Here is a 57,398-nt window from a genome sequence, read left to right as displayed (position 1 = left end):
TGATGGCCTTGTCGATCGAGGCCAACAGCTTCGGGTTGCCGCTCTTCTTCACGGCGAAGCCGTAGTGCTCACCGGTGGCGACGGTGCCGACCAGCTTGAACTTGGCCGCGTTCGCGGGGTCCTTGAGCCAGTTCGCGACGACCGGGTAGTCCTGGATGATTACGTCCACCTGGCCCGTGCGCAGGCCGTTGAGCTCGGCGTCCGAGCTCTCGAAGGACTGCGGGTCGAGGCCCTTGCCGTGTGCGGTCTCCTCGCCGGTGGTCGAGGACTGCGAACCCAGCTTCAGCTTCTTGGACTTGACGTCACCGAGGCTCTTCGCGGCGACGCCCTTGCGGGCAAGGAGTGCCTGGTCGGCATCGAAGTAGGGGACGGAGAAGTCGAGATGCTTCTTGCGCTCGTCGGTGATGGTCATGCCGGCGGCGGCCACATCGCAGACACCGGCGTTGAGGTCCGCGCCGGTCTTGATGGTCTCGAAGGACTTGTCCACGATCTGCTGTTTCACGCCGATGTCTTTGGCGACGAGGTCGATCATGTCGACGTCGAACCCGACGACTTTGCCGTTCTTCTCCGACTGGAACGGCGCGTACGGCAGATGCGTGCAGGTGGTGAGCTGGTCGGCGGTGACGAGGCGGACGCCGTCCGCCGTGGTGGCGGCATCACCGTCCTTGCTACATGCGGTGACGGTGAGGGCCGTGCTCACGGCCAGGGCGAACGGGACGGTACGGCGCAGGAGACTTCCGTGGAACGGCACAGCGTTACCCCTTCGGGAGAGGGAGGAACATACGGCGGGACCACCCGAATAGGGGCAACTATGCAGGTCAGAGCCATAGTTGCGACCTCCGATCGGATGGAATTGCAGGTCGGCACACCCTGCACCGACCCACTACGGAAAGTCCAGTGCTGATCTTGTGAATCCCTTGGTGCAGGCAGGCAGCACCGGGTGGTGGCCGACCCGTGGTGGGTCAGGTGACCAGGCCCCGGCGGTAGGCGTAGACGACGGCCTGGACGCGATCGCGGAGGCCGAGTTTGGTGAGGATGCGGGACACGAAGGTCTTGACGGTCTCCCGGCTGATCAGGAGCGTCGCGGCGATCTCCCTGTTGGACAGGCCGTCCGCGATCAGACGCAGCACCTCCAGCTCCCGGGGGGTGAGCGGGAGATCCGGCGACGAGCCGCCCTCGGCGGGCCTGATCCGGGTGGCGTACCTGCCCACCAGCTGGCGCGTCACCTCGGGATCAAGGAGGGCCGCGCCGGTGGCGACGGTCCGGATGCCGAGCAGCAGCCGGTCCGGCGGCGCGTCCTTGAGCAGGAAACCGCTCGCCCCCGCGCGCAGCGCCTCATAGACGTACTCGTCCAGGTTGAACGTCGTCACCACGAGCACCTTGACGGGATGCGGCACTCCGGCGCCGGCCAGCAGGCGGGTGGCTTCGATGCCGTCCAGCCCCGGCATCCGGATGTCCATCACCACGACATCCGGGCGCGATCGTCCGACGAGGGCGATGGCGGCCTGCCCGTCCTCGCACTCGCCCGTCACCTCCATGTCGGGCTGGGCGTCGATGATCGTCACAAGGCCGGTGCGGATCAATGCCTGGTCGTCACAGACCAGGACCCGGATCGGTGCTGCTCCACCGTTACCTGGGGCGCGTGTGGCCACGACCGGCTGCCCGGCGCGCACGACCGGCTCACCGGCGTTCACGACGGCCTCCCCGAAGGGATGCGTGCTCGTACGACGAAGCCACCGTCCGTGCGAGTGCCCGCGCTGAACTCGCCGCCCAGGACGTCGACCCGCTCCCGCAGACCGGCCAGGCCCCGCCCGCTGCCGCCAGGGGACGCCGCCCGGGGCCTGAGCGCCTCGGTGCTGACCTCCACGGTCATCTCCTTCTCGCCATGGTGGACCCGGACCGAGGTGCGGATGCCGTGGGCGTGCTTGAGGGCGTTGGTCAGAGCCTCCTGCACCACCCGGTAGGCCACCAGGGCGGCACTGCCGGTCGACTCCGCCGGGGTGCCCTCCTCGGTGAACTCCACCGGCTGCCCCGCCCGGCGCGTCTGCTCCACCAGCGTGCCGACCCGCCCGATGTGCGGCGCCCTGACCTCCACCGCTGCTGTTCCGCGCACGGTACCGCGCCCGGTGCCGTAGGCGGTCCCGTGGTCGGGATTGAGCAGGTCGAGCAGGTGCCGCAGGTCGCTGATGGCCTGCCGACCGGTGTCCGAGACGGCACTCAGGGTCTGTTCGAGGCGCTCTGGCGCGGCAGTCAGATAGCGGGCCGCCTCGGCCTGCACGACCATCGCCGTCACATGATGGGTGACCACGTCGTGCAATTCGCGGGCGATACGGGTGCGTTCGGCGGTGCGGGTCTCCTCGGCGACGTGGCGCCGGCGCTCGGCCTCCGCGGCCCGTGCGAAGCGCAGCCAGGTTCCCATGCCCCACACCAGGGCCGTCACCACGTAGAAGAGCACGAACTCGCCCACCGGCTCGCCCGACCCGAGCCGGGAGAGGGCGACGGCCAGCGGCACGTACGCCACCGAGAGGGCCAGTGCGATGCCGCGCCGGTGCCGTTCAAGACGGGACCCGGCGCCCAGCAGCGCGAGCGCCAGGCCCGTACCCGCCAGTGAGTGGTAGCCGCGCAGTTGGTCGGCGGCGAAACCGAGCGACACCAGGGTCAGACAGACCGCGGGACACCGGCGGCACACCATCAGGGGCAGGCACTGCAGGGCGATCGCCACTACCGCCAGCGTGTCGAAGGCGCGGCCGGGTACCCCGCCGACCTGCGTGCCGTGGTTCTGCATCGACGGTACGAACGACGCGGCCAACAGAAGCGGCCCGAGCGGGAGGTACCAGGACGTCAAGTCGAACCGGCGCCACTGGCACCCGAGTTGACGCAGTCGGGCCTGGGCGGCTTTACGGAGACCAATCACCGGACGAGCGTAATGGTGGCGGCGAACCGCTCATCGCAGGTCGTCGGTGGCCTGTGCGGTGACCTGCCGTACGGCCTTGACGGCGAGGTCGGGCCGATCGACGTAGATGTAGTGGCCGCTCTTGGCGGCGGTGCTGAGCTTGCTGTCGGAGGAGAGCCCGAGCCACTGCGTCTGACCCTTGGACCACATCTCTTCCAGGGCGGGACCGTATTCGGGCACCTCTGCGTACTGGCTCTCGTGCTTGATGATCTCAACGGGGATGTCTCCGGCGGACCGAACCTTCGCGTCCTCGATGACGAACCGCTCCGGGTTCTTGCCGCCGTTGACCGTGAGGGTCTGCGCCCGCAGTTCGGCGCCCTGGCCGGTGGCCGACTCGGGGATCACTTTCGAGAAGCCGGCGTTCAGCGCCGGGATCGTGGCGTCCATCAGGACCAGGCCCTTGACCCGGTCCTGATGGTCAGGGGCGTAGCGGGCGGCGATCAGTCCGCCCAGCGAGTGGCCGGCCAGGACGGCCGGACCGTCACCGACTGCCCGGTCGAGCACGGCGGTCAGGATCTTCGCGCTGTCGGCCTGGTGCTGGACGCCGTCCGGCTTGTCGCTCGCGCCTTCGCCGAGACGGTCGTAGGAGCAGACCCTGGCCTGCTCGCTCAGGGTCTTCCGCAGGTCGGCCATCTTGTCGAGACCATCACCCGCACCGGCAAGGAGCAGGATGACCGGCTGGCTCTTCTCCGCCGCCTCGCCGGAGCAGGAGACGTTCACGGACAGGTCCCCGACCTTGATCTTCTTGGTTCCGGAAAACGTGTCGCCAACGGCTCCTCCGCCGACGGCGTCATCGACGGCATCTTCGATGGATTTGTCGGCGGCCTTCTCGGCGGAGCTCTCCTCGCAGGCAACGAGCCCCGCGCCGGCCACGGCACAGCACAGTGTGGCCATAGCGGTTGCCTTGATGGTGCGCATCATGAGGAGCTCCAAGAAGAATTGGGGGGAAAGTCCGGTGATTCCGAGGCGCGGTGGCCATGACTGAACGCTAAGGAAACGGCGATCCGGAATCGTCACCCCCGGGAGGGCACTTGCACGTGGCTCACATGGGGGACAGAAAGAAGGGCACTAAGCGTTGCGCCAGAGCTGAGCCCGCCGCGAGGCGCTGCAGGTGGCCATCTTCACGCTGGGGCCGTCAGCTTCGAGGCACTGGCCGTTGTCGGCGTTCCGCAGCAGGGAACCGCCGGAGCCGGACGTCGTTCTTGTTGTTGATGATGTTGTACGTCGCGCCGCTCGCCGATGCGAACTTCCACGGCTCCACGCTGTCGGAGCCGCAGGCGGGTATGGGAACTCGGCTTGAGTGAACCGCCAGGGGCGGGCGCACCGCAGGTGACGTTCGCGTCCGATGATGCGTCAGTTGCCCTACGCTCGATGCGCGAAGCCTGTTCAAGTACGCGCGAAGGGGTGCCGATGGAGCCGATAGCGCCGGAGCTGCTGATGGCTCTCGCGGGTGGCACGGCCGGTGCCGCCGGGCAGCAGATATGGACGACCCTGCGCGGCCTGGTCCTGCGCCGGACGGACGCGGAACCCAGCGGCGAGGGCGAGTTGAGGGCGCTCGCCGCCGCCGTCGGGAGCGAGGAACGCGCCGCGCGTGCGGAGCGGTTGGTGCAGGTGCTTGCCGAACGGGCCCGGCAGGACCCGGTGTTCGCCGATGCGCTCCGGGAGTGGCGGCAGAATGCCATCGACGTCGTGCGGACCGGGTCCGGCGATGTGCACAACGAAATCTCCGGCGGTCGGCAGGGGACCGTCATCCAGGCCCGTGACATCCATGGCGACATCAACCTCGGCAACCACGGCGGATAGGCGCCGGTGACGGGGCACGGGCAGCAGCCTTCGGGGGACACGCACAACACCACCAGTGGTGGACAGCAGGGCTTCCTCATCCAGGCGCGCGACATCATGAACCTGTACGTCCAGCCGCATGTGGCGGTGGGCGTACGAGGTCTTGTCGCGGGCTTCGGGCTCTATCTCCTCGCCGTACGGCCCGAGTTGCCGCTGCCTCGCGACTACGACCCGGGGCCGTCGCGGCTCGGCTGGCTGCTGCTGGTCCTGGCCCTGGTGTCGGCCGTCGCCGCGCGTGCGCTGGCGACGTGGCACAGCAGGCGGGAGAGGACCTGGCAGTCGCCGGAGCACCTCCAGCGGGTCGAGGACGGTCTCGCCGAGGTGCTGCGGCGGCAGTACGCCCGCGACGAGCGGTTGTTGCACATCGCGGAGCCCCATCCCATCGAGGTGGAGTGGACACCCGCGGGGGACAGGCCGCACGCCTCCGTGTCCGAGTACTTCGAAGGCACTCCCGACCGGCGGCTCGTCGTCCTCGGCGACGCGGGCGCGGGCAAGACGGTGCTGGCCCTGCGGCTCGCCTCCGAACTGCTGACCGACCGCACCCGGCACCCGCCGCGTCCCGTGCCCCTCGTGGTGTCCCTCGCGTCCTGGAACCCGCGCCGGGGCCTGGCCCAGTGGCTGGCCAGGCAGCTCGCCGCCGACTGCCCCCAAGTGTGCACACCCGTGCCCGGAGCCCGTCCCTACGATGTGGCCCTGTACCTCCTGCGCTCCACCGACCGCGTCCTGCTGATCCTCGACGGATTCGACGAACTCCCGGCAGCACGCCGCAAGGGCGCCCTGCGCCAGCTCGGCGAGAGCCTGCGGGGCCGCCCGTTCGTCCTCACCAGCCGTGCGGACGAGTACCGCGAGCACGCACCCGACCCGAGCGTGTTCACCCGCACGGAGATCGTCCTGCAGAGCCTCACGGACGACGCCGTGAGCACCTACCTCAATCCCTCGAGCTCGGACCGCTCCCCCTGGGCACCGGTCCTGGAGCGTCTGCGCGATGGGGGTGACGTGTCCGCCGAGGTGGTGTCCCTGCGCGAGGTGCTGCGTGTCCCGCTCATGGCCGGCCTCGCCCGGGTCGCCTACGGCTGGGGCGGAAAGGACCCCGGAGAACTGCTGTCCCAGGGCCGGTTCACCGAAGAGGGCACGCTGGAAAGGCACTTGTACGACGCCTTCCTCGACATCGCCTACAGCGCCTCCCACGATGTACGGGCCGAACACGGCGGCTGGGAGCCCCGCGAGGCGCGCCGGTGGGTGGGTTTCCTCGCCGCTCGCATGAAGGCCGCCAACGAGCAGGACTTCGCGTGGTGGCGACTGCAGGAGGAGATGCCGTGGCCGGTGCGGGGGCTGTGCCTGGTTCCCGCGTATCTGCTCCTTGTCGTACTGGTGGTGCGGACCGAGGTGGGGGCCGCGTGGTGGGGTGAGTGGCTGCCGATGTGGGCCGCGTTCGCGCTGACCTGCCTGCTCACGCTCTACGGGTTCGCCGCCGACCCCGACGACGAGCGCCCCTCTCCGTGGCGGTTCGCCCGGCCCACGGGAACGCGGGTGCGTACGGCGCTGCGGGCACGGGATACGCGTCTTGTGGTCGTGACCTCGGTGCTCACGGCCGGGGCCGCCGTCGCCGCGGCCGTGGCCCACTGGTGGGTGGTGGCGGTCATCTGCGTGGGCCTCCTCGGGGCCCAGCTGCAGCCGGTGGTAACCGCCGTGTGGAAGTTCGCGGATCCGGCGGCGGGCCTGTCACTGAGGGAAGCGCTCCGGGCCGACCGGCGCGTGGTGCTCACTCTGGGCTGGCTGGCGCCGATTCGGCTCGGTCCTGGCGATCCGGGGGCGTCGCTGTTTCCGCTGGCCCTGCCGCCGGTGGTGTTCGGCCTCTGGCAGCTGACCGACCGCAGCCCGCAGGTCGCGACCCCGCGCGACTGGGCGTTCGCCGTGGCCGTCACCCTGCTCGCCTGGTGGCTGTACGCCGCTGGGATATCGGCCTGGGGCCGGTACAGCGTGGCCCGCGGCTGGCTCGCGGTCACCGGCAGGCTCCCCTGGCGCCTCACGGCGTTCCTCGAGGACGCGCACGCCCGAGGGGTGCTGCGGCAGGCCGGGGGCGTGTACCGCTTCCGGCACGTCGAGCTGCGCGACCGTCTGGCGGAGACCTACGACACCGGTGAGCCTCAAGTCCGCACTCCGTTGCGGGCGCCGCTCGCGCTTTCGGCCGCTGTCGGTGGTCTCCTCGCGCTGGTCGTCCTCTTCTTCAGCGCCATGGCCGCCGAACCGCCGCCGGACCCGGTCGTCTTCGCTCCCGAGGCGTGCTCGCTCCTTGACAGCCACGAGATGCGGCAGGTCATGACCGACGGCACGAAGACGGGCCCTACGAAGACGCGTCCCGTCACACTGTCGGGCCAGTGGCCGGCCATCCCTGGCAACAATATGTGCGTCGCTGCGGAACAGTCCCCGTTCGCACCCGACGTGGAGATCGGGATCGCCGCCGTGGGCTGGCTGTCGAACAAGGACCGTAACGCGGTCCGGTACGCCACCGAGCAGTTCCGCACCATAGGAAAGTCGTCCCTCGCCAAGGGGGAGCGGCGGCTGGCAGGGCTCGGTGACGAGGCCGTCGAACTCGTCAAGAAGGACGGGTTCGGGATGACGGCCATGGAGACCGAGCCCTGGCAGACGATGGTGCGGGTACGGGTCGGCAACGTGCTGCTGGCCGTCACCTACGCCGAGGAGTTCGCCGGCCGGGAGCGCACCAGGGAGATCGCGCAGATCCTGATGCGCGACTTCCTGCGGCGCGCGGACCTGGACGACTCCGATGGCGGGGCCGTGTCGGGGACGCAGGAGGCGAGCCGGCGTCGGCTGTCCGACGTTCCGCGCACCAAGGTCCCGAAGCAGGACAACCGACTGGCCAGGTACAGCCACATCCAGGGTCGCCCCGTGCACGGGGCGACCTGGAAGAAGAAGGAGCGGTCGTACGTGTGGGCAAGCGATCGCCTGCCGTTCGTCTTCCGCGCGCCCAAGCCGCTTCGCTGCCACACCGGCGGCGAGGGCGATCTCCTCACGTACGAGTGTGAACGGAGAGCCACGACGACAGCTGCCGCACCGGTGCCCGACATCAAGATCCGGATCGCATCCAACCTCGGCTGCGGGACCTCTTGCCACGAACGGGACGCCGACGCCGACGAACGCGCCCTGGTGACGTACGGCGACCCGCGCTGGACGAGCGTCCCGTCGTCGTCCGACCGCGTCGCGGTCGCCCATGCGCAGGAGACCAGGGCCGTGGGCGGGGAGCAGCGCTACGCCATGTATCTGCGTCGGAGTTTCGTCTGGCACAGCAAGGGCAAGCAGCTGACCTGGCGGTTGTGGGTGAAGGTGGATGTGCCGGAGAAGGACCGGGCCTTGGCCCAGAAGGTGGTGAACGACATCTTCACCCAGTCCGGCGGCAGGACCGGGCTCCGGCGCGACTGAGCGGCCGCGAAAGTGTCACGTTCCCCGGCCGCCGCACGTCATCGGTGGGTGGCGACAACTTGCCACCCCTGCTCGGGTCAGCCCGTGACCTGCCACGTGAGCGAGCCGGTCAGGAGCTTCCGCAGATTCGGGTCGCGTACCGCCTTGTTCGGGTCGGTGGCGCGTGCCGTGACGGTGTGGGGGCGGCCGTCGGCGGGCACCCCGAGCTTGCCGGGAGTCACGCTGCCGGCGTCCCGTGCCTGCCGTGCCTCGTGGCCGTCCACGTACCAGCGCAGTCGCGCGCGGGAGGACGCCTCGACGCGAATCCGCTCGGTGGCGCGCACCTTCCGGTCGGTGGGGGTGGCAGAGGTGAGGGCCGGTGCGTGCTTGTGGAAGCCCGCGATCATCGCCTCACGTCCGGGCGAGTTGAACTCGCGGCCCAGGGTGCGCATGATCGAGTCCTCGGTGGGGCGGTTGAGGCCGTGCCCGTGGTAGCCGCCGCCCTCGTACGCGCCGACGGTGCCGCCGTCGGGTGACTCCTGGCCGAGCCAGCGATACCACTTCGTCTGCTGCGCGGCCATGTCGTCGGCGCCGAGTTTGCTGAGGTTGGACTCGCCGGGCTCGGGGCCGGTGTAGGTGCTGTCGTCGTACCAGTACTCGTCGGCGAGCTTGCCGAACGAGTGGCCGGTCTCGTGGACGGCGACCTGGTCGGAGTCGGGGTGGTCGGACGAGGCGGTGCCGATGCCGTCGTAGCCGGACGGCGATGTGATGTCGTTGTAGCCCGCGCCGCCGTACTTGGTGGAGTTGCCGAGCACGATGACGAGATCCGGGTCGGCGGCCTTGCTCGCGTAGGCCTCGACCTTGTTGGTGTCGACGCAGAGCAGCCGCTCGATGCCGTCACAGAAGAACGCCGAGTTCAGCGCGGTGTTCTTGGTGACGTCGCTGGTCGGGTCGCCCGAGACGCCGGACTCCTGCGAGTGCGCGTCGACGGCCCAGACGTTGAAGAGGTCCTCGTACTGGGCGTACGGCTCGACGGCGGCCATCTCCTTCCACTTGGTGCGCACGTCGGCGTGGAAGTCCTCCTGCTGGGCGGCGGTGTAGCCGTCGCCGATGAAGACGACATCGACCTTGGCATCGCTCGCCCCGGCCTCCACGATCGGCACGACGTCGCCGTCGTCCTTGATCTTGGCGTGCTCTTTCCTCGTGAGTGGGGCGGCGTCGGCGACGCGCGTGTGGCGGGGGTGGCTGCCGGGGCCCGTGAAGTACTCGACCTCGACCTGGTCGGCCGAACGGGTGCCGCCGCTGCCATCGGTGTCGCCCCGGCTCTGGTTCGCGGCTACCGGAGCGGTGGCGGCGAGCGCCGCGGCCAGGGCGACGCCGACGGCCACGGTGAGACGCTTGCGGGATATGTGAGATGTGCGGGAAGCGTGGGATGGGTGTCTACGCATGGAAGATCTCCCGAGAGTCTGCGCGGACCCGGGATGCCGCAAGTCCGCGCTATAAGTGGGGGGTTAAGGGAGCTTAAGGCGCGGTTCAATGTAGGGGTTGTGGGGAAGCTAGGCAATGCCCGGCGCGCAAGGTGGCGGTGGGGGCGACGAGATGGAGGTGGGGAAATGGCGGCGACGGAGAGCGGATCCGGGGTCGGACGGCTCGACGAACCCGCGGTGATCGGGCGTCGCGTCCTGCGTCTCCGTACGGAACTCGGGCTCACCCAGCGGCAGTTGGCCGAACCTGCTTACACGCCCGCCTACGTCTCCACGCTCGAGTCGGGCAAGGTGAAACCGTCCGAGGCTGCCCTCCGGCACTTGGCCGGGCGCCTCGGCGTCACTCACGAGGAGCTCGCGACGGGACGCCCCGCCCGCCTCGCCACTGAGCTGCGCCTGCGCCTGACCGACGCGCGGCGCGCGCTGGCCATCGGAGCCCCCGAGGACGCCGCCGCCCTCTTCAGGGCCCTGCATGACGAAGCCGTCGAGCACGCGCTTCCGGGGGAGCAGGCCACCGCACTCCTCGGCCTCGGTGACTGTCTCCTCGAGTCCGGCGAACTCGACGACGCGCACGAGTGTTTCGCCTCCGTGGAGCGACTACTCGCCGACGAGCCGCTGCCCCGCCGTGTCCCCGCCATCCGTGGCCGCGCCAACGCGCACCGCCTCACGGGTGAACTCCGTTATGCCTGCTATCTGTTGGAGACAGCACTCGACCAACTCGGCGCCTCCGGACTGCACGACCCCGACGCGCTGCTCCTCCTCTATACGGCGTCCATCGCTCCGTACATGGACATGGGCGCACATGAGCGCGCCGCGCACGCCGCCGAACTGGCCATCGCGCTCTCGCCGCGCGTGGACGATCCGGCGCTCCTCGCCGGGATGCACCGAGGGGTGGCCCGTACGTTCATCGCCCAGGGCAGGATCGCCGAAGCCGACGCGTCCCTGGCCAAGGCCCAGGATCTCTACCGGCAGTTGCACATCCGCACCGAACTCGCCCACTGCCACTGGATGCGCGGCTACGTGCACGCCCAGGACGGTGACCTGGATCGCGCCGAGAGTGAACTGCGTACCGCCTACGACATGCTCACCTCCAAGCGGGCCGCGCTCTTCGCCGAACAGGTCGAGGTGGAACTGGCGGACGTACTGCGCCGACGCGGCAAGGTCCGGGAGGCCGAGGCGCTGCTGAGGCCCTTGCTTGCCGTCGGCACGGAAGGCACGGGCCGTGCCGGACGCGGCGCGGTGCACGTGGGCGCCGCACACCGGCTGCTCGGCCTCATCGCGGAGGAGTGCGGCGACCCGGAGGCTGCCGAGGAGCACTACCGCACCGCGTTGCCACTGCTCGAACGGGCAGGCGTGGCAGGAGACTTGGCGGGCCTGTGCTGTCTCCTCGGCGATCTGCTCCGGCGGACAGGACGGACGGAAGCCGCCCTGGACGCCTACCGCACCGGCCTCGCCCACCGGGCCACGCCGGGCACGACGACGCTGGGGTCCGCGCCCGCACCGCCGCTGATGTGAGCCGCGTACCGCAAAGGAGTATCGCGAGCGAATATCGCAGAGATTTGCAGAAGCAGCGGAGTCAGGTTTCCCGCCCCACCTGCGCGGTACACGGGTATGCGCGTTCCTGCGTACGGAGGGACGTAGGCGCCGGATCAGTTGGGACCGTCAGCTACCGGCGCTGTCCGCCTACTTCAGATCGGCGAGGAGGCCGTCGAGGGCCTTCTTGAGCGCATCGGAGTTGGCCGGGTCGAACCAGGTGGTCCGGATGCGTTCGTTGTTTCCGTTCGGGGTCTCGTGGTCGGCGGCGAGTTGGTGCAGTGAGCGGGTCTCGTCGCTCAGGGCGCGGCCGACCCCCTGGAAGAGACCGCGGATGTAGCGGTCGGCGTCCTCGGAAGCGATGCCCTGGTCGGCGGCCCACGATGTGAGCGTGGCGAGGTACCAGTAGTGGGCGGTCAGCGTGCCCGTCAGCGCGGAGAAGGCGTTGAAGGCCGCCTCGTCCGCGACGGGGAGCACTCCGCCCGTCTGCTCGAAGAGGTCGTCCACCGCCGGCTGAGACGGCCAGGTCACCGTGACGGAGCGGCGTTCGCGAATGGCCGGCAGGGGAATGGCCCGGACCAGCGGGGCGTCGGTGGCGAGTGTCCGGCGCAGGTCGTCGTTGCTGACGCCCGCCATCACGTTGACCACCACCTTGTCGCCGTCCACCCGCAGGCCGGCGAGCGCTTCGTGCCGGTCCTGGCGGCGTACGGCGATGAGCACCAACTCGGAGCGGTCCACCACCTCTTGATTGTCGGCGCACACCCGCACACTCTCGTAGCGCGCGGAGAGCTCCGCAGCGGTGCGGGCTCCCCGGGGGGAGAGGAACACCTCCGGCGCCTTGTCGAGACCGTCGCACAGGCTGGTCACGACGGCCCGGCCGATCTCGCCCACTCCGATGATGCCGATGCGCTTCACAGCGTTTTCCTCCATAGCGTGCGGTGGCCTGCCTACTGCGTCTCTCGCCGCATTCTCTCAGCGGCTCAGGTAGCAGCGGATCGTGGTACCGGTATCGCTCGTATGCACGCGTACGAGATCGGCGAGGTGGTGGACCAACAGCAGTCCACGGCCGCCCCGTTGGCCACGCTCCGGAGGACGTCGGCCGGCCAAGGGATCTGCCAGGCGCCCGCTGTCATAGACCTGGCACACCAGATGCTGCCCATCGGCCCACACCCACACGGTCCCTGAACCTCCGCCGTGTACCAGGCTGTTGGTGGTCAGCTCGGCCACGACGAGCGCCAGATCCTCGAGGCGGGTCCCGGCCACGCCGAGGCCCCGTGCCCGCAGGACGGCGAAGTGCCGGGCGGCGACCAGGCCTTCGGCGTCGAAGGTGAGCACGGCGCCGGTGGGCGGCGGGGGCAAGGGCTCGTTGTAGCGGGCGACGGTCCGGTCCGGGTCGTAGGTGGGGCTGGCTTGTGCGTGGCCTTCCTCGATGACAAGCGGGTGGGTCGCGTACGCGTCGGTGAGTACCGTCGGGTCGAGACGGTCCGCGTCATAGGGGCAGAGGATGGTCGCGTCCAGGCCGTGGAACGCCGTGTTGATCAATGCTTCGTGCTGGACGCATGCCGGGTACTCGAGGGCGGTCCGGCCCACCCAGATCGGCTCGCCGATGATCCGCACCCGCCTGTCCGGATGGCGGTCCGCGAAGGCGCGCAGCACGCCGGGGATGATCCGGCCGGGGTTGCGCCCGGTCAGGGGCATGTCGACGAACTGGACCGCGTCGGCGGCCGTGCCCAACTCGTCTTTGATCAGCTTGAGTTGGGATGTGGGAGCGGCCACGGCAACCGGCTCGCCGGCGGCCAGGCCGTCCCGTACGAACGGCACCGTCCCCGCCACGTACTGCCCATGACCGCGGTAGAAGAGGGCGGCATGTTCAAAGGGCTCCGCGGGGGCGGCCGTACTCATTGCGCCACCATCTCAAGCGTGGGCAGGCCGGGCCAGAACAGATCAAGCAGTCGCTCCAGCTCGAAGGGCGGCCGGTCGACCATGATGCGCTGGTCGGCCTCCAGGCCCTGCGCCGTGATCGCCAGGGCGGACGCACCGGCCACATCGATGAAGGAGACCGCCGCCAGGTCGACATAGACAGCACGGGAACGCTGGTGGGCTATCTGCTCCAGCGCCCGCTCCCACGTCGCGAGCGTGGGCCTGCTGATCTCGCCCACCGCCCGCACCCCCGGCCGGTCGCTCAAGGGGTAGACCTTCAAGAGGGCCTGCGTACGACGCGGCTCGCCTGCCGGGCGGTCCACGCCGAAGGGAACACTCACGCCTCCCCCCAGTCTCCGGACGGCATGAATTCTCATACCCCTCTTCGCAGCCACTTATGGCCATGCGGTGCCGGCGGCGGCATGGAGCGTGGCGGCCTGGGAAGGGGCAGACAGGGACCGCCGTTGCCCACATCAGTGGAGCCCCTTGCACCATACGGATTACCGGACCCGGCAAGGTGGAACCGACTGTGACCTCCAACACCGAACGATCCCACGATCCACCCCTCGATCCATCCCTCGATGTGAGCACTTGTGCCGTGGTCATACAGCTGCGGAGCAGCGGCGGCGAGACCGTGCTGAGCGTGCGAGGAGAGATCGTCTACGGCGCCGCGGAGGCGCTGGAGAAGGCCCTGGCCCAGTTGTCGGCTGGTACCGAAAGCCTCGTGGTGGACATGGCGCAGGTGACGTTCATGGACTCGACGGGCCTGCAACTGCTGTCCCGCCTGGGCGACTTCGGCCGGCTGTACGGGATTCCGGTGCGGACCATCAACTGGGTGGGCCAGGCGCGCAGAGTGCTGGAGCTCACCGGATTCGACCCGGACACTCCTGGAGCACCGGCCCCGGTGTCCGTCGAGCAGCCGCCGGAGCCATCGGCGGTGGCCCTGGAACGGGCGGAGGCACTGGGGCGCCTTGGCGAAGAGGTGGACCAGCTTCAACATGCCATGGTCTCGCGGCCGTTGATCGACCAGGCGTGCGGCGTTCTCATGGCGGCCGAGTCATGCACCGCCGAAGAGGCGTGGGGCATCCTGCGCGAGACCTCCCAGCACACCAATGTCAAGCTGCGCGACATCGCCGCGGCGGTGGTCGCCGGCGTCGATGGCTCCGGGGCGGAGGTCTCGGTGCGCACAGCGCTGCGGAAAGCCGTCGCACGCTCTCGTGTCAGCCGCCGACGGGAGGGCTGACAGGGGTACACGTGTCCCATGACGACGAACGTTGAGCGCCGGGACCGACGCGCAGAACGGCGAGCGGCAGAAGAACGGCCGGGCCTGCGCACTGAGACCGGCCCTGCTATGCCAGGGGCGTGGACCGGATCGCGGATATGTCGAACTGCAGCCGGACCTTCTCGCTCACCATGGAGCCACCCGTCTCCAGGCGCTGGTTGTAGACCAGGCCCCAGTCGGTGCGGTCGATGGTGGTGGTGCCGTCGAAGCCGGCCCTCTCGAAGCCGAACGGGTCCACGACCGAACCGAGGTAGTCGAGCTGGAGTTCGACGGGCCGGGTGACGCCGCGGATGGTCAGTTCGCCGGCCATGCGGAAGGTCTCCCCGCCGTCATGGACCGTGGAGGTGCTGCGGAACGTCATCTCCGGGTGGCGGCGCGCGTCGAAGAAGTCGGCGCCGACGAGGTGTCCGTCCCGCTGTTCCACGCCCGTGTCGACGCTCGCGACCCGGATGGTGATCTCGGCCCGCGATTCGGAGGGCCGGGCACCATCGAAGTACAGCGTGCTGTCGTAGTCACCGAAGGCGCCTCGCACGGTCGTGACCATCGCGTGCCGCACGGAGAATCCGATGCGGCTGTGCGGACGGTCGATGGACCACTGCCCGGTCAGCGCACGAAGTGCCGGGTCGAGCGCGGCACCGGCGGCGGCCGGTGAAGGCGTACGGGGGCCGACAGCCGACGTCGGCTCGAGGGTCGTGGTCTGGCGACGCGTGAAGATACCCATGGTGTCGTCCTCTCCTTCGGAATTGATTACTCCGTGTTATCACGCTACCGATAGGCGCCAGGCAGCGAGATGAGAGGTCTCGTCCGGGTTCCGCGCTCCTGCCTGCAAAGCTGCACAAGATCGGCACGGATGTGGATGCACTGTTGGGTGGATTGATGTCACGTAAGGTCACCAATGGTGTTCTGTCACAACCTGTCGTACGACCCCCAGTTCCACCAGATCCTGTGGGCGCAGGCGCAGTTGCTCCGCCGTCGACCGGATCTCCTCCTGCCCCCGCTTGAGGATCGCGGCGGCCGCCTCAGGGGCGATGACCGAGAAGTAGCTGTCCGGCGTCGCCCAGAGGTTGTCCGGAGCCGCCAGGGCCAGTGCGCCGCCCGAGCCGCCCTCGCCGATGACCAGCGAGGTGACCGGCACCGGCGCGGAGCCGACGGCGGCGAACAGGTCGGCGATCGCCGCGCCCGCGCCCGCCCGTTCGGCCTCCGCCCCGTTCGCGGCGCCCGGGGTGTCGATGAGCGTGAGCACGGGAATGCCGAGCCGGCCCGCGAGCCGTACGAGGCGGGCCGCGGTGCGGTACCCGGCGGGTGTCGTCGCGGTCCCGCACTGCGCCGCGTAGGCGATCGGCCGCCCCGCGTGCCGCCCGAACCCGCAGCGCATCCCCGGGTCCGTACCCCCGCACCGGTCGCCGCGCAGCGGTGCGCGGTCGGTGAAGTAGGCGTCCAGATAGGCGGGTGCGCGCGGGCGTTCGGGGGCGCGGGCGCGGCTGACGGCTTCCCAGCCGGTGGCGGGCAGGTCGGTGCGGCCGAGAGCGCCGGGGGGTTCGGCCGGTGCGGGTGCGCCGGGGGTGGTGGATGGGGACATCAGCTTGAGGCGCAGTGCCAGTGCGTCGCGCAGTTCTTCGGGGCGTACGACCTCGTCGACCGCGCCCGCCGCGAGCTGGGCCTCGGCGGTGTACGCCGCCGGATCCGTGTCGGCCGGGCGTACGCGGGACCCCGCGAAGCCGATCTGGCTGCCGGGCAGTGCAAGGATCAGGTCGGCGCCCGCGCCGAGGGTGGCCCAGCCGCCGCCTGTGGTCGGATCGCGGATGACGGCGATCCGGGCCAGGCCCGCCGCGCCGGTGAGCTCGGACTGCTGTGCCACGCGCTGGAGTTGGAGGAGGGCGCGCATACCCTCCTGCATCCGGCTGCCGCCCGTGGCGATCAGTGAGACGACGGGCAGCCGGTGGTCACGGGCGTACCGGTGGGCGGCCTCCAGGAGATCGCCGGTGCGCTCGCCGAGGGAGCCGCCGAGGAAACCGAACTCGAAGGACACGAGCACCGTCCGGACGCCGCCGATGGTGGCGGTGCCGCAGACCACCGACTCACATTCGCCGGTGCGCTCCTCGGCGCGGGCACGCGAGTCGGCGTATCCCTGCCAGGCGAGTGGGCCGTCGTCGAGTGACCCGTCGTCGAGCGGCCCGTTCCCCCTGGACTCCTTTTTGGTGGAAGGGATTTCACGGAAGCTGCCGCGGTCGGTCACGGCGGTGATGGCCGCACGAGCGGACGAGCGGACCGGCAGGGGCGCCACCGTCGCCGGCAGAGGCCCCGCCGGCTCCGCCCTCGCCGGAGTGGGCTCAGGCATGGAGGGACCGCTTCATGATCTTCCCCATGTCGTTGCGGGGGAGCTCCGACAGATAGCGCACGGTCCGTGGGCGCTTGTGCGGGGCGAGCTGGGCGGCCACATGGTCCGCCAAGTCAGCCTGCACAGGCGGGTGTTCGGGGTCCGTCGGCACGATCCAGGCGACGATGCGCTCGCCCAGGTCGTCGTCCGGCTCCCCGGTCACGGCCGCTTCCCGAACGCCCGGATGCTCCAGGAGTGCGTTCTCGATCTCGCCCGCGCCGATCTTGTAGCCGCCGCTCTTGATGAGGTCGGTGGCTTTACGGCCGACGATGCGCACATAGCCGTCCGGATCGAGCACCGCCATGTCGCCGGTGCGGAACCAGCCATCGATGGTGAAAGCGGCGGCGGTGGCGTCGGGGCGGTTCAGATACTCGGTGAACAGATTCGGGCCGCGCACCTGGATCTCGCCGATCTCACCGGCCTGACCGGTCTCACCGGCCTGACCGATCTCACCGGTCTCGGCACCCGCCTCGTCCACGAGCCGCAGTTCCACGCCCCGCAACGGCACCCCGACGGTCCCGGCGCGCGACTCGCCGTCCGCCCGCACGCTCGTGTTCATCAGGGTCTCCGTCATGCCGTACCGCTCGACCACCCGGCGCCCCGTCGCCGCCGCGATCCGCTCGTGGTCGTGCACGGGCAGTGCGGCCGACCCGGACACCAGGAGCCGCGCTCCGGAGAGGGACTTGGCGAGCCCCGGGTCGGCGGGCAGTGCCTCCGCGATGCGGTGATACATGGTGGGCACGCCGAACAGCATCGTCGCCCCCTCGTCCAGTTCGCGCTTCACCCCGTCGTGGGAGAACCGGCCCAGATGCCGCACCGAACCGCCCCGGCGCAGCGGTCCGAGGATGCCGAGGATCAGTCCGTGCACGTGGAAGAGCGGAAGTCCGTGCACGAGCACATCGTCGGACGTCCACTGCCAGGCGTCCTCAAGGGCGTCCAGGGTGGCCGTGAGGGCCCGGCGGGGCAGCACCGCACCTTTGGGCGGTCCAGTGGTGCCCGAGGTGTAGACGATCACGGCGGGGGACTCGGGGTCGGGCTCGGCGGGTGGTGAGGCGGGTGGTGCCGCAGGTGATGCGGTGGGCGACCCTGTCGCGCCACCCGCCGCCCCGTCGGCGGTGAGCGTGATGTCCGTACGTTCCAACGCCCGTAGCGGGACAGGGAGTTCATCGCCCGGAGCCGCGAGCACCACCGTGGGAGCGCTGTCCGCCACGATGTGCCCGAGCTCGCGCTCCCCGGTCTTCGGGTTCAGCGGCACGACGGGCACACCGGCGATGAGCGCGGCCACCACGCCGACGGCGGTCTCGAGCGTTGGCGTCGCCCACACGGCGACCCGGCGCGCCGAGCCGATGGATACGGCCAGGGGCCCGGCCGTGGCGGCGAGTTCGGCATACGTCAGCGAGCGCGCGCCGAAGCGCAGGGCGGGGAGGTCGAGGCCCTCGACGAGAGCCGGGAAGAGGGGCGGGAAGGGGAGAGGGCGGGGGGCCTTGTGGGGCGAACTCACGCTGCGTATCTCCTTGGTTGATATCGAGCTGCCGTCATCGAGCCGCTGTCATCGAGCCGCTGTCATCGAGCTGCCGTCATCGAGCTGCCGTCATCGGTCCGGCTGTCGGCGGTACGGACCACCGTGCCGCCGACAGCCGGACCGATGGTGATGTTGATGTGTCCTACCCGAATCCTGGCACCACCAGGACGAGCCACACTGCAGCCGGCACCGCGGCCACCACGATTCCGCCGTACACCATCAGCTGCCGGAAGAAGCGCTCCCGGTCGACGTCGGGGGCGGCGGCAAGCACCAGTGCGCCGTTGGTCGAGAAGGGGCTGACGTCCACGACGGTCGCGGAGACGGCGAGCGCCGCGATCATGCCGACCGCGCCGATCTCGCCCTGGGCGAGGAACGGCACGGCGAGCGGGATGAGCGCGCCCATGATCCCGACGGAGGAGGCGAACGCGGAGATGATCGCCCCGATATAGCAGAGCAGCACAGCGGCGAGGAGCGGGACACCGATGTCGGAGACGCCCTCACCGGCCCACTTGATGGTGCCCATCTCCTCGAGTACGCCGACGTAGGTCAGCACACCGCAGATGAGCAGCACGGTCGGCCAGGCGATCTCCCCGACGGCCTTGCGGCTGGTGTCCGGCCAGAACGCGCTCAGGATCACAGCCAGCGTGATGGCGCTGAGACCGGCGTCGAGGTCGAACCCGAGGACGGCGACGACGAGGGCGACCAGGGCGGCGAGAGTGGCGATACGCGCTGGATCGAGCCGCGCATCCGCCTCGTCCCGCGCCGATGTGCCCCCGCCCGAGCCGCCCTCCGCAGCTCCCTCTCCCTCTCCCTTGCCGGTCCCGCGACGGCCCAGCTTCAGCCCGCCGAAGAGGACGAACACGATCCCTGCGATGAGGAGATTGACGATGAGCGAGGCGAGGAAGAGGGCGACTTCGTTCCCCGGAAGTTTCTCGCGCTCCACGATGCCGTTGACGATCGAGCCGTAGATGCTGATCGGCGAGAATCCGCCGCCCTGGGCGCCGTGCACCACCATGGCGCCCATCAGGAGCGGGCTGATTCCGTACCGGGTGGCGAAGCTCAGCGCGATCGGCGCGACGATCGCCACGGCGGCCGGGCTGACCGCGCCGATCGCGGTGAGCGCCCCGGTGATCACGAACATCACCCAGGGGATGAGCACGATCCGGCCGCGTACCAGGCGGATGGACGCGTGCACCAGCCAGTCCGTGGTGCCGTTGGCGCGGGCGATCCCGAACAGATAGGTGACGCCGACCAGGACGACGAACAGGTCGCCGGGGAAACCGGCGAAGATGCCGTCCGCGTCGAGGTCGGCGACCAGCTCGCCGACGGCGAAGGCGGCGGCGAAGGCGAGCGCGCCCATGTTGATGGAGCGGGTGGTGGCGATCACGAAGACCACCACGAGTACGAGGATGGAGATCAGTTCGGCGGACATCATGGGCTCCCGTCCCTGGGGCCGTCCTTGCGGAGTGGCAAAGTGGCTGAGCCAATCCGGCTGTTGGCGGAACTCAGCGTCGGGGGTTCGGTTTCGGCCGTCAAGGGATCGGACGTAAATTGGCTGAACCACTTGTCCACTTGGTCACTTGGCCATTGGTCCACTGGAGCGGCCGCGCTGCTAGTCTGCGATTCCATCGGGACGGGGACCGCGACGGGGGGACCGTGATGGGGGGTTGGGATGTCTGACGCACTGCGTCCCATGGGCAGGACGAGGCTGTACGAGCAGGTGCTCGACCGGCTGCGCGCGTACGTGGCCGAAGGCGGCCTGCGCTCCGGCGACCGGCTGCCGCCCGAGCGCGAACTCGCCCAGCGGCTCGGCGTGTCCCGTGCCTCCGTCAAGCAGGCCATCGTCGTACTCGAAGTGCAGGGCCTGGTCGAGGTGCGCCACGGCGGTGGTACATATCTGGTCAAGGACAGCCTGGACGCCGAGCCCGTGGAGCGCCTTGTGGAGCGCAAGCGGCGGCTGCCCGACGTGCTCGAGGCCCGCGAGGCCCTGGAGACCAAACTCGCCGAACTGGCCGCGGAGCGGCGCACGGACGAGGATCTGGTGGCGATGCGGTCCGCCCTCGACGCGATGGCGAAGGAGATCGAGGCGGGCGAGGACGGCGTGGAGGGCGACCGGCTCTTCCACGCGGCCGTGACCGCGGCCGCGCACAGTGCGCTGCTGGCCGAGTTCATGCGCTCCATCGCCGAGCAGATCGCCGAGAGCCGCAACGAGTCGCTGCGTCAGGTGGGGCGGCCTGCCCGGTCCCTCGCCCAGCATCACGCGATTCTCGACGCGATCGAGGGCGGTCGTGGCCGGGTGGCCGCCGCGGCGATGCGCAGGCATGTGCGGACGGTCGCGAAGGTACGGCTCCTCGACTGGAACCCGGACGACGAGGGAAGCGGGCCGGACGCCAGTGCCGGCTCCGGAGCTGCGTACCCCGGGTAACTTCCCTACGTCCCAGGGCTGTTCATTCGTCGGCGCAGAGCTCACCATTCTCAGCACTACTCGCGCGTAACACGCTTGCCGAGGGGGAATCTGTGCCGCGCCGCACATCCGTACCGCTGACCATCATGGCCGTCGCCGCTCTGCTGATGCCGCTGACCACGGCCGCCGCCGCCCATGCGGACACCGCGCGATCCGCGGACACCGCCCGCACTCCGGTGATCTTCGTCCATGGCTACAACGCCGACCCCGGCGTGTGGGGATCCCTGCGCGACGACTTCAAGGCGTCCGGGTACGCGGACACCGAGCTGTTCTCCTGGGGGTACGACACCAGCCAGTCGGTGAACGAGGTGCTCTCCGGCCGTTTCGCCGCGTACGTCGATGAAGTACGCGCACAGACCGGCGCCGCCAAGGTCGACGTCGTCGCCCACTCCTTCGGCGGCCTCGTCACCCGCTGGTACGTCAAGCACGGCGGCGGCACCGCGAAGGTCGCCCACTGGGCCTCCCTCGCAGGACCCAACCACGGCACCGGTACGGCCTGGGCCTGCGCCGCCTGGTCCCAGGCCTGCCGAGACATGACACCGGGCTCCTACGTCCAGGACGGGCTCGCGGAGGGCGACGAGACACCGGGCGACGTCGCCTACGCGACCTGGTGGTCCAGCTGCGACGAGGTCATCAACCCGGACGACAGCGTGCTGCTCGATGGCGCCACGAACAACGCGGCGGGTTGCCTCAAGCACAACGAACTGCTGGGGGACGACGGGGTGTCGCAGGGGGTGCGGGACTTCGTCGGCAGCTGACCACCGGACGCGGCGGGCTCAGCGGCGGAGACCGATGCGGGTCAGCCGGTCTTCGCCCGCGGGGCCTGAGGCCGACTTGTCGACCACGTACGCGGTGCCGTTGGACACCTGGACGTGGTTGGGGTTCGCGCCGGTGGCCACCGACTTCACGACGGCACCCTTGCGCGGGTCGACAACCGTGACGGTGGCGGACGTGCGGTTGACGGCGAGGACATGGCCCGAGCGCCGGTCGACGGCCACGGACTTGGTGCCGCCGCCGACCGGCACGGACCGGGCGACGGCACCCTTGCGCAGGTCGACGACCGAGACGGTGCCCGCGGTCTGGTCGGCGGTGTAGGCGGTGCGGCCGTTCTTGGAGAGGGTGATCGAGAGCGGTCCTTCGCCGGTCGGGACGAGCCGCGCGCTCTCCGCGCCGGGGGAGGCCTCGATGATCCGGCCGCCGTTGTGGTCGGCTGCGTACACGGTCCCTGTCCGCTCGTTCAGGGCGAGGCCCGTCGGGCCGGAGCCCGGGACGGTGACGCGCTTCTTCTCCTTGAAGGTGCGGCTGTCGAAGGAGACGAGGGTGCCGTCGCCGAAGGCGCTCGCCCACACCGTGTCGCGCCGCTCGTCGACGACGACCTCGCGGGCGTGGTTCACGCCCGGCAGCGTGGCGAGACGCCTGCCGCTGTGCTGGCTGTAGACGGCGACGGTGTTGTCGCGGGTGTTCGTCGTCCAGACGGTGTTGTGCTCGTCGTCGACGGCGACGCCGTAGACCGCCTCGACAGCGCCGGTGGCCGCGTCGGTAACCGGGGGCGTGTACGCCTTCTCCACCCGCAGCGTGTCCGGGTCGACCTTCAGAAGTGCGGAGTCGGTGACGGGCGGCAGGCCCACGGACGAGGTGACCCAGAGCGCGTCGTTCCGCTCGGAGTACGCCGACTGGTACAGGCCCTGCTTGATCGGCGCCGATGCGGCGGGCGCGGGCGAGCCGGTCCTCGCGGTGTCGGCGCCCGCGATGCCGGTCGAGGCCAGGGTGCTTCCCGCGGCCAGCGACACGGCTATCGCGGTGGTACGGCGAGTACGGCAGGCACGGCGGATGGTTGAGGTCATGCTGCGTCGATCTCCTTGGCAGAGGCGCCTTCGGAGGAAGGCACTCGCCGATCAACTTAGCTGAGCCTTACCTAATACGTCACCGGTTCCATGATCTGCCGGGCCGCGTGCCCCAATCAGGACAGGCAACCCGCATGTGCGAGGGCCTGCTTGAGGAGTACTCCGTGGCCGCCCGGCATCTCGTTCTGGACCCCCGCCGATGAGGCCTCCTGCGGGCTGAACCAGACCAGATCGAGCGCGTCCTGCCGGGGGCGGCAGTCGCCGGCCACCGGGACGATGTAGGCCAGGGACACCGCGTGCTGACGGGGGTCGTGGAACGGCGTGATCCCCAGCGTCGGGAAGTACTCGGCGACGGTGAAGGGCTGTAGGGATGCCGGGACGCGGGGGAGCGCCGCCGGGCCGAGGTCCTTCTCCAGGTGGCGCAGGAGGGCGTCCCGGACCCGCTCGTGGTGCAGGACCCGGCCGGAGACGAGGGAGCGGCTGACCGCTCCGTCCCGGCCCATGCCCAACAGCAGTCCGATGCTGGTGATTTCGCCGCTGTCGTCGACGCGCACCGGTACGGCTTCCACGTACAGGATCGGCATACGGGCGCGGGCTTGTTCGAGCTCGTCGGAGTTCAGCCAGCCGGGCGTGATTTCGGTCGTGTCAGACATCGGCTGATCATACGTTCCCGGGCTCCCGCCGTGCCGCTTTCCCATGGCCTCTCGCAGCCGCCGCGTCGGAGTCGTTCCCAGGCCCTAGGCTGCCCTCGGCAGTGATCGAGACCTAGGAGCGCGCACCGTGTTCGACCCCGCACCGGAGTACCCGTACGCCGAAGCCCGTCACCTCGACGAGGCACCGGCACCGCACCCGCTGCTCGCGCCGGTGCTCGGCCTCCTTGGCACCTGGCACGGCCGGGGCCAGGGTGAGTACCCGACGCTCGACGCGGACTTCACGTACGCGCAGGAGGTCACCTTCAGCCACGACGGCCGCCCCTTCCTCCGCTACGAAGCGCGGGCGTGGCTCCTGGACGCCGACGACGCACCGCTGCGCCCGTCGGCCAGGGAGAGCGGCTGGTGGCGGCTTCAGCCCGACGGCCGGGTGGAGTCGCTGATCACCCAGCCCACCGGCATCGCGGAGATCTCGGTCGGCAGCGCGAGCGACGGCACGGTCGACCTCTCCACTCATGAGGTGGCCCTCACCCCCACCGCCAAGAAGGTCGACGCCACTCGCCGCCGCTACGCGCTGACGGACGAGGACACGCTCACCTTCACCCATGACCTCGCGGCGGTCGGTCAGCCGCTGCAGCACCACCTGTCGGCGCTGCTGCGACGTACAGAGGTGTAGCTGCGACGTACAGAGGCGTGGCTGGCCCGAAACCGGCCTTGACCGGGCCCCGCCAAAGTCTATGGTCTGGACTAATGGTCTGGACTAATCCACCAACGGGCATGTCCGGCCCGGCACTTCACGCACACCCCCACCTCCCCCTGCCGTGAAGGAGTACGTATGCACAGGAAGCGGAAGTTGGCCGCAATGATCGGTGCCGGTCTGGCGCCCGTCCTCGCCCTCACGCTGCCCGCCGGTTCGGCAAGCGCACACGGATACATCAACTCACCGGCCAGCCGGCAGGCGCAGTGCGCCGCCGGCACGGTCGCGTGCGGCGAGATCAAGTACGAACCGCAGAGCGTCGAAGGACCCAAGGGCCTGCGCAGCTGCAACGGCGGCAACGCAAGGTTCGCGGAGCTGAACGACGACAGCAAGGGATGGAAGGTCAGCGACGTCAGCAGGACACAGACCTTCACCTGGACGTTCACCGCACGGCACCGCACCGCGAACTACGAGTACTTCGTCGACGGCACGAAGGTCGCGACGATCGACGGCGGCAACCAGCAGCCACCGGCGACCGTCTCGCACCAGGTCAACCTCGGCAGCGCCACCGGCCGCCACAAGGTGCTCGCGGTCTGGAACATCGGCGACACGTCGAATGCCTTCTACGCCTGCATCGACGTGAACATCCGCTAGCGGACGTGCCCTTGGTGCAGAATCACTCCGGTCATGGCCCTATGAACTGATACGTCCTCTGGTTACCCTCCGCCGCATGATTCCGACGGTTGTCTGGGGAACCGGAAACGTCGGCCGCGCGGCCATCCGTGCCGTCGCGGCCCATCCGGCGCTGAAGCTCACGGCCGTGCTCGTGCACGCCCCCGACAAGGTCGGCCGCGACGCGGCCGACCTCGCCGGTATCGACGGGCGGTTGGGCGTCGCGGCGACCGACGACATCGACGCGGTCCTGGCCACGGCGCCCCGAGCGGTGGTGTACGCGGCTTCCGGCGATCTCCGCCCCGACGAGGCCCTCGCCGACATCGGCAGGGCGATCCGGACCGGAGCCGTGGTCGTCACCCCCGCCCTTTACGCCCTCTACGACCAGCGCAACGCACCTCCCGAGCTGCGGGATCCGCTCCTCGCCGCCGTCGCGGACGGCGGCGGATCGCTGTTCGTGTCCGGCGTCGATCCCGGCTGGGGCAACGACGTACTGCCGCTGCTCATCAGCGGACTCGGCAGCACCGTCGACGCGATCCGCTGCCAGGAGATCTTCGACTACTCCACGTACGACCAGGAGGATTCCGTACGCCATCTGATCGGCATGGGCCATCCGATGGACTACGAGCCCCTGATGCTCGCGGAGACCGTCCCGACCATGGTGTGGGGCGGCCAGATCCGCCTGATGGCCAGGGCCCTCGGCGTCGAACTCGACGACATCCGCGAGACGTTGGAGCGGCGCGCGCTCGACACCTCGGTGAGCACGCGGACGATGGGTGACTTCGACGCGGGCACCCAGGGCGCGGTGCGGTTCGAGGTGCAGGGCATCGTCGGGGGCGAACCCCGCATCGTCATCGAGCACGTCACCCGCATCCACCCGTCCTGCGCACCGGACTGGCCCACGCCGCCCGACGGCGCGGGCGCGCACCGGGTCGTCATCGAGGGCCGCCCGCGCATCGAGGTCACGGTCGAGGCCGCCGACGAGGGCGAGAACCGGTCAGCGGGCGGCAACGCCACCGCGGTCGGCCGTCTTGTCGGCGCCATCGACTGGCTGGTGGCAGCGGAACCCGGACTCTACGACGCGCTCGACGTCCCGCTGCGCCCCGCGACCGGCAAGCTCGGAAGGAGCAAGCAATGAACTCAATGCACATAGACATTCCCGAGGGGCAGGAGCCGATCGGGTACGTGTGGGGCGAGATGGTCCCCGGGATCGGCATGGCCGCCGCGAACTTCTCGCTCTCGGTGTACGAGCACACGACCCTGGGGCTGCGGGAGTTCGAGGCGGCGCGGCTGCGCATCGCGCAGATCAACGGGTGCCTGTTCTGCCTCGACTGGCGGACCGAGCGCGAAGGCCAGCAGGTCGAGGAGGAGTTCGCCGACGCGGTGACCCAGTGGCGTACCACCGACGCTTTCGACGACCGCACACGTCTCGCCGCCGAGTACGCCGAGCGGTACGCCCTGGATCACCACGGCCTCGACGAGGAGTTCTGGACGCGGATGACCGCGCACTACAGCCAGCACGAGATCGTGGAACTGAGCATGAGCATCGGTTCCTGGCTGGCGTTCGGCCGGCTCAACCACGTGCTCGGCCTCGACGCGGTGTGCGTACTCCCCACTCACTGAGGGCAGTTGCTACAGATCCGTGGCGATGATCTTCTCGATGTTCCGCTCGGCGAGCGCCGTGATGGTGACGAACGGATTGACGCTCGTATTGCCGGGGATCAGTGAACCGTCGATGACGTACAGGCCCGGATGGCCGTGCAGACGGCCGTAGTTGTCGGTGGCCTTGTTCAGGACCGCGCCGCCGAGCGGGTGGTACGTGAGGTGATCGCCCCAGATCTTGTACGTGCCGAACAGATCGGTGCGGTAGATCGTCCCCTCCTTGGCGTTGATCTTGTCGAAGATCGTCTTGGCGGCGTCGATCGACGGCTGCTTCCAGGCGGTCTGCCAGTTGAGATCCGCCTTGCCGGTCGCCGCGTTCCAGGAGAAGGCGGCACGGTTCGGGTTTCTGGTGATCGAGAGATAGAACGAGGCGTACGTCTCGATCCCGGTCGGCAGCGGTGCGACCTCGGCGAACGCGCCGCCTGCCGCCCAGTTGTCGATGCCGCCGGTGGGCATGGACGACTGGAGCTTGCCGGTCGGGTCCCAGAGGTGGTTGGCGCGGCCGCACATGACGTTGCCGTTGTCGCCCCAGCCCTTGCCGACCTCGCCGTTCAGTCCTGGCAGCGCGCCGGTGGCTTTCAGCTTGACCAGGAGCTTGCTGGTGCCGACGCTGCCTGCCGCGAAGAACACCTTGTCCGCGGTCACGGTCTTGGTGGCCGTGGTGGTGCCGCCGGAGTTGAGCTGCTCGATGGAGACGGTGTAGCCGCCGCCGGACGCGGGGGCGACCGAAGTGACCCTGTGCAGCGGCGAGATGGTGACCCTGCCGGTCGCGGTGGCCTGGGCGATGTAGGTCTTCTGGAGCGACTTCTTGCCGTAGTTGTTGCCATAGAGGATCTCGCCGGCGATGGCCGACTTGGGGACGGTGCCCGCGACCTCCTGCTTCATGTAGTCCCAGTCGTAGACGCTGGGCACGAAGACGAACGGGAACCCGGAGCGCTGGGCGTGCTTACGGCCGACCCGCGAGTACTGATAGCAGTCGACGCTTTCGAACCAGGCCGGGTCGATGGTGTGGACCCCGAGTCCGGCATTGGCGCGCGGGTAGTAAGTGCCGTACATCTCATCGGCGTTGACCGAAGGGAGGATGGCGCCGAAGTTCTCGCGCTTGGGCGTGACCGCCATGCCGCCGTTGACCAGTGAGCCGCCGCCGACGCCGCGGCCCTGGTAGACGATGATCCCGCCCATCTCCTCGGCGTCCAGGATCCCGGTGTAGCGGGGGATGTCCTTGTCGATCGGGAAGCCGAGGAAGTTGCTGAGGGGCTGTTTGGTCCTGGTGCGCAGCCAGTAGGAACGGCCGTCCGGCGCGGTGGTGTTGGCGAAGATCTTGCCGTCGGAGCCGGGGGTGTCCCAGGCCATGCCCATCTCGATCATATGGACGTCGACGTCGGCCTGGGCCAGGCGAAGGGCGGCGACGGAGCCGCCGTATCCGGTGCCGATCACTAACGCGGGGACGTGGGCCCCGTCGCCGATCGGAGCGGCTGCGGGAGCGGCGTTCGCCTGGGCCACGGTGGCCTGACTCGCGAGGGCGGCGACGCCAAGAATAGAACCAGTTCCAGCGATGAATCTTCGACGTGTGACGCCCTCCTGGGCGGTAATACGCGTGGTGGTGCCACTCATGTGACGTTCCTCACTCTCGTAGGAATGGGAACGAGTTCTACTGCTACTGGCTCATTAAGTCACTGCATACCTAGAAGTAACTTCTGTCCGATCTTGTACCTACTCGGCCCCGGGCTCCCGGGTGTCGCTCAGCAGTCGTTTTCTGGCCAGGGCGACATCGAAGTCCGCCTTCGGATACTGCGGATCCAGTGCCTCCAGGTGCTCGAGGAGCAGGCTGCTGATCGCCCAGTTGCGGTACCACTTGCGGTCCGCCGGGATGAGATACCAGGGGGCGTCCGCCGTGGAGCAGCGCTCGAGCGCGATCTCGTACGCCTCCTGGTAGGCGGGCCACAGGGCGCGATCCTCGATGTCGCCCGGGTTGAACTTCCAGTGCTTGTCCGGGTTGTCGAGGCGTTCGAGCAGGCGCCGCCGCTGCTGTTCGTACGAGATGTGCAGGAAGCACTTGATGACGGTGACGCCGTCGTCGGCGAGCGACTGCTCGAAACGGTTGATCTGGCCGTAGCGGCGGCCGAGTTGGCTGCGGGGGACCAGTTCGCGGACGCGGGCGATGAGGACGTCCTCGTAGTGCGAGCGGTCGAAGATGCCGATCTCGCCAGGCTGCGGGAGCGCCTGCATGATGCGCCAGAGGAAGGGGTGGCTCCGCTCCTCGGGGGTGGGCGTCTTGAAGGCCTTGATGCGGCAGCCGGAGGGATTGAACAGGCCGATGACGTGCTTGACCGTGCCGCCCTTGCCGCTGGTGTCCATGCCCTGGAGGACGAGGAGGACGCGGCGGCGGTCATCCGCGGTGCTCGCCGCGTAGAGCCGCTCCTGGAGGTCCGCCAGACGTTCACCCATCTGGGCGGTGGCAAGGACTCCGGCGGCCTTGTCCGCGGGGCCCGCGGGGGTCGCGTCGGCGGCGTACGAAGTGAGGTCCACCCGCTCGCCGTCGGGGATGCGGAGCAGCTCGCGGAGCTGGGCGGGGGACTCGCGGGTCTTCCCGTGCTTCCCCCCGTCCCTCTTCCTGCCCTTCTTTCCGTCCTTCTTTCCGTCCTTTTTGGCCTTGGTCACTGGGCGGCCCTTTCCTCCGGTGTCTCTCGATGGTGCGCCGGGAGGGCTGCGGGCCGCCACTCGTGTCTGGCAGGAGGCCGAGCTGGGCCGCTACGCCTTGCGGGCCACGCCGCCGATGCTGCTGACCTCGCGAGGTGTTCCGGAGACCGACGGCTCGGGGCGCCACTGGGAGACGGGGACCACTCCGGGATCGAGGAGTTCCAGGCCGTCGAAGAACCGGGCGATCTGCTCGGGGGTGCGGTTGATGCGCGGATTGGTGCTCGCCTGGTTCCACTGCTCGACCATCGCGCGCATCGCTTCCGGGCTGAAGGCTTCGGTGCTGTCGCAGAAGACGAGGTAACTGCCGGACGGCAGCGCGTCCTTGAGGCGGTCGACGATCTCGTAGGCGCTGTCGTCGGTGATGTGCGCGGCGATGCCGAGGAGCATCAGCGCGACCGGCCGGGTGAAGTCCAGCGTCTTGGCCGCGCTGTCGAGAATCGTCTCCGGGGCGCGCAGGTCGGCGTCCGTGTACGCGGTGGCGCCCTCGGGGGTGCTGGTGAGCAGGGCGGTGGCGTGGGCCAGGACGATGGGGTCGTGGTCGACGTAGACGATGCGTGCGTCGGGGGCGACGCGCTGGGCGACATCGTGGGTGTTGTCGAGCGTGGGCAGACCGGTCCCGATGTCCAGGAACTGGCGGACACCCGCCTCGCCCGCCAGATGTGTGACGGTGCGCTGGAGGAACGACCGCTGGGCGCGGGCCACATGGACGATCTCGGGGTTCACCTTGCGGATCTCGTCGCCCACCTGCCGGTCGACCTCGTAGCAGTCCTTGCCGCCCAGCCAGTAGTTCCAGATGCGGGCGGAGTGCGGCGCGCCGGTGTTGATCAGCGGGGTGTCATGAGGCATGGGGCTGTCTCCGAGTCGACCGTCCTGGGGCCTTGCTGAGCTGCGGGTGCTCCTCTTACCCAGAGTACGCAAGCGTACAGCGGGGGCCGTTCGGGCCCAGGTGGTCGCGTGACCCTACGCTTCTGGCGCCGCGTCCGCGTCCGCGCGGCGTCGCTGGCGCGAGGCCCGCAGGTTCGCGGCGTTTCCGCAGCCGCGTGTGGAGTGCCAGACACCGCAGTTGTTGCGGGAGCGGTCGTAGAACGCCGTGGCACAGCGTTCGTTGCGGCAGATCTTCAGGCGCCGCCACTCTCCCGTGGTCTGAGCGAGCAGTGCCTCGCACAGGATCGCCGATGTCAGCCAGCGCCAGCCCTCGCCCTCGGGTTCGGTGGTCAGCGCGGCGTCGCCATGCAGGTTCACCTGGAGGGCGCACGAGGTGAAGCGGGCGGTCTCGCCGTTCGTCGTGCCGCACCGGGAGACAAGGGCCCGGCGCAGCTGCTCGCGCAGCTGCCGCAGCTTGGGCAGATCCTCCGTGGTGAGCGTGAGCCGCACTGCCGTACGGCCCGTCTGCCCGGCCCAGGTGGGCAGCGCCACGGAGACCCAGTCCTGCGCGGCGGTGATGTCCTCGAGGAGATCGACGTCGGGCGATCCACCGGACGGCGCGGTGTTCAGGAGGTCCTGCACGAGCCCCAGGCCGCCGGGGACGGCGGTGGGGAAGTAACGCTCGGTGGCAGGCCAGGTCATGCGCATATCGTACGCGACCGAGGGCGACAGTGGCGTAGGTAGTTAGTCGCAGTCACCGCACGTACGGCCCCGGTTGCCGCCGGGTTCGGGGCCGGGGCCGTACACGCGTCGGCCTCGCTCAGGCCAGGCTCCCCAGAAGTGACTTGTCGAACGGGAGCGCCTCGCCGAGCCGGTCCTCGAGGGCCTTGGCGGCCCACTCGGGGTCGGCGATGAGGGCGCGCCCCACCGCCACCAGGTCGAACTCGTCCCGCTCCAGACGGTCGATGAGCAGGTCGATGCCGGTGGAGGCGGACGGCGCCGCCCAGCCCTGCGGGCCGATGAACTCCTGGTCGAGGCCGACCGAGCCCACGGTGATCACCGGCTTGCCCGAGAGCTTCTTGACCCAGCCCGCGAGGTTGAGGTCGCTGCCTTCGAACTCCGGCAGCCAGTAGCGCCGGGTGGAGGCGTGCAGCACGTCCACGCCCGCGTTCACCAGCGGCGTGAGCAGGCGCTCCAGCTCTTCGGGGGACTCGGCGATGCGGGCGTCGTAGACGCCGCCCTTCCACTGGGAGAACCGGAAGACGACGGGGAAGTCGGGCGAGACCGCGGCGCGTACGGCCGCGACGATCTCCGCGGCGAAGCGGGTGCGGGACTCGATGTCGCCGCCGTAGCCGTCCGTGCGCCGGTTGGTGCGCTCCCAGAGGAACTGGTCGATCAAGTAGCCGTGCGCGCCGTGCAGTTCGACGCCGTCGAAGCCGATGCGCTCGGCGGCCGCCGCGGCGTCGGCGAACGCCCGGATCACGTCGCCGAGGTCGTCGGCCGTCAGGGCGCTGCCCTTGGGCTGCCCGTCGAGGCCGATCGCGGAGGGGCCCGCCGGGGGAGCGGAGGGCACCGGGCCCTTGCCCTCGTCGCGGGTGATGCCGACGTGCCACAGCTGCGGAATGATCTTCCCGCCCGCCTCGTGCACGGCGTCGACCACCTTGCGCCAGCCTTCGAGGGCGTCGTCACCGTAGAAGCGCGGGACCCGGTCGCTCGTACCGGCCGACGCGTGGTCGACGTACGTCCCCTCGGTGATGATCAGACCGACACCGGCGGCGGCCCGGCGGGCGTAGTACTCCGCCACATCCGCGCCGGGCACGCCGCCCGGCGAGAACTCCCTGGTCATGGGTGCCATGACGATGCGGTTGGGGAGGGTGAGGCCGCCGACGCTGAAGGGCCGGTCGAGGGTGTGGGGGGTGCGCGTGGTCTGCGGCGCCGAGGTCATGCGTCCTCCTGGCAGGGGATAAGAGTGCGATCGTCCTGCGATCGATGACGTAAGCGTACGCGCTTCACTCATGTCGCTCGGCGTGAGCCCCGCGGGAGGCCGGAACCACCGGGTGGTGGCTGCGGCCTTGCGGACCGCCGTGCGGATCCGGCGGGCGCGCTGCCCTCGGGCAGCGGCGGAAACGCACCGCGCCGTGGGAGAATCCGAGGCGTGGACGGGGGGATCCTCGAACGGGATCTCGAACTGGCTCGACTGACCGCCGCCGCGGGGAAAGCGGCCGACGGCGCGGGTTCGGTGGCGCTCGTGTTCGGCGAGGCGGGGATCGGCAAGTCGAGCCTCGTGAACGCGCTGCCGGGTGCCCTGTCCGCGCAGGCCAGGGTGCTTGTCGGGCAGTGCGACGACCTTGCGACGCGGCGCCCGCTCGGCCCGTTCAGGGACCTGGTCGGCAGTGTGCGCGCCGAGCTGGAGCGGGCGGTGACCGAGGGCGGTGACCGGCATCGGGTGTACGACGCGCTGCGGGCCGAGCTCGCGGAACCGCCGCAGCCGGTGGTGCTCGTCGTAGAGGACGTGCACTGGGCGGACGAGGCCTCGCTCGACGCGCTGCGGTTCCTCGTACGCCGGGTGGACCGGCTGCCCGCGGTCCTTGTGCTGACCTACAGGGACGACGAGCTGGGCCGCGAACATCCGCTGCGGGACCTCCTCGGCCAGGTGTCGCGCGCGGCCCGTGTACACCGCATCCCGCTGTCCCGGCTCTCCCGCGACGCGGTCCGTGCGCTGAGCGGGGCCAGCGGCCTCGACCCCGCGCAGGTGTACGCCGTGACCTCCGGCAACCCCTTCTACGTCGCCGAGGTCGTCGCCGCGGGCGGCAACCGAGGCGTACGGAGCGTGCCGCCGACCGTGGTGGACGCCGTCCTGGCCAGGCTGGGCGGCCTCGACGACTCCGCACGCGACGCGCTGGAACAGCTCGCCGTGGTGCCGTCGGCGGTCGAGCGCACCCTGGCCGACTCGCTACTGCCGGGCGGAGTCGGCGGGTTGACGGCGGCGGAACAGCGCGGCCTCCTGGTCGTGACCCCGGAGCGGGTGGTGTTCCGGCACGAGATCATCCGGCGCGCCATCGCCGACTCGCTGCCCGCCGCGCGCCGGATCGAGCTCAACCGCCTCGTGCTCGCCGTCCTTGTCGCGCAGCCCGGCGCCGACTCCTCCCGCATCGTCCACCACGCCGCCCAAGCGGGCGACCAGGACGCCATCGCGCGCTATGGACCCGACGCGGCCAAGGATGCCGCACGCACCGGCGCGCACCGCGAGGCCGCCGCCCAGCTGCGGCTCGTCCTGCGGCAGCGGCAGCGCTACGGCCCCGCTGAACTGGCCGACCTGCTCGAGCGGTTCGCGGTGGAGAGCTATACCATCGCCGACTCCCCGGCCGCCGTCGGCGCCCAGCGGGAAGCCGTCGCACTGCGCCGCTCGCTCGGCGACCTGCGGGCGCTCGGCGCCGATCTGCGCTGGCTCTCCCGGATCCACTGGTGGGCGGGCGACGCCGACGCGGCACAGGAAGCCGCACGGGAGGCCATCGACGTACTCGAACAGGCAGGAGACGAGCGGCTGCTGGCGCTCGCGCTCAGCAACACCTCTCAGCTCCGGATGCTCTCCGACCGGTACGCGGAGGCCATCGGCTACGGCGAGCGCGCCATCACCCTGGCCCGGCGGACCGACGACGCGGCGATCCTCTCGCACGCCCTGAACAATGTGGGAACCGCCCGCTGGCGCGCCGGAGATCCGCTGGGACGGCCGCAGTTGGAGGAGGGTCTCGCGGTCGCACTGAAGGCGGGAGAGGCCGACCACGCCTGCCGCGCCTACGCGAACATCGTCTGGACGCTCCTGGAGAACCTCCAGTTCCGCGAGGCGGACCGCTTCCTGGCGCCCGCGATGGAGTTCGCGGACCGCACAGAGCACCTGGGCTTCCTCCGCTACCTCCAAGTGGAGCTGGCCCTGCGGCAGTTCGCCGCCGGAGCGTGGGGCGAGGCCGAGAAGCGCGCGGAGTCCGGTGATGTGCATGAGTTCCCGCCAGCCCGCTGCCCCGCACTGACCGTCCTCGCCCGGGTGCGGATCCGGCGCGGCACGGCGGGCGGCGACGAACTCCTCACGCGGGCCTGGGAGATCGCCGCACGGACGCGCGAGCTTCAGCGTACGAGTCCGGTCGCGGCGGCGCGGGCGGAGTCGGCCTGGCTGCGCGGCGATCACGCGGCCGTGCTCGCCGCGGTCGGCCCCCTGCACACACAGGCGCGCGGCCTCGCCGCGACGCCGTACCGCGCGGAGCTCGGCTACTGGCTCGCCAGAGCGGGGCACCCCGTCCCCGCGGACGGATCGAGCCATCCGTACGCCCTCCAGGCCGCGGGGCAGTGGCAGCCCGCCGCCGACGCCTGGCGGGCGGCGGGCTGCCCCTACGAGTACGCCGCGGCCCTCGCGGAGAGCCCCGACCCGGCGGACAAGCTCACCGCCCTCGCCGGGCTCGACGCCCTTGGCGCGGCACCGCTGGCCCGGATCGTCCGTGCCGAACTGCGCGCGCTCGGCGTGTCCCGGATCCCCCGTGGCCCGCACGCGGCGACGCGCCGCAACCCCGCGGGACTTACCGGCAGGCAACTCCAGGTCGTGCGGTTCCTGGCGGAGGGCCTGACCAACATCGAGATCGCCGACCGGCTCGTCCTGTCCGTACGCACCGTCGACAACCACGTCCACGCGGTCCTCGACAAGCTCGGCGCCCGCAGCCGGCGCGACGTCGCCGCCCGCGCGGCGGAACTGGGAATGGAGCCCGGCCGCGAAAAGTAGGTATGCGCCGGCTACGAGCTGGGTGCCGGGCACGGATGCCCGTGCACGGCGGGCGGCACTAGAAAGAACGCGACACACCGATCCGGCTCGGGGGAGTACATGTCCAAGACGCCAGCACCGGCAGCACGACGTGAACTGATGGAATTCAAAGGTGAGTTGATCGGCCCGGACGACTCCGGGTACGACGAGGCGCGCGCCGTCTACAACGCGATGGCCGACAAGCGCCCCGCGCTCGTCGCGCGCTGCACCGACGCCGATGACGTGTCCCGCGTCATCGGCTTCGCACGCGCGCACCAACTGCCGCTCGCGGTCCGCGGCGGCGGCCACCACGGAGCGGGTCTCGGCACCGTCGACGGGGGAGTGGTCGCCGATCTGTCACCGCTCAAGTCCGTCGAGGTCGACCCCGTCGCCCGCACGGTGCGGGTCGGCGGCGGCTGCGTATGGGGCGAGGTGGACCGCGCCACGCACGAGCACGGTCTCGCCACGCCGAGCGGCATCATCTCCACGACCGGCATCGGCGGCCTCACCCTCGGCGGCGGTCTCGGCCACCTCACCCGCAGGTTCGGCCTCAGCATCGACAACGTCCTGGAGGCCGACGTCGTCCTGGCCGACGGCGGCCGTGTCCGGGCGAGCGCCGACGAGAACGCCGACCTCTACTGGGCGATCCGCGGCGGCGGCGGCAACTTCGGCGTCGTCACCTCCTTCCTCTTCCGCGTCCACGAACTGAGCACGGTCGTCGCGGGCCCCACCTTCTGGCCCGCCGAGCAGGGCGCCGAAGTCCTCGCCGCCTACCGCGACTTCCTGCCGGGGGCACCCCGCGAAGTGAACGGCTTCTTCATGTTCGGCACCGTGCCCCCGGCCCCGCCCTTCCCGGAGAACCTCCATCTGCGGAAGGTCTGCGGCGTCGTCTGGTGCCACACCACCGAGGACACCGACGCGGCGGCCCGCGCCATGGCGCCCCTGCTCGACGCCCTGCCCGAGCCGCTCCTGCACGCCGTGGCGCCGATGCCGCACCCCGCGCTCCAGTCCATGTTCGACGGGCTCTACCCGCCCGGCGACCAGTGGTACTGGCGGGCGGACTTCGTCGACGAGATCCCGGACGACGCCGTCGCCCTGCACGCCAAGTTCGGCCCCGAGGTGCCGACCATGCAGTCGACGATGCACCTGTACCCCATCGACGGCGCCGCCCACGACCGAGGTTCCGCGGACACCGCCTGGAGCTACCGGGGTGCCCGCTGGGCCTGTGTCTACGCGGGAGTGGACACAGACCCGGCCAACGCCGAGCTCATCAGGCGCTGGTCCGTCGACTACTTCGACGCGCTGCACCCGTACTCGGCGGGCGGCGCGTACGTGAACATGATGATGGAGGAAGGGCAGGAACGCGTGCGGGCGAGCTACCGCGGCAATTACGCGCGCCTGGCCGCCATCAAGGCCACGTACGACCCGGACAACGTCTTCCGCCTCAACCAGAACATCGAGCCGGACCCGCGCCATCCGGCGTAACCCCGGCGGGCGCCAGACGCGCCCCCACGGTCAGGGCCGTAGCGTGATCGACATGTGCTGGAGCGCGACGGCCGATCTCGTGGCGGGTACGGTCATCTGCGCCGTGGGGGCCGCCTCCGTGGCCAAGGCCGCCCGGCACCCCCGTGACCTGCCGCTCGCCGCGCTTCCGCTCCTCCTGGGGGCCCACCAGATCATCGAGTCCGAGGTCTGGCGGAACAACGGCGGCACAGGCCCGGCCACCGTCGCCTGGGCCGTGATCGCACTCCCGCTGTTCCCCCTGTGGGTGCCGGCGGGAGTGCTCTGCGCGGCGCGCCCGAGCGCTCGCCGCCGCCTGATCATCCCCCTCATCGCGGGGATCGCGACGGCGGCGGCGCTCGCGTACTACCTGGTGACCCGCACCGTGGCGGCCGACATCCACGGCCACACGGTCGCGTACGCTCTCGGCCTGCCACAGTCCGAGCTGATCATCTCCGGCTATCTCCTGGCCACGGTCGGCTCCCTGCTCCTCTCCGGCGACCGCGGCCTGGTCCTCTTCGGGATCCTGGTCGCGGCCGGGGCGGCGGTGTGCGTGGTGGTGTGGCGGCGGGAGTACATCTCGACGTGGTGCGCGTTCGCCGCCGTGAGCTCGGTGTTCCTGTACTTCTGGGTCAGAAGGCGCTCTCGGGCAGTTCGAGCACCGTCCGGTCCAGGCTCTCCAGGAGCGTGAACTGGGCTTCGGTCTTGGGTAGTTCGTGCCGGAAGAAGTAGCGGCACGCACCGCGCTTGCCCTCGTGGAAGTCCTCGGTGCCGGCCGCCGCCGCGAGCAGCTGCTCCAGCCACATCCAGGCGACGACCACGTGCCCGACCGCTTCGAGGTAGACGCTCGCGTTGGCGAGTGCCGTCTGCGGGTCACCGGTCGACCAGAGGCGCCGGGTCACGTCCACCGCACGCGCCACGGACGCGTCGAGCGCACGCGCGTACCCGGCCGCGGAACCGCCCGCCGCGGCACCACGGGCGGTCGTCCTCTTGATCCGCTCACCGAGCAGCTGAAGCCCGGCGCCGCCGTCCATGACGACCTTGCGGCCGAGCAGATCGAGACCGTGGATGCCGTGCGTGCCCTCATGGATGGGGTTGAGGCGGTTGTCGCGGTAGAACTGCTCGACGTTGTACTCGCGCGTGTAGCCATAGCCGCCGTGCACCTGGATCGCCAGGTTGTTGGCCTCGAGGCACCACTGCGAGGGCCAGCTCTTGGCGATGGGTGTGAGCACGTCGAGCAGCAGCTTCGCCTCGTCGCGCTCCTGCGCCGAGGCTCCGGTGTTCTGCTCGTCGAGCAGCCGCCCGCAGTACAGATTGAGCGCCAACGCGCCCTCGACGTACGCCTTCTGGGCGAGGAGCATCCTGCGTACGTCGGCGTGGGCGATGATCGGAACCTGCGGCGAAGCAGGGTCCCTGTCGGCCAGTGGACGGCCCTGCGGTCGGGTGCGCGCATAGTCCAGGGCGTGCAGATAGCCGGTGTAGCCGAGCGCGGTGGCGCCGAGGCCGACGCCGATCCGGGCCTCGTTCATCAGGTGGAACATGTATGCGAGGCCGTGGTGCGCCTCGCCGATGAGATGGCCGACCGCGCCGGGCTCACCGCCGGGCTTGTGGGCGCCCTCGCCGAAGTTGAGGAGGGTGTTCGTGGTGCCTCGGTAGCCCATCTTGTGGTTGAGGCCCGCGAGCACGACGTCATTGCGTTCGCCCAGCGCACCGTCCTCGCCGACCAGGACCTTGGGCACGATGAACAGCGAGAGCCCCTTCACGCCGGGCGGGCCGCCGGGGATGCGCGCGAGCACCAGATGCACGATGTTCTCCGAGAGCTCGTGCTCGCCGCCGGAGATCCACATCTTGTTCCCGAAGAGGCGGTACGTCCCGTCGTCCTGTGCCTCCGCCCGCGTCCGCACATCGGCGAGCGACGAACCCGCCTGCGGTTCCGACAGACACATCGTCCCCATGAAACGGCCCTCGACCATGGGGCGTACGTACGTCTCGATCTGCTCCTTCGAGGCGTGCGCGAGGAGCAGATTGGCGTTGCCCATGGTCAGGAAGGGATACGCGGCCGTGCCCACGTTCGCCGCCTGGAACCACGCGAAGCAGGCCTGCGCCACCACGGCCGGCAGTTGCCCGCCGCCGATCTCGTGATCCATGGCGCTCGCAAGCAGCCCCGAATCGCCGAAGACCCGCAGCGCCTCCTTCACCTCGGGGATGATGTGCACCCGCTCCCCGTCGAAGGTGGGCTCCTCGGCGTCGGCCTTCTTGTTGTGCGGGGCGAAGTGCCGCGTGGCGATCTGCTCGCTCAGCTCCAGGGCGGCGTCGAAGGTCTCGCGGGAGTGGTCCGCGTACCGCTCCCGGCCGGTGAGCGCGGGCACGTCGAGCCACTCGTAGAGCAGGAAATCGAGGTCACGACGGGACAGGAGCAGGGATGCCATGCGGTTTCTCCATGCGGTGGCGGCGGTACCGATGCCGGGGCTGGGCAGCCCCGCACCCCTGATACTAAGCGGTTGCTTACGGGTTCTGTCGAGTGTGACCCGAGCGCGGCCCGCGGTGACGGGCCTCAGCCGGCCGGATCCGCCTGGAACGTGGCCGCGTGCACGGCCTCGAACAGCGCCGTGACGTCCTGCCCGGTGAGACCGTCGGACCGCGCCTGGCGCATCCATTCCGCTAGGGCGTTCTGGAGGGGGGAGTCAGGCCCTGCCTGGGGCCGGGCGAGGGAGCGGGTGATGAACGTGCCCGCTCCCTGGCGGACCTCGGCGAGGCCCGCACGCTCCAGCTCGCGGTAGGCCTTGAGCGTCGTGTTCGGGTTGACCTTCGTGGTCGCGGCGACCTGCGCGGCCGTGGGCAGCCGGTCGCCCTCCACCAACGCGCCCATGCGCAGGGCCTGTTCGACCTGCCGCACGATCTGGAGGTAGGTGGCCACACCGCTGCGCCGGTCGATGCGGAATTCGACCACTGTCCCCACTCTCTGCTCGATTGCGGACACTTTACGTACCTGCCGTCACTGGTCGTCCTAGAGGGGCCGACGCGACGCCCACCACAGGACGAAGACGGCCACGGCGGCGGTGGCGCCGAGCAGCAGGGCGGCGCCCGTCCACTGCATACCCGGCATCTGGTCGTAGCCGAAGTACTCGACCACGTTGTTGACGATGCCGTGCTCCTTGATGCAGGCGTTGGTGGCCTTCTCGGTCGACTCGGCGCAGGTGCCCCACCCGTAGAGGTGCCCGTCCGCGCTGCTGATCCAGCGGTCCGTCTCCACCGCGTTGCTGCCGTTGACGAGGGCGGGCGTGTCGCCGTTCAGGGGCCAGGTGATCAGGCGCGGGGTGGCGAGATGGTTACGGAACTCGCCCCAGGCCACCTGTACGACCACGGCGAAGGCGAAGGTGGCGAGCATGGCGGGCAGCACCCTGCGCGCCAACATGCCGATCGCGATACCGCTGATGGTGAGGAAGAGGGAGAGTGCCGTCAGCATGGGGCCGGTGTTGTCGAACACCGATCCCGAGAGCCACTCCGAGAGGAGGAGATGACGGTAGGGCTCCCACCACCAGAAGAACAACGTGGAGAGTACGACGGTGGACAGCAGGACGAGCGAAAGACACCAGGCCAGCTTGGCGGCGAGCCAGCGGCGGCGGGGCACCGACTGCGTGGTGACCAGCTGCGCGGTGCCGTGCTCCTGGTCGCCCGCGATCAGCGGGGCGCCGAGGAAGACGCCGAGGATGATGGGCAGCCCGCCCAGCGCCTCGGTGATGTACTCGTAACCCCCCGGCGCCGACTCCAGGCTGACGTCCTTGTCCGGCCAGCCCATCCCGGCAAGCATGTCGGCCATCGCGCCGCGTTCGTAGACGATCTTGGCCGCCCCGAGCACGACCAGGGCGATGATGATCCACGTCGTGGTGCGGTGCTGGCGTACGACGAGCCAGGTGAGCCCGTGCAGCAGGCCCGGCTTCTTCCCGGTCGCCGCGGTGTGCGGCTGGTCGGTCAGGGTGGTGCTCATGCGGCGCTGATCCCCTCGGTCTCGATACGGGCTTCCTGCGTGAACAGCGGTTCGGCGTCCGGCGAGCGGAGGTGGCCGAGCAGCACTTCCTCCAGGCTCGGCTCGGAGACCTCCCAGTCCGGGGCCAGCGGGCCGCCGGGGCGCAGGAGGGCACGGAACTGCCGCCCCTGGACCCGGAATTCGACCACCGTGTGCGGGGCGAGGTCGGCGGGCGGCGTTCCGTCGGGGGCGAGGCCGGTCACCAGGGCGTGGGCCGGGACCAGCTCCTCGGTGTCACCGGCGAGGCGGAGCCTGCCGTCCGCGATCACCAGGAGGTAGTCGCACATGTCCTCCAGCTCGGCCAGCATGTGCGATGACATCACCACCGTCGTGCCGCGCTCGACGGCCTCGGACATCAGGAGGGAGCTCATCTCGTCGCGGGCCAGCGGGTCGAGATCGGCCATCGGCTCGTCGAGCAGCAGCAGATCGGGCCGCTTGCCGAAGGCGAGCGCGAAGGCGACGCGGGTGCGCTGCCCGCCGGAGAGCGTGCCGACCTTGGCGTTCAGCGGGACGTTGCCGGAGCGCACGATCCGCTCGGCGGCAGCCATGTCCCAGCCGGGGTTGAGCTCGCTGCCCATGCGCAGCGTCTCGGCCACGGTGAACCGCTTGAACAGCGGCTTGTCCTGGGAGAGGTAGGCGTAGCGAGGCATGGCGGCCGGATCGTCCACCGGCACGCCGAAGACGCGCAGCTCGCCCTCGGTCGGGGTCACCAGGCGGGTGGCGAGCCCCAGCAGGGTGCTCTTTCCCGCCCCGTTGGGGCCGACGAGACCGCAGATCCGCCCGGCGGGCAGCCGGAAGGAACAGTCACGCAGCGCCCAGCCGCGACGATAGCGCTTGCCGAGGCCACGGGCCTCGAGCGCGGTCGCGCCCGAGGAGCCGCGGGTCTCGGCGGGGTCGGCAGGGGTCGTGTCCACCACGCGCACCTCTCTAGATTCCATTAAACAATTAATGGAATCATGATCTGTGCGATGCGTACCTGTCAAACCGCGTCCGGGTACGCAGAAGCGGGGGGGGGGGCCCCGGGGGGGCCCCCCCCCCCCGCGGGGGGGGGGGGGGGGGGGGGGCCCCCCCGGGCGGGGGGGGGGGCCCCCCCCGGGGGGGGGCGCCGGGGGGCCCCCCCCCCGCTTCTCTCGGCCGATGAGGGGCTACGGCACCGACTTCGTCGGCCTGGTCCCCTCCCGCTGCTGTGGGATCAAGCTCGGCGGCAGCTCGCCCTGCTGCACGTTCACGGTCCTGACCGGCGAGGGCACCCGGATGCCCTCGGCGCGGTAGCGCCGGTGGAGTTGCTTGATGAACTCGTGCTTGATGCGGTACTGGTCACTGAACTCGCCGACGCCCAGGATCACCGTGAAGCTGATCCTGGAGTCGCCGAACGTGTGGAAACGCACGGCGGGTTCGTGGTCGGGGAGGGCGCCGGCGATGTCCTTCATGACGTTCTCCACGACGTCGGTCGTGACGCGCTCGACCTGTTCCAGGTCGCTGTCGTAGCTGACACCGACCTGGACCATGATCGAGAGTTCCTGCTCGGGGCGGCTGAAGTTGGTCATGTTGGTGCCCGCGAGCTGGGCGTTGGGGATGATGACGAGGTTGTTCGACAGCTGACGCACCACCGTGTTGCGCCAGTTGATGTCGACGACGTAGCCCTCCTCGCCGCTGCTGAGCCGGATGTAGTCGCCCGGCTGCACCGTCTTCGCGGCGAGGATGTGTACGCCCGCGAAGAGGTTGGCCAGCGTGTCCTGAAGGGCGAGGGCCACCGCGAGGCCGCCGACGCCGAGTGCGGTGAGCAGCGGGGCGATGGAGACGCCGAGCGTTTGCAGGACGACGAGGAAGCCCATCGCGAGGACCACGACACGGGTGATGTTCACGAAGATCGTCGCCGAGCCCGCCACGCCCGACCGGGACTGCGCGACGGACTTCACCAGGCGGGTGACCACCCGGGCCGCCGTCAGGGTCGCGGCCAGGACGAGCAGCGCGGTCAGCGTCATCGTGACGTTGCGGCCGGTCCTGGGAGTGAGCGGAAGAGCGGCCGCCGCGACTGCCGCGCCGGCGGCTATCGCCGCGCAGGGGACCAGGGTGCGTACGGCGTCGACGATGACGTCATCGCCGCTCCACCGCGTCCTGCTGGCCCGTTCACCCAGCCAGCGCAGGATCATGCGCAGCAGCAGACCCGCCGCGATACCGGCGGCCACGGCGATACCGGCGGCGATCAGGTCGTGCCATGTGAGGGCTCGCTCCATCAGTTCATTCTCCAGGTTGTGCGGGCGCGCCGGACGTATGTTCGTGTCCGGCGCGAGCGTCATCCTGCCCGATCACCTGCTAAGGCTTGCGAGCCACCCCCGCGTACATCGGCACCGATGTCCCGTCCCTGACCTCGTCGACGCCGAGCTCCGGATGCCAGTCCGGGACCCACACGATGCCGGGGTCCATCAGCTCCAGGCCCTCGAAGAACCGCTCCACCTCGGCACGTGCACGCGGCGCGAGCGTGACGCCGCCCGCCTTGTACATCTCCACCGCCTGCCGCGTCCGCTCCGGATCGAAGTCGCCGGAGATCTGGGACAGGACCAGGTGGCTGCCCGGCGCCAAGGCGGCCACGAGCCGCTCCACGACGTCGTGCGCACGGTCGTCGTCGCTGATGAAGTGCAGCAGCCCGATCAGCGAAAGGGCGATCGGCCGGCTGAAGTCCAGTACCCCCTCGGCCTGTTCGAGGATCCTGTCCGGCTCGCGCGCGTCCACCTGGAGGAACTCCGTAGCCCCCTCGGGCGTCCCCCGCAGCAGAGTCTCCGCGTGCGCGAGCACGGTCGGATCGTCGTCCACGTAGACGACACGTGCCTCGGGGGCGGCCGACTGGGCGATGCGGTGGAGGTTCGGCTCGGTGGGGATCCCGGCGCCGATGTCCAGGAACTGGCGTATCCCGGCCTCTCCCGCGAGGTGGCGCGTGGTGCGCTGCATGAACCAACGGTTGTGCTGTGCGTAGTACTTGGCCTGCGGTTCGAGCGACACGATCTGGAGCCCGAGCTCCTCGTCCACCGGGTAGTTGTCCTTGCCGCCGAGAAACCAGTCGTAGACCCGGGCGGGATGCGGCTTGCTGGTGTCGATCGGGTGGGTGGCGGGCGGCGGGATCGCGGTCATACGTCAACTCCCATGGGGGTAGCGGGCGTTCGGACGGACTTCGCGTACGTCCGGCCATCGTGCCCGCTCGGCCCATCGCTCTCAAGCATCACTGGGGTTCCGCAGCAGACTCCCCGCCCCCGGCACATGAGGCGGCAGGCCGAGCTCGGTCAGGATGCGGTACGCCGTCGCGGTCGCCGCCGACAGGACGGGAAGCCCGGCAGCGTCCTCCACCGCCTGGATCGACGCCAGCGAAGGCATCTGCACGCAGGCGGAGAGGACGAGCGCGTCGGCGCGGCTCAGGTCCACGCGCCGCCAGTGGTCGCGCAGGTCGGCCGGGTCGAGGCGGGCGACCGCCAGATTGTCCGGCACCTCCAGGCTGAGCGCGTCCACGACCTCGATGCCCGCGTCCTCGAGGTACTCGACGACCAGCTGGGTCAGCGGCTTCATGTACGGGGTGATGATCGCGACCCGCGCCGCGCCCAGCGCCTTGATGCCGTCGAGCAGGGCGCCCGCACTGGAGATCACCGGCGCCTGCGCGCCCTCGGAGCGCAGGGCGGCGGTGATCTCGTCCTCCGCCGTGCAGTGGTGGCCAGGCCCCTGGGCCATGATCGCGACGAGGCAGGCAGTGGCCACCACATCGGGCCTGGCGTCGGCCAGTTCGAGGGCCGCGCGCTCGGTCTGCGCGTTCATGGCCTTCAGCTGCTCGGGCGTCACATGCTTCATGCGCATCCGGCTGCTGTGGAAGACGAACCGGTCCTGCGGGGCAACGGACTCGCGGTCGCGCATCATGCGCGGCAGCTCCGTCTCCATCGTCAGATTCGAGCTGGGCACGATCATGCCGATGTGGTGGTCGGTCGCTGTCGCGGTCGGGTTCGCTGCCACGGGATCCTCCGGATGTTCTCGTACGCCGATGCGTACGGCTATGAGTCCTCGGTCAGCCCCTCCCAGTGCTCGGCGAGGGACGTGAGGAGATGCATGACTTCTTCGCGCCGCTCGCCCTCGAACGGCTCGAGGAGCCGGTTGTCGAGTTCGCGGGCGCGACGGTTGGAGTCGCGGAGGGTGCGTTCACCCTCCTCGGTCAGATAGAGCAGCTTGCGGCGGCCGTCGTCGGCGGCCGTCCTGCGCAGGATCAGCCCCCGGTTCTCCAGGCGCCGTGCCACGTCCGCCATCGTCGACGTGTCCAGTGCCACCGCCGACGCCATCGAACGCTGGTCGTGACCCGGCGATGCGCCCACGGCCGTGAGGACCGCGAACTGCGGCCCGGTGAGCGTCGGGTCCACCGCGCGGATCCAGACCGCGAGATACGCCTGGTACAGGCGCCGGACCTGGTAGCCGGGCGCGGCCGTGAGGGCGGCCGGGGGCCCCGGCGGCGCGGCGGGAGCAGCCCTCGTGAGGGAGGTTTCGTCAGCCATGGGGCCCACTTAAGCACGGGGGTTGATCGGTTCGGGCGGTCAGGTCAGCATCGGGCGCAACGCCTCGCGGAGGGCCGCGAGTGCCGCGTGCGTGCTGTCCCAGAACAGCATGTGACCCGCTTCGGGGATCGCGGTGAACACTGCCCCGGGGCGCAGTCGCGCAGCCTCGGCGACGCCCGCCGCCGTGACGACGGGGCTCTCCGCGCCGTACAGGAGTGTCGTGGGGCCCGGCACCGAGGGCCACCAGGAGAAGAAGTCCTCGGTCTCGAAGCCTCGGTGCGTGGCGGCGATCGCCTCCTTGTCGCAGCTCGCGAGCCAGCGGGCCCGCAGCTCCTGCTCACGGCGCGGCCAGCGCGGCCACGCCAGGGCCACCTCGTCCGCGTCCGTGCCGCGCCGGGCCTGGGCGAGCTGGCCCAGGAAGGCCTCGAGCGTCGTGGGATAGGGCCCGCGTCCTGGCCCGCTCATCGGCGGGTCGCCGAGCACCGTGCCGCGCAGCGCCACCTTGTCGCGCACGGCGGTCACCGCCGCGATGCGCGCGCCCATGGAGTGGCCGAACAGGACGGGCCGGTCGAGGCCGAGCCCTGTGACGACGGCTTCGACGTCCTCGGCGTACTCCTCCAGGGCGTAGGAGCCGCCGCTGTCGGAGAGCCCGCGGCCACGGATGTCGAGGACCAACGGGCGTACGCCATCGGTTAGTTCACGCGCCACGAAGTCCATCGTGACGGCGGGACTCGTGATGCCGGGCAGGACGAGGAGCGGGGTGCCCGCGCCGCCGTAGTCGAGGACGTGCAGGCGCGTGTCGCCGGAGCGGACCCAGCGGCTGGTGGCGGGGATGTCGGCGAGGTCGGCGAGTGCGGACTGCGGCAGGCATCGTGGCAGGCATCGGTCGGGCGGGGTCATGCGTTCCTCCCGGGGAGGGCGTCGAGATATGCGGTCGCTTCTTTGAGGCCGATGACGTCCCCGTACTTGGCCTGGATGTCGAAGAGGCTCGCCTCGTGCGGTCCGGCGGCCCGGTCACCGACGCACTCACGCGGCACGAGCACCGAGAACCCGCTCTGCACGGCGTCGACCGCGGTCGCCCGCACACAGCCACTCGTCGTCGCCCCGCACACCAGGACGGTGTCGCGGCCGAGACCGGTGAGCAGGGCGGCGAGCGAGGTGCCGAAGAACGCCGAAGCGCCCTTCTTCACCACCATCAAGTCCTGCGGTTCACACGGCAGTCGGGGGTCGAGCGCGACCTCATCGCTGCCCTCGACCAGGGACCGCATCCCCTGCGCCTTGTGCAGCCAGGTGACGGCGTCGCCCGCCGCCTCGGCGGGCGTATAGGCGATGGCGGTGAAGATGACGGGCACGTCGGCAGGTCGGCCGCTCGCGATCAACTCGCCGACAGATTCCACCACTTCGGAGAGATCCGCGCCCGAAGGGAAGCCGTCCTCGGTGAAGCCGCGCGTGAGATCGACGACAAGGATCGCGGGGCGGCTGCCCCTGCGTACGGGAGCACCGAATCCGGCCCGTTCGTAGGTACGTTCAGTTTCCTGCCCGTAGTTCACCATGCCCTCCTCGATGCGCGAAGGGTCCGCAGCTCCCGCGCCTGCGCGCCGAGCCGTCCGAGCAGCCAGCCCTCGAAGAGACCGAAGGCGAAGGCCCCGGCGACCAGGCCGTACTTGGCGGCGGCCGGCCCCAGGAGCATGGAGAGACCGTCGAGCTCGGCTTCCGGCGGGGCGGCGGGGCGGCTGACGCGGGGAGCCGCCGCGGGCAGGGCGGAAGGAGAGGGAGAAGAAGGAGAAGAAGCAGCCGGACTCCGCTCCTGGTCGAGCAGGCTCCCCAGATTCTGCGCGAACTGCTGCAGGATCCGGTCCGACACCGTGGCGATCGCACCCTTCCCGAACTGGGCGATCTTGCCCCGTATCACCAGATCCGTGGAGAGTTGAAGCAGCGCGCCCTCCGGTGCCGCGAGCACTTCGAGGGCGACCTCGGCCTCCGCGTCACCGCTTCCATGGGTATCGGCCCCGCGCGCCTGGACCCGTAGCCGCCGCCCGTCGGGGTCGACCTCCAGGAAGCGGACCGTACCGGCGTACGCGGCACTGATCGGGCCGACCTTGATCTTCACGGAGCCCTGCCAGGCGTCTTGGTCACGCCCGTCGAGCGCGGCGCCCGGCATACAGGACGCGACCCGCTCGACGTCGTTCATCAGGGCGAAGACCTCGTCCGGCGAGGCCTTGACCGGGACCGAGTTGGTGAGCTGCATCAGATCTCCTTGGGGCAGCGCCGGGCGACGGCGCACCCGTCGATCGCCTCGACGATGGTCTGGTAGCCGGTGCACCGGCAGAGGTTGGAGGCGACGACCTCGCGGATCTCGTCCTTGGTCGCCTCGGGGCGCTCGGCGAGGAATCCCTCGGCGAGCATCAGGAATCCGGGGGTGCAGAAGCCGCACTGCAGACCGTGGTGTTCGCTGAACGCCCTTTGCAGATCGCTCAGTTCGGTGCCGTCCGAAAGCGACTCGACCGTACGGACCTGGGCGCCTTCGGCCTGCGCCGCGAACATCAGGCAGGCCCGTACGGGCCGGTCGTCCACCAGGACCGTGCAGGCTCCGCAGATGCCGTGCTCGCAGCCGACATGGGTGCCGGTCAGGCGCAGATCGTGCCGGAGCACGTCGACGAGGGTGCGGCGGGGTTCGGTGATCACTTCGTGCCGCTCGCCGTTGACGTCGAGCGTGAGCAGCAGAACATCGGTGGTGGTGCCGGTGTCGGTCATGTTGCCGGTACTGGTCATGAGGAGAGCTCCAGGTTCAGGGCGCGGTGCACCGTCTCCGGGGTGATGGGGGTGTGGTCGAGCTCGACGCCCGTGGGGCGCAGGGCGTCGTTGACGGCGTTGAGCACGGCGGCCGGCGCCCCGATGGTGCCGCCCTCACCCGCGCCCTTCGCGCCGGTCTCGGTGAACGCGCAGGGTGTCTCCAGGTGGTGGATCAGGACGTCCGGGATCTCGTGGGCGGTGGGCACCTTGTAGTCCATGAAGCTGGTCGCCGATGGCTCGCCCTGCGCGTCGTACGTCACCTGCTCGAAGAGCGCGCCCGCGATGCCCTGCGCGATGCCGCCCCGGCACTGGCCCTCCACCACCTGGGGGTTGATGGCCACACCGCAGTCCTCGACGCAGACGTACCGCAGGATCTCCACCTGCCCGGTGCCTTCGTGGAGTTCGACGACGACGGCGTGGGTGGCGTTGGAGAACGTGCCGTCGTTGAAGACGTCGAACGTGGCGGTGGCGCTCAGGCCGGGCTCGATGTCCTTGGGCAGCAAGTGGGCCTGGAGATAGGCGATATCGGCCAGCTCCTCGTACGTGAGCGTGGTGCCGTCACGGTGGCGTGCGCCGCCTCCCGCGAGCTCTACCTCGTCAGGACCGGCCTCCCACCGCGCCGCCGCGATCCGGCGCAGTTTCTCGCCGAGCTTCGCCGCCGCGAGCCGCACCGCGCTGCCGCCGACCGTGATGGAGCGGCTCGCGAAGGTGCCCCAGCCGTAGGTGATGCGATCGGTGTCGCCCTGATGGAGCTTCACCTTGCTGATATCCAGGCCGAGTTCATCGGCGACGATCTGAGCCATCGTCGTCTCATGGCTCTGGCCGTGGCTCATCGTGCCGGTGGTGACGGTCACCGCGCCGCTGGTGTCCATGCGGACCTCGGACATGTCGAAGCCGGGGACGACCCGCATCTTGCGCTGAGCGAAGGCGGCGGAGCCGTATCCGGTGCGCTCGCTGAAGCAGGAGTAGCCGATGCCGATGTGCCGCCCCTGCGCTGCCGCGACGGACCGCTTCTCGTACCAGCCCTCCTCCTTGACGAGCCGCTCGCACAGGTCGAGGGACTCCAGATAGGAACCGGGGTCGTACGTGATGTTGTTGACGCCTGTGTACGGGAACTCGGTGATGACATTGCGGCGGCGGATCTCGACGGCGTCCAGGCCCAGTTCACGTGCGGCCCGCTCGAAGAGCCGCTCCACCACCATCACGTACTGCGGACGGCTGACACCCCGATAGGGCGCGGTGGGCGCTTTGTTGGTGGTGACCGCCCGGCCGCGCACCCGGTAGGCGGGCACCTTGTAGACGCCGGGCATCTCCGCCGACGCCATCAGCGGCTCGATGCCCGCCGTGAACGGGTAGCAGGAGTACGCGCCCATGTCGCACACCACATCCGCGTCGAGGCCCAGGATTCTGCCCTCGGTGTCGAAGGCCGCACGCACGTCGTAGTGCTGCTCGCGGGCGAGGAACGACGCGGACAGGGCGTCCTTGCGGTCCTCGATCCACTTCACCGGCCTGCGAAGCCGCAGCGCGGCAGCGGCGGCGGCGATCTCCTCGCGCCCGACGACACACTTCTGGCCGAAGCCGCCGCCCATGTCGGGCACGACGACCCGGACGGCCCGCTCGTCCAGACGCAGACAGCGGGACGCCACCGTCCTCACCTGGTGCGGGACTTGGGTGCAGGTCTGCACGACGAGCTGTTCCTCGCGGTCGTCCCAGTGGGCGACGACACCACGTGTCTCCAGGGGGAGGGCGTTCTGCCGCCCGGTCCGTGACTCGACGTGGACGACGCAGGCGGCGGCTTCGAAGATGTCGTCGATACCGTCCGTGGCGAAGAGCGAGACGTCCACGAGTGTGTTGCGCGCGGCCTCCTCGTGGACGAGGGGAGCGCCGGGCGCGAGGGCGTCCTCCTCGGAGGTGACCGGTTGGAGGGCGGCATAGCGGACCTTGGCCGCCTCCAGGCCGTCCTCCGCCGCATACGCGTTCCGGGCCACGACGATCGCGACGGGCTCCCCGACGTAGCGGACCCGATCGTGGGCCAGGACGGGCATCGCGGTCGGCACGAACTCCGTGAGCGGCCTGCCCAGTTGGGCGGTGATGTCGGTCAGCTCCAGATCGTCGGCCGTGAAGGCCGCGACGACGCCGGGGACTTCGCGTACCGCCGTCAGGTCGACCGACGCGATCTCGCCGTGCGCGACCGTGCTGCGGACGAACTGGGCGTGCAGCATCCCCGGCAGCGCGATGTCGTCGACGAACCGGCCGCGCCCGGTGAGCAGCCTCGGATCCTCGCGCCGGGCCACGGAACGCCCGACCAACTGCCCTTCCTTCACCGGCTTGTTCATCGGTTCATCGCCTCCTCACAGGCACGCAGGACCAGCGTGCGGACGAGCTGTTTGCGGTAGTGCGTGCTGCCGGACGCGTCGGCCGGGGGATCGACGGCCTGGGCCGCCGCGACCGCGCACTCGGTGAAGGAACCGCCGCCCGCGAGGACGGCCTCCGCCTCCGGCACCCGCACCACGGCGGCGGCGACCCCGCCGAGCGCCACGCGCCCGCCGCGTACCGCACCGCCCTCCACGTCGAGATCCACGACGGCGGAGACGAGCGCGAAGTCCCCCTGCCGCTCGGCGAATTCGGCGAGCGCGGCATAGGGGGCCGGACGCGGGAAGACGATCTCGACGAGGATCTCGTCGAAGTCGAGGGCGGTCGTGTAATAGCCGAGGAAGAAGTCCCCGGCCGCGATCCTGCGCTCACCGCGCGGCCCACGGGCCACGAACTCGGCGTCGAGTGCCACCGAGAGGAGACACCACTCGGCGGTCGCGTCGGCGTGCGCGATGCTGCCGCCGACGGTGCCACGGGTGCGGATCGGCAGGTGCCCGATCCACGGCATGGCAGCACGCAGCACCCCAAAGCCCGCCCCGAGCCGCCCCGCCGAATCCGTCTCCACCGTGTGATGGGTGGTGAGCGCCCCTATGCGCAGGCCGCCCCCGGCATCCGTGTGCAGCCCGTCGAGCTCCCGCAGGCCGCCTATGTCGACCAGGTGCCGGGGCCTGGCCAGCCGGAAGTTCATCATCGCGACGAGACTCTGGCCGCCGGCGACGACCTTGGCGTCATCGCCGAGCTCGGCGAGCAGCTGAGTCGCGCCGTCGAGGTCGCGGGCCCGGTGATAGGCGAAGGGGGCGGGCTTCATGGTCCTCCTGTCGTACGTGTGGTGTGTCTGTCGTACGTGTGGTGCGTACGGGGCGTGCGCGTACGGGGCGTGCGGGGCGTGCGGGCGCGGTCAGAGCGCCGCTTGCTCGGGGACGACCGGCAGCGGTGCCGGAGCCGACGTTGGGGAATCCTCCTCTCCGTCCAGTGCTCGCCCCTTGGTCTCCGGCGCCGCCACCGCCATCCACACCACGGCGATGAGCACGGCCCCGCCCAGCACCGCGAACGTCAGCGGCAGCCCCAGCAAGGGCCACATCACCGACCCGAAGAGCAGCGGTGCGAAGCCGGTGAGCGCCCGGCTGACCGAGGAGGCCCAGCCGAAGCCGCTGGCCCGCAGGGGAGTGGGGTAGAGCTCGGAGACGTACGCGTACAGGGCGGGGATGGCGAGCTGGGCCAGGAAGCCGAAGACGCCGATGGCCACGACCGAACCCGTCGGCATGTCCCGCACCAGGGCGAACACGACGAGGGCGAGCGAGGCGACCGGGGCCGATACGCCGATCAGCCACTTGCGGCCGACGAGGTCGACCAGGGCGGTGGAGACCAGGACACCGACGATGCCGACGCCGCTCATCAGGGTGGTGCTCATGAACGCGGCCGTGTCGCCCTGGCCCTCCTCCTTGAGGATCGAGGGCATCCAGCTCAGCGCCGCGTAATAGACGAGCATGATGGTGGCGAAGAGCAGCCAGGCCACCGAGGTGATGCGCGGGCTGAAGGTCCAGATGCGGCGCAGCTGGTCGACGGCGGCGGCCACGCCGCGCGGACCGTCGTCCGGCACAGGATCGGGGATGACGTAGGGCACCACGGGCGCGCCCGTCCGAGCCACAAGATCGTCGATGACCTTGCGCGCCTCCGCCTCGCGGCCCTTGCTCGACAGATAGATCGGCGACTCGGGGATGCCGCGCCGCGCCCAGAAGAGCAGCAGCGCGGGCAGGACCATCGTCGCCAGCATCCACCGCCAGTTGCCGTCGAGGGTCAGCATCGCCGTCGATACGAGCCCGCACAGCGTCACACCCACCGGCCACCACGCGTCGAGCGCGGTCAGGATCCTGCCCCGGTACTTGCGCGGCGAGAACTCGCCCACCAGCGCGTAGTCCACGGGGATACAGCCGCCGAGCCCGACACCCGCGAGGAACCGCAGCGCGAGGAAGACCGGATACGTCGGCGCGAGCGCACCGAACACCGAGAACACGGCGAAGATCAGCAGCGTGACGCTGAACGCCTTCTTGCGCCCGATCCGGTCGGCGACCGCGCCCCAGGCGACGGCGCCGACGGCCATGCCCACCAGGTTGGCGGTGGCGACGAGCCCGCGCTCACTGAGCGAGAGGTCGAAGTGCTTGCCCAGGAGCGGCATGAGGAAGCCGTTCAAGGCGATGTCGTACGCGTCGAACAGGTAGCCGAGGCCACCGATGATGAAGATCTTGCCCTGGACGGACCATCTCCAGGGGAGTTCCTGAACGATCTGATCGCCTGTTTTCACGTTCGCTCCAAATGGGCTCAGCGTGTGAACTGGTCAGCGTGTGAACTGATACGAGAACGCGCCGAGATCGGGGTCGTTGAGCGGGCTGCCGCCCCAGAGCCAGTCGTACGAGAGGTCGGACTCGCCGTCGAAGTTCCGCCGGAGCTTCTCGTCCCTGGCCTGCTGCTCGGGGCCGTCGGGGAAGTGGTAGAAGGTCTTGTTCTGCAGGGACGCGTCCTGGACCATCCCGGCGTGCTTGGCGCGCCGGTCGACATAGCGGCGCAGCGCGCCGTCTATCCCGCCCGTCGTGACCGCGCCGAGCTCCTCGGCGAGCACGGCGGCGTCCTCCATGGCCTGCGAAGCGCCCTGCGCCTGGTAGGGGAGCATCGCGTGGCAGGCGTCGCCGAGCAGGGCGACCCGGCCGTCCTGCCACACCGGGTCGCGGCGCCGGTGGTAGAGCGCGAAGCAGGAGACGTCCTCCTTCGCCTTGGAGAGCATCGCCGGGACCCGGTCGTCCCAGTCGGGGAAGGCGTCGACGAGGTCCTGTGCGCTCGCGGAGACGCTCCACTTCTCGGCGACCTCGTCCGTGCAGGGCACGCAGGCCACGATGTTGAGGAACTCGCCGCCGCGGATCATGTAGTGCACCAGATGCCGGTCGGGCCCGTACCAGATCGTGGACTGGTAGCGGTCCACCAGCCAGCGGGTCGCCGGGTCGGCCGCGATCAACTCGCCCGGAATCAGGGCCCGGTAGGCCATCTCGCCGGAGAACAGCAGGGTGTCGGGGGCGCCCATCAGATCGCGCACCCGGGAGCGGATGCCGTCGGCGCCGATGACGACGTCGGACACGTACCGCCGTCCGTCGTCGGTGATCGCCACCGGACGCGCGGGGTCGGTGCGGTCGAACTCGGCGACCTTGCTCGCGGTGTGCAGCGCGACGACAGGGCCAGGACCCGCCGGATCGACGCAGGCGTCCATGAGGACGCGGTGCAGATCGGCCCGGTGGTAGTGCCAGTACGGCGCGTTGAACTGCTCCTTGCAGCGTTCGCCGAGCGACGTCAGGCCGACGACCTTGCCGTCCCTCCAGCGCCTGCGCACCTGGTCGAGCGGCTCGGTGTGGATGGCCTCCAGCTGCCTGCGCAGGCCGAGGCCGAGCAGGATGCGGCTGGCGTTCGGCGCCGTCTGGATGCCCGCGCCCACCTCGCCGAGCTGCGCCGCCTGCTCGAGCACGGTGACCCGCAGACCGCGCTGCCGCAGGGCGAGAGCGGCGGTCAGGCCACCGAGGCCGCCTCCGACGACGGTGACTTCGTACGACTGGCTGGACGCCACGCTTCCTCCATCTTCGTTATGCGTAAGTGCAGTTGGCGCGAGGTCAGCGCTCGGTGAGCCGGCCGCCCGTCACGACCTCGGTGTCGTCGACCCGGACCGTGCAGCCGCGCATGGCGATGTCGAGATGCGCGTACGACTCACGCCCGAGGACGGGGTGCGGTCCCGTGGACCACAGGAAGTTCCCGGCGAAGGCGCGGGCGTCCATGCCCATCAGGTCGTCCTTGCCGTACATCGCGGTGGCGAACCAGTCGGCCGTCCGCATCAGACCCCAGCCCATGTGGGAGAGACTGCGCGCCCACTGGTCGTCGGCGTCCTCGAAGAACGTGTTCAGGAGCTCGGCCTCGGCGCCGCCCGACACCTTCTCGATCTGCCCGCCCGAGATCTGGAGGGTCACCGGCTGGCGGACGTACTCCTTGAAGGGCAGCAGGATGTCGCCCTCGGCGAGCACGATCTGCCCGTCGGAGATCTCCGGCCAGCACAGCACCATGGTGCTCGGCCAGTGGTCCCAGCGGCCCGGGTCGTCGGCGAAGCCGCACTGGAACTCGGGCTTGGAGCCCGCGAGTTGGATGGTCAGATCGGTGCCCGCGTCGGAGGTGACCCGCATGACGGACGACCGCTTGAGCAGCTGGACGCCTTCGAGCACCTCGTCCTTGTCGGCCTCCTTGGGCAGATTGCGGATGAGGACGTCGGGCGCGTCGCAGACGAAGATGATGCGGGTGCCCGCGCGCAGGATCTCCTGCTGGACGGGCGCGTGGATGAAGCCTTCGCGGGTGATGTCGACGACCAGATCGGCGGACTTCAGGAGGTCCTGCGCGGTGGAGTCGTTGAGTACGGAGACGAGGCCGGGGCCCGCCCCCGTGTGGGTGCTCGGCATCGGCGCGGGGCTGCCGCCGGGCACGGTCGCGGCGATGACATGGGCGCCGCAGGCCTTCGCGGCGCCGAACGCCGCGGCCACGTAGTCGCCGCGGCTGCCGGGTTCGGAGAGGACGACGACATGCTCGCCCTCGCGCAGCTTGCAGAGCCGCAGCTCGCGGGTGAAGGCGTCGAGCAGGTCTACGGACGAAAGATCGAACACGGGGGATCCCTTCTTGCGGGCTGCCGCGGACATACGGGCAGCGCGACTCCGGACACATCGTGCGAGGGGGAAGCGAGAGGGGGGAAGCGGGAGACTTGCGGGGACAGCGGACAGCCGTGACCGGCCCGCCGCACAGGGTCTGAACTGCGGATACGAGGCGGTGGGTGGCCGCCCGACTGAGATAATCCGAACACGTACGATCTCCCTTGGCAAGGGGTCGCGCACGGAGTTAACGCGGGTGTTTCCTGACGAGCCATCAGGAGGGCGGGGTGGCGGTGCGGCCGATCGTCCTCGCGATTTCTGCCCCCGCGAAGGGGGTTCCCCGCCGGTCATGAATATGCAAGTCTCCTCCCTAATCTCCGGGAGCAGTGGTTGATCCTCAGGTCAACAGGACTGCCCCGGCCTCGGCATGGGGTGAAGAAGTGTTGCGGAACGGGAATGGGAACGGGACCGGCACACGAGGGCATGACCTGGCCTCCCTGCGCCGCCTCAACACCACCGTCGTGCTGCGCGCCCTGCACCGCCGCAGCCCGCAGACACTCGCCGAGCTCGCCGCCGGTACGGGGCTTTCCCGGCCCACGGTGGAATCCGCCGTAGAGGAGCTGACCGCGCACGGCTGGGCGGGCGAGGCCGAGCGCGAAGACGGCGAGCGGGCGCCGGGGCGGCCCGCCCGGCGTTTCAGGTTCCGGGTGGAGGCGGGCCGCGTCGTGGGCGCCGACATCGGCCTGCACAAGATGGTGCTGCTCATCGCCGACCTCGGCGGGACGGTCCTCGCCGCGCACCGCGAGGACATCGACCCGGAGCTGAGCGGAGCCCAGCGGCTCGCTCTCCTCCGGGACGGCCTGGAGGTCTTCCTGGACGCGCACTCGGTGCGTCGCGACGACATCCTCGCCCGCTGCGTCGGCGTGCCGGGCGTCGTCGACTCGGGCGGCACCATCACCTCCCATGTGATCCCCGAATGGTCCGGCGTCGACATGGGCCGGCTGCTCGCCGACGGGGAGCCCGGCCACACCCTCGTCGAGAACGACGTGAACCTCGCTGTGCTCGCCGAGCGCTGGCAGGGTGCGGCCACCCTCGCCGGAGACGTCGTCTGCGTCCTGACCGGACACCGCGTCGCGTGCAGCCTGACCATCGGCGGGCGTCTGCACCGAGGGCGGCGTGGCGGCGCGGGCGAGCTCGGCCTGCTGCCGCTGCTCGGCATGAGCACCGCGCAGGAGGCCCTCAACTGGCAGGGTGCCCGGCGCACCGGCGAGTCCGAGGTGGCCGCCCTGGCCCGCGCCGCGGACAGCGGGGACCCGCGTGCTCTCGCCGCCGTCGCGGACTTCGCCGACCGGATCTCGCCGGGCATCGCCGCCCTCGCCCTGGCCGTCGACCCGGAGCTCGTGGTGCTCACCGGCGGCGCGACCCCGCTGGGCGGTCATCTCGTGCCGCTGATCGAGGAACGGCTGCGCCCGCTGACCCTGCACGTCCCGCGCATCGCGCTGAGCACGCTCGGCGAACAAGGCGTCGCGATCGGCGCCGTACGCAAGGCACTTGACCAGGTCGAATCCGATCTCCTGGCGGATTCGGCGCCGTAGGACACCCGTGGGGCAGCTCAAGCACACCCATAGCGGAACCCGGAACCCGGAAGCGGAGGCGCTCATGCGCAGGAGAACTCTGCTGTACGGAGCGATGGCGGCGCCCCTGCTCGCCGCCTGCTCCGGTCAGAGTGATGACAGCAAGGAGGACAGCGGCCGGACCACCCTCTCGTACGGAGTGTGGGACGTGGCCCAGGTGCCGGGCCTGCAGAAGGTGATCGACGCCTTCGAGAAGGAGAATCCCCGCATATCCGTGCGCATGGAGCTCACGCCCTGGTCGAGCTACTGGACCACCCTGAAGACCTCGATGCGGGGCGGCACGGCCCCCGACGTCTTCTGGATGAACGCGGTCAACCTCCAGCTGTACGCGTCCAGCGGCGTCCTCGAACCCCTCAGCGGGCACATCAAGAGCGACGCGACCCCCGTGGACCGTCACCCCGAAGCGCTGGTGAAGATCTACGCCTACCAGGGCACGCAGTACGGAATACCGAAGGACTTCGACACCATCGGCCTCTGGTACAACAAGGCACTCTTCGACAAGGCGGGCATCAAGTACCCGGACACGAGCTGGACCTGGGACGACGTCCGCGACGCCGCGGCCGAACTCACCAACCCACGAGAGCGCGTGCACGGCATGGCCGCCGAGATGGATCGCCAGTGCCAGCTCTACCCGGCCATAGCCGGCGCGGGTGGCTACGTCCTCAGGGACGGGAAGTCCGGCTTCGGCGATGAGCGCTCCATCGAAGGCCTTCGCTACTGGACCGACATGATCGACCGTGGCTGGTCACCTCCGCAGAGCGCGATGGTCGAGTCGAAGGCCCGCAATCGCTACTGGTCGGAGAAGGCCGCGATGGTCTACGACCTCTCGTCGTTCTCCGGGCAGATGTACGCCGTCCCCGCGCTCAAGGACCACGGTGGCGTCACCGTCCTGCCCAAGGGCCGGGAGCGCGCCACGATCATCCACGGCCTCGCCAACGTCATCTCCGCCAAGAGCCACAAGAAGGCGGCCGCCTGGAAGTTCGTGCACTTCATGGCGGGCCACAAGGCCGCCGAGATCCAGGCGCACGCGGGTGTCACCATCTCCTCGTACGGGGGGACGCAGGACGCCTGGTTCAAGTCGATGCCCGAGTTCGGCCTGAAGTGCTTCGTCGACATGCTGGAGTACGCCGTGCCGTACCCGAGCTCGAAGAACACCGCGGTCTGGGAGAACCTCCAATACCCGCTCCTGGGCGCCGCGTTCAGCGGCAAGGGCGG

At 70.2% G+C, this 57,398-nt stretch carries 51 protein-coding genes (2 of these 51 running past the window's edge); 15 read left to right on the top strand and 36 right to left on the bottom strand.

From position 1 onward, the window contains the following. The 4 genes from ACGFSB_RS22450 to ACGFSB_RS22435 form a co-directional block, all read right to left on the bottom strand. On the bottom strand, positions 1-751 hold the 5' portion of the coding sequence (locus tag ACGFSB_RS22450; RefSeq protein WP_393401946.1) for a transporter substrate-binding domain-containing protein. Its footprint begins 83 nt before the window's first position; the window shows 751 of its 834 coding nt (coding positions 1-751); the start codon lies at positions 749-751; its stop codon lies beyond the left edge, outside the window. Positions 752-962: 211 nt separating this feature from the next. Continuing rightward, positions 963-1,652 (bottom strand): response regulator, encoded by a 690-nt coding sequence (locus tag ACGFSB_RS22445; protein WP_393402021.1) that lies wholly within the window; start codon positions 1,650-1,652, stop codon positions 963-965. 38 nt (positions 1,653-1,690) lie between these two features. Beyond that, complete coding sequence (locus ACGFSB_RS22440) at positions 1,691-2,881, bottom strand: sensor histidine kinase (RefSeq protein WP_393402018.1); 1,191 nt, start codon at positions 2,879-2,881, stop codon at positions 1,691-1,693. Positions 2,882-2,944: 63 nt separating this feature from the next. Further along, positions 2,945-3,874 (bottom strand): alpha/beta fold hydrolase, encoded by a 930-nt coding sequence (locus ACGFSB_RS22435; RefSeq protein WP_393401943.1) that lies wholly within the window; start codon positions 3,872-3,874, stop codon positions 2,945-2,947. A gap of 489 nt (positions 3,875-4,363) precedes the next feature. Here ACGFSB_RS22435 and ACGFSB_RS22430 point away from each other — a divergent pair, with 489 nt between their 5' ends. Both ACGFSB_RS22430 and ACGFSB_RS22425 read left to right on the top strand, forming a co-directional pair. Continuing rightward, positions 4,364-4,756: a hypothetical protein gene (locus tag ACGFSB_RS22430; protein ID WP_393401940.1), complete on the top strand. Its 393-nt coding sequence runs from the start codon at positions 4,364-4,366 to the stop codon at positions 4,754-4,756. A gap of 6 nt (positions 4,757-4,762) precedes the next feature. Beyond that, positions 4,763-8,233 (top strand): NACHT domain-containing protein, encoded by a 3,471-nt coding sequence (locus ACGFSB_RS22425; RefSeq protein WP_393401938.1) that lies wholly within the window; start codon positions 4,763-4,765, stop codon positions 8,231-8,233. Positions 8,234-8,310: 77 nt separating this feature from the next. Here ACGFSB_RS22425 and ACGFSB_RS22420 read toward each other — a convergent pair whose 3' ends face one another. Then, entirely contained in the window at positions 8,311-9,600 is a 1,290-nt protein-coding gene (locus tag ACGFSB_RS22420; RefSeq protein ID WP_393401935.1) for a M64 family metallopeptidase, read from the bottom strand. 225 nt (positions 9,601-9,825) lie between these two features. On the opposite strand from ACGFSB_RS22420, the gene ACGFSB_RS22415 reads away from it, so the two are divergent. Beyond that, positions 9,826-11,211, top strand: coding sequence for a helix-turn-helix domain-containing protein (locus ACGFSB_RS22415; RefSeq protein ID WP_393401934.1), 1,386 nt, complete (start codon positions 9,826-9,828; stop codon positions 11,209-11,211). 168 nt (positions 11,212-11,379) lie between these two features. On the opposite strand, the gene ACGFSB_RS22410 is transcribed toward ACGFSB_RS22415, so the two are convergent. From ACGFSB_RS22410 to ACGFSB_RS22400, 3 genes are read right to left on the bottom strand one after another with little or no spacing between them, the layout of a single operon-like run. Continuing rightward, entirely contained in the window at positions 11,380-12,144 is a 765-nt protein-coding gene (locus ACGFSB_RS22410; protein WP_393401933.1) for an NAD(P)-binding domain-containing protein, read from the bottom strand. 57 nt (positions 12,145-12,201) lie between these two features. Continuing rightward, positions 12,202-13,131 carry an anti-sigma factor RsbA family regulatory protein gene (locus tag ACGFSB_RS22405; protein ID WP_393401932.1) on the bottom strand — a complete coding sequence of 310 codons (930 nt, stop codon included), beginning with the start codon at positions 13,129-13,131 and terminating at the stop codon, positions 12,202-12,204. Further along, the gene (locus ACGFSB_RS22400; protein ID WP_393401930.1) at positions 13,128-13,490 is read right to left on the bottom strand and encodes an STAS domain-containing protein; all 363 of its coding nucleotides are present in this window, start codon (positions 13,488-13,490) and stop codon (positions 13,128-13,130) included. Before ACGFSB_RS22400 ends, ACGFSB_RS22405 begins: the two co-directional genes overlap by 4 nt. A gap of 257 nt (positions 13,491-13,747) precedes the next feature. Between ACGFSB_RS22400 and ACGFSB_RS22395 the strand changes: the two genes are divergently transcribed. Next, positions 13,748-14,392, top strand: a complete 645-nt coding sequence (locus ACGFSB_RS22395; protein WP_393401928.1) for an ANTAR domain-containing protein — start codon at positions 13,748-13,750, stop codon at positions 14,390-14,392. A 106-nt stretch (positions 14,393-14,498) separates the two neighbouring features. Here ACGFSB_RS22395 and ACGFSB_RS22390 read toward each other — a convergent pair whose 3' ends face one another. From ACGFSB_RS22390 to ACGFSB_RS22375, 4 genes are all read right to left on the bottom strand, one after another. Then, positions 14,499-15,152 (bottom strand): YceI family protein, encoded by a 654-nt coding sequence (locus tag ACGFSB_RS22390; RefSeq protein ID WP_393401926.1) that lies wholly within the window; start codon positions 15,150-15,152, stop codon positions 14,499-14,501. 168 nt (positions 15,153-15,320) lie between these two features. Next, a complete protein-coding gene (locus tag ACGFSB_RS22385) occupies positions 15,321-16,706 on the bottom strand; it encodes a carboxyl transferase domain-containing protein (RefSeq protein ID WP_393402015.1) in 1,386 nt (461 codons plus the stop codon). Between the two features lie 55 nt (positions 16,707-16,761). Next, a complete protein-coding gene (locus tag ACGFSB_RS22380) occupies positions 16,762-18,309 on the bottom strand; it encodes an acyl-CoA synthetase (RefSeq protein ID WP_393401924.1) in 1,548 nt (515 codons plus the stop codon). A gap of 163 nt (positions 18,310-18,472) precedes the next feature. Next, complete coding sequence (locus tag ACGFSB_RS22375; RefSeq protein WP_393402012.1) at positions 18,473-19,762, bottom strand: SLC13 family permease; 1,290 nt, start codon at positions 19,760-19,762, stop codon at positions 18,473-18,475. Positions 19,763-20,002: 240 nt separating this feature from the next. On the opposite strand from ACGFSB_RS22375, the gene ACGFSB_RS22370 reads away from it, so the two are divergent. Both ACGFSB_RS22370 and ACGFSB_RS22365 read left to right on the top strand, forming a co-directional pair. Beyond that, positions 20,003-20,755 carry a FadR/GntR family transcriptional regulator gene (locus ACGFSB_RS22370; protein WP_393401922.1) on the top strand — a complete coding sequence of 251 codons (753 nt, stop codon included), beginning with the start codon at positions 20,003-20,005 and terminating at the stop codon, positions 20,753-20,755. Between the two features lie 92 nt (positions 20,756-20,847). Continuing rightward, a complete protein-coding gene (locus ACGFSB_RS22365) occupies positions 20,848-21,552 on the top strand; it encodes an esterase/lipase family protein (protein WP_393401919.1) in 705 nt (234 codons plus the stop codon). Positions 21,553-21,570: 18 nt separating this feature from the next. Here the strand turns inward: ACGFSB_RS22365 and ACGFSB_RS22360 are convergent, their stop codons facing one another. Both ACGFSB_RS22360 and ACGFSB_RS22355 read right to left on the bottom strand, forming a co-directional pair. Beyond that, complete coding sequence (locus tag ACGFSB_RS22360) at positions 21,571-22,638, bottom strand: YncE family protein (protein ID WP_393401916.1); 1,068 nt, start codon at positions 22,636-22,638, stop codon at positions 21,571-21,573. A gap of 116 nt (positions 22,639-22,754) precedes the next feature. Then, on the bottom strand, positions 22,755-23,291 hold the full coding sequence (locus ACGFSB_RS22355) for an NUDIX hydrolase family protein (protein WP_393401913.1): 537 nt from the start codon (positions 23,289-23,291) through the stop codon (positions 22,755-22,757). Positions 23,292-23,418: 127 nt separating this feature from the next. Here ACGFSB_RS22355 and ACGFSB_RS22350 point away from each other — a divergent pair, with 127 nt between their 5' ends. From ACGFSB_RS22350 to ACGFSB_RS22335, 4 genes are all read left to right on the top strand, one after another. Next, positions 23,419-23,964 carry an FABP family protein gene (locus ACGFSB_RS22350; RefSeq protein ID WP_393401911.1) on the top strand — a complete coding sequence of 182 codons (546 nt, stop codon included), beginning with the start codon at positions 23,419-23,421 and terminating at the stop codon, positions 23,962-23,964. A 159-nt stretch (positions 23,965-24,123) separates the two neighbouring features. After that, entirely contained in the window at positions 24,124-24,639 is a 516-nt protein-coding gene (locus ACGFSB_RS22345) for a lytic polysaccharide monooxygenase auxiliary activity family 9 protein (RefSeq protein WP_393401909.1), read from the top strand. Between the two features lie 76 nt (positions 24,640-24,715). Beyond that, on the top strand, positions 24,716-25,795 hold the full coding sequence (locus tag ACGFSB_RS22340; protein WP_393401906.1) for a dihydrodipicolinate reductase: 1,080 nt from the start codon (positions 24,716-24,718) through the stop codon (positions 25,793-25,795). A 5-nt stretch (positions 25,796-25,800) separates the two neighbouring features. Continuing rightward, on the top strand, positions 25,801-26,280 hold the full coding sequence (locus ACGFSB_RS22335; protein WP_393402010.1) for a carboxymuconolactone decarboxylase family protein: 480 nt from the start codon (positions 25,801-25,803) through the stop codon (positions 26,278-26,280). A 9-nt stretch (positions 26,281-26,289) separates the two neighbouring features. On the opposite strand, the gene ACGFSB_RS22330 is transcribed toward ACGFSB_RS22335, so the two are convergent. The 5 genes from ACGFSB_RS22330 to ACGFSB_RS22310 form a co-directional block, all read right to left on the bottom strand. Continuing rightward, positions 26,290-27,933, bottom strand: a complete 1,644-nt coding sequence (locus ACGFSB_RS22330; protein ID WP_393401904.1) for a GMC oxidoreductase — start codon at positions 27,931-27,933, stop codon at positions 26,290-26,292. Between the two features lie 99 nt (positions 27,934-28,032). Next, the gene (locus ACGFSB_RS22325; protein WP_393401901.1) at positions 28,033-28,980 is read right to left on the bottom strand and encodes a PPK2 family polyphosphate kinase; all 948 of its coding nucleotides are present in this window, start codon (positions 28,978-28,980) and stop codon (positions 28,033-28,035) included. A gap of 90 nt (positions 28,981-29,070) precedes the next feature. Then, the gene (locus ACGFSB_RS22320) at positions 29,071-29,865 is read right to left on the bottom strand and encodes an SAM-dependent methyltransferase (RefSeq protein ID WP_393401898.1); all 795 of its coding nucleotides are present in this window, start codon (positions 29,863-29,865) and stop codon (positions 29,071-29,073) included. Positions 29,866-29,979: 114 nt separating this feature from the next. After that, on the bottom strand, positions 29,980-30,585 hold the full coding sequence (locus tag ACGFSB_RS22315) for a CGNR zinc finger domain-containing protein (RefSeq protein WP_393401896.1): 606 nt from the start codon (positions 30,583-30,585) through the stop codon (positions 29,980-29,982). Between the two features lie 118 nt (positions 30,586-30,703). Beyond that, positions 30,704-31,828 carry an NADH:flavin oxidoreductase gene (locus ACGFSB_RS22310; RefSeq protein WP_393401893.1) on the bottom strand — a complete coding sequence of 375 codons (1,125 nt, stop codon included), beginning with the start codon at positions 31,826-31,828 and terminating at the stop codon, positions 30,704-30,706. Between the two features lie 210 nt (positions 31,829-32,038). Between ACGFSB_RS22310 and ACGFSB_RS22305 the strand changes: the two genes are divergently transcribed. The 3 genes from ACGFSB_RS22305 (at position 32,039) to ACGFSB_RS22295 (ending at position 36,860) form a co-directional block, all read left to right on the top strand. Next, on the top strand, positions 32,039-34,651 hold the full coding sequence (locus ACGFSB_RS22305; protein ID WP_393401891.1) for a helix-turn-helix transcriptional regulator: 2,613 nt from the start codon (positions 32,039-32,041) through the stop codon (positions 34,649-34,651). A gap of 99 nt (positions 34,652-34,750) precedes the next feature. Continuing rightward, positions 34,751-36,154: an FAD-binding oxidoreductase gene (locus ACGFSB_RS22300; protein ID WP_393401889.1), complete on the top strand. Its 1,404-nt coding sequence runs from the start codon at positions 34,751-34,753 to the stop codon at positions 36,152-36,154. Between the two features lie 52 nt (positions 36,155-36,206). Beyond that, entirely contained in the window at positions 36,207-36,860 is a 654-nt protein-coding gene (locus ACGFSB_RS22295; protein WP_393401886.1) for a DUF6629 family protein, read from the top strand. On the opposite strand, the gene ACGFSB_RS22290 is transcribed toward ACGFSB_RS22295, so the two are convergent. The 17 genes from ACGFSB_RS22290 to ACGFSB_RS22210 all read right to left on the bottom strand — a co-directional run bounded on the left by ACGFSB_RS22290 (position 36,802) and on the right by ACGFSB_RS22210 (position 54,567). Beyond that, on the bottom strand, positions 36,802-38,598 hold the full coding sequence (locus tag ACGFSB_RS22290; RefSeq protein ID WP_393401884.1) for an acyl-CoA dehydrogenase: 1,797 nt from the start codon (positions 38,596-38,598) through the stop codon (positions 36,802-36,804). The genes ACGFSB_RS22295 and ACGFSB_RS22290 overlap by 59 nt on opposite strands. A 125-nt stretch (positions 38,599-38,723) precedes the next feature. Next, positions 38,724-39,128 (bottom strand): GntR family transcriptional regulator, encoded by a 405-nt coding sequence (locus tag ACGFSB_RS22285; RefSeq protein WP_393402008.1) that lies wholly within the window; start codon positions 39,126-39,128, stop codon positions 38,724-38,726. 48 nt (positions 39,129-39,176) lie between these two features. Continuing rightward, a complete protein-coding gene (locus tag ACGFSB_RS22280) occupies positions 39,177-40,157 on the bottom strand; it encodes an ABC transporter permease (RefSeq protein WP_393401881.1) in 981 nt (326 codons plus the stop codon). Then, positions 40,154-41,110: an ABC transporter ATP-binding protein gene (locus ACGFSB_RS22275; protein ID WP_393401879.1), complete on the bottom strand. Its 957-nt coding sequence runs from the start codon at positions 41,108-41,110 to the stop codon at positions 40,154-40,156. The genes ACGFSB_RS22280 and ACGFSB_RS22275 overlap by 4 nt, the downstream gene beginning before the upstream one ends. Before the next feature lie 231 nt (positions 41,111-41,341). Beyond that, positions 41,342-42,433 (bottom strand): mechanosensitive ion channel family protein, encoded by a 1,092-nt coding sequence (locus ACGFSB_RS22270; protein WP_393402006.1) that lies wholly within the window; start codon positions 42,431-42,433, stop codon positions 41,342-41,344. Between the two features lie 79 nt (positions 42,434-42,512). Then, entirely contained in the window at positions 42,513-43,325 is an 813-nt protein-coding gene (locus ACGFSB_RS22265; RefSeq protein WP_393401876.1) for an SAM-dependent methyltransferase, read from the bottom strand. Positions 43,326-43,406: 81 nt separating this feature from the next. Further along, positions 43,407-44,144, bottom strand: coding sequence for an Asp/Glu racemase (locus tag ACGFSB_RS22260; RefSeq protein WP_393402004.1), 738 nt, complete (start codon positions 44,142-44,144; stop codon positions 43,407-43,409). Between the two features lie 83 nt (positions 44,145-44,227). Then, the gene (locus ACGFSB_RS22255; RefSeq protein ID WP_393401873.1) at positions 44,228-44,719 is read right to left on the bottom strand and encodes a MarR family winged helix-turn-helix transcriptional regulator; all 492 of its coding nucleotides are present in this window, start codon (positions 44,717-44,719) and stop codon (positions 44,228-44,230) included. Positions 44,720-44,758: 39 nt separating this feature from the next. Then, on the bottom strand, positions 44,759-45,619 hold the full coding sequence (locus ACGFSB_RS22250) for an alpha/beta fold hydrolase (RefSeq protein ID WP_393401871.1): 861 nt from the start codon (positions 45,617-45,619) through the stop codon (positions 44,759-44,761). Further along, on the bottom strand, positions 45,616-46,272 hold the full coding sequence (locus ACGFSB_RS22245) for an isochorismatase family protein (RefSeq protein WP_393401869.1): 657 nt from the start codon (positions 46,270-46,272) through the stop codon (positions 45,616-45,618). Before ACGFSB_RS22245 ends, ACGFSB_RS22250 begins: the two co-directional genes overlap by 4 nt. Continuing rightward, positions 46,266-46,967 carry an SRPBCC family protein gene (locus ACGFSB_RS22240; RefSeq protein WP_393401867.1) on the bottom strand — a complete coding sequence of 234 codons (702 nt, stop codon included), beginning with the start codon at positions 46,965-46,967 and terminating at the stop codon, positions 46,266-46,268. Before ACGFSB_RS22240 ends, ACGFSB_RS22245 begins: the two co-directional genes overlap by 7 nt. Next, positions 46,967-47,491 (bottom strand): (2Fe-2S)-binding protein, encoded by a 525-nt coding sequence (locus ACGFSB_RS22235; RefSeq protein WP_393401864.1) that lies wholly within the window; start codon positions 47,489-47,491, stop codon positions 46,967-46,969. Before ACGFSB_RS22235 ends, ACGFSB_RS22240 begins: the two co-directional genes overlap by 1 nt. Continuing rightward, a complete protein-coding gene (locus ACGFSB_RS22230) occupies positions 47,488-49,848 on the bottom strand; it encodes a xanthine dehydrogenase family protein molybdopterin-binding subunit (RefSeq protein WP_393401861.1) in 2,361 nt (786 codons plus the stop codon). The genes ACGFSB_RS22235 and ACGFSB_RS22230 overlap by 4 nt, the downstream gene beginning before the upstream one ends. After that, positions 49,845-50,693 carry an FAD binding domain-containing protein gene (locus tag ACGFSB_RS22225; RefSeq protein WP_393401859.1) on the bottom strand — a complete coding sequence of 283 codons (849 nt, stop codon included), beginning with the start codon at positions 50,691-50,693 and terminating at the stop codon, positions 49,845-49,847. Before ACGFSB_RS22225 ends, ACGFSB_RS22230 begins: the two co-directional genes overlap by 4 nt. 90 nt (positions 50,694-50,783) lie before the next feature. Further along, complete coding sequence (locus tag ACGFSB_RS22220; protein WP_393401857.1) at positions 50,784-52,187, bottom strand: MFS transporter; 1,404 nt, start codon at positions 52,185-52,187, stop codon at positions 50,784-50,786. A gap of 33 nt (positions 52,188-52,220) precedes the next feature. Then, positions 52,221-53,492 carry an FAD-dependent monooxygenase gene (locus ACGFSB_RS22215; RefSeq protein ID WP_393401855.1) on the bottom strand — a complete coding sequence of 424 codons (1,272 nt, stop codon included), beginning with the start codon at positions 53,490-53,492 and terminating at the stop codon, positions 52,221-52,223. Positions 53,493-53,535: 43 nt separating this feature from the next. Further along, on the bottom strand, positions 53,536-54,567 hold the full coding sequence (locus tag ACGFSB_RS22210; protein ID WP_393401853.1) for a hypothetical protein: 1,032 nt from the start codon (positions 54,565-54,567) through the stop codon (positions 53,536-53,538). Positions 54,568-54,992: 425 nt separating this feature from the next. Between ACGFSB_RS22210 and ACGFSB_RS22205 the strand changes: the two genes are divergently transcribed. Both ACGFSB_RS22205 and ACGFSB_RS22200 read left to right on the top strand, forming a co-directional pair. Then, the gene (locus tag ACGFSB_RS22205) at positions 54,993-56,144 is read left to right on the top strand and encodes an ROK family protein (RefSeq protein ID WP_393401851.1); all 1,152 of its coding nucleotides are present in this window, start codon (positions 54,993-54,995) and stop codon (positions 56,142-56,144) included. A gap of 64 nt (positions 56,145-56,208) precedes the next feature. Further along, positions 56,209-57,398, top strand: the 5' portion of a protein-coding gene (locus tag ACGFSB_RS22200) for an ABC transporter substrate-binding protein (protein WP_393401848.1). 67 nt of this gene lie beyond the right edge of the window; the window shows 1,190 of its 1,257 coding nt (coding positions 1-1,190); its start codon is at positions 56,209-56,211; the stop codon falls past the right edge of the window.

It is taken from the genome of Streptomyces sp. NPDC048441 (assembly GCF_043200235.1).
GTDB lineage: Bacteria > Actinomycetota > Actinomycetes > Streptomycetales > Streptomycetaceae > Streptomyces.
The sequence above is the reverse complement of the archived record's forward strand: the minus strand, read 5'-3'. Positions and strand labels throughout refer to the sequence as shown.

Excerpts from the sequence above, each read along its gene's own strand:
- ACGFSB_RS22290 (WP_393401884.1), bottom strand. The coding sequence starts at position 38,598 with ATGGCATCCCTGCTCCTGTCCCGTCGTGACCTCGATTTCCTGCTCTAC.
- ACGFSB_RS22245 (WP_393401869.1), bottom strand. The coding sequence starts at position 46,272 with ATGGTGAACTACGGGCAGGAAACTGAACGTACCTACGAACGGGCCGGA.
- ACGFSB_RS22320 (WP_393401898.1), bottom strand. The coding sequence starts at position 29,865 with ATGCCTCATGACACCCCGCTGATCAACACCGGCGCGCCGCACTCCGCC.
- ACGFSB_RS22265 (WP_393401876.1), bottom strand. The coding sequence starts at position 43,325 with ATGACCGCGATCCCGCCGCCCGCCACCCACCCGATCGACACCAGCAAG.
- ACGFSB_RS22345 (WP_393401909.1), top strand. The coding sequence starts at position 24,124 with ATGCACAGGAAGCGGAAGTTGGCCGCAATGATCGGTGCCGGTCTGGCG.
- ACGFSB_RS22270 (WP_393402006.1), bottom strand. The coding sequence starts at position 42,433 with ATGGAGCGAGCCCTCACATGGCACGACCTGATCGCCGCCGGTATCGCC.
- ACGFSB_RS22280 (WP_393401881.1), bottom strand. The coding sequence starts at position 40,157 with ATGAGCACCACCCTGACCGACCAGCCGCACACCGCGGCGACCGGGAAG.
- ACGFSB_RS22240 (WP_393401867.1), bottom strand. The coding sequence starts at position 46,967 with ATGCAGCTCACCAACTCGGTCCCGGTCAAGGCCTCGCCGGACGAGGTC.
- ACGFSB_RS22310 (WP_393401893.1), bottom strand. The coding sequence starts at position 31,828 with ATGACCTCGGCGCCGCAGACCACGCGCACCCCCCACACCCTCGACCGG.
- ACGFSB_RS22295 (WP_393401886.1), top strand. The coding sequence starts at position 36,207 with ATGTGCTGGAGCGCGACGGCCGATCTCGTGGCGGGTACGGTCATCTGC.
- ACGFSB_RS22355 (WP_393401913.1), bottom strand. The coding sequence starts at position 23,291 with ATGTCTGACACGACCGAAATCACGCCCGGCTGGCTGAACTCCGACGAG.
- ACGFSB_RS22435 (WP_393401943.1), bottom strand. The coding sequence starts at position 3,874 with ATGATGCGCACCATCAAGGCAACCGCTATGGCCACACTGTGCTGTGCC.
- ACGFSB_RS22300 (WP_393401889.1), top strand. The coding sequence starts at position 34,751 with ATGTCCAAGACGCCAGCACCGGCAGCACGACGTGAACTGATGGAATTC.
- ACGFSB_RS22340 (WP_393401906.1), top strand. The coding sequence starts at position 24,716 with ATGATTCCGACGGTTGTCTGGGGAACCGGAAACGTCGGCCGCGCGGCC.
- ACGFSB_RS22405 (WP_393401932.1), bottom strand. The coding sequence starts at position 13,131 with ATGAGTACGGCCGCCCCCGCGGAGCCCTTTGAACATGCCGCCCTCTTC.
- ACGFSB_RS22230 (WP_393401861.1), bottom strand. The coding sequence starts at position 49,848 with ATGAACAAGCCGGTGAAGGAAGGGCAGTTGGTCGGGCGTTCCGTGGCC.
- ACGFSB_RS22335 (WP_393402010.1), top strand. The coding sequence starts at position 25,801 with ATGCACATAGACATTCCCGAGGGGCAGGAGCCGATCGGGTACGTGTGG.
- ACGFSB_RS22430 (WP_393401940.1), top strand. The coding sequence starts at position 4,364 with ATGGAGCCGATAGCGCCGGAGCTGCTGATGGCTCTCGCGGGTGGCACG.
- ACGFSB_RS22250 (WP_393401871.1), bottom strand. The coding sequence starts at position 45,619 with ATGACCCCGCCCGACCGATGCCTGCCACGATGCCTGCCGCAGTCCGCA.
- ACGFSB_RS22370 (WP_393401922.1), top strand. The coding sequence starts at position 20,003 with ATGTCTGACGCACTGCGTCCCATGGGCAGGACGAGGCTGTACGAGCAG.
- ACGFSB_RS22235 (WP_393401864.1), bottom strand. The coding sequence starts at position 47,491 with ATGACCAGTACCGGCAACATGACCGACACCGGCACCACCACCGATGTT.
- ACGFSB_RS22255 (WP_393401873.1), bottom strand. The coding sequence starts at position 44,719 with ATGGCTGACGAAACCTCCCTCACGAGGGCTGCTCCCGCCGCGCCGCCG.
- ACGFSB_RS22260 (WP_393402004.1), bottom strand. The coding sequence starts at position 44,144 with ATGATCGTGCCCAGCTCGAATCTGACGATGGAGACGGAGCTGCCGCGC.
- ACGFSB_RS22415 (WP_393401934.1), top strand. The coding sequence starts at position 9,826 with ATGGCGGCGACGGAGAGCGGATCCGGGGTCGGACGGCTCGACGAACCC.
- ACGFSB_RS22315 (WP_393401896.1), bottom strand. The coding sequence starts at position 30,585 with ATGACCTGGCCTGCCACCGAGCGTTACTTCCCCACCGCCGTCCCCGGC.
- ACGFSB_RS22390 (WP_393401926.1), bottom strand. The coding sequence starts at position 15,152 with ATGGGTATCTTCACGCGTCGCCAGACCACGACCCTCGAGCCGACGTCG.
- ACGFSB_RS22375 (WP_393402012.1), bottom strand. The coding sequence starts at position 19,762 with ATGTCCGCCGAACTGATCTCCATCCTCGTACTCGTGGTGGTCTTCGTG.
- ACGFSB_RS22225 (WP_393401859.1), bottom strand. The coding sequence starts at position 50,693 with ATGAAGCCCGCCCCCTTCGCCTATCACCGGGCCCGCGACCTCGACGGC.
- ACGFSB_RS22330 (WP_393401904.1), bottom strand. The coding sequence starts at position 27,933 with ATGAGTGGCACCACCACGCGTATTACCGCCCAGGAGGGCGTCACACGT.
- ACGFSB_RS22360 (WP_393401916.1), bottom strand. The coding sequence starts at position 22,638 with ATGACCTCAACCATCCGCCGTGCCTGCCGTACTCGCCGTACCACCGCG.